This is a genomic window from Levilinea saccharolytica, assembly GCF_001306035.1.
Taxonomy (GTDB): Bacteria; Chloroflexota; Anaerolineae; order Anaerolineales; family Anaerolineaceae; genus Levilinea; species Levilinea saccharolytica.
Genome location: NZ_LGCM01000055.1, coordinates 1 through 57671, shown reverse-complemented (window position 1 = coordinate 57671; position 57671 = coordinate 1). Strand labels below are relative to the sequence as shown.

The window sequence follows — 57671 nt, the reverse complement described above, 5'->3', positions numbered from 1 at the left end:
TTTTTACTATCCTATGTGATGATCTGAGTAGAAGCTTGCTCGCGGGTGAAATCCCCTTAGGTATCCTCACCTCGCTGCTGGGGTCAACCATTTTTATCGTTTTAATGATCTCCCGCGGTACGAAGGTGCACCGATGACCCCTTCCCTGCTGACCTTTCAAGAAGTCCGTTTTGGATATAACCGTACGGAGGCTCCTGTTTTCGATGGGTTGGATCTTTCCCTCAAAGAAGGCCGGATTACTGCCATCCTGGGCCCAAATGGTGCAGGAAAAACTACCTTGCTTTATCTGGTGCTAGGCTGGCTGAAACCCTGGGCAGGAAAGATTTGTCTGTTGGATATCCCCATTGAAAATTACAGCCGACGCGCCTTGGGACAACACATCTCCCTGATTCCCCAAAGCGAACATACCCCCTTTGAATACACTGTCCTTGAATATGTCCTGTTGGGACGCGCCCCTTATTTACCCCCACTGGGGGCGCCGTCTCAAGACGACGAAAAAATCGCTTATGAGGCATTGGTGAAAATGGGGATTGGCGATCTATATGACCATTCCATCCTGACGCTGAGCGGCGGCGAACGGCAAATGGTGTTGGCTGCCCGCGCCCTGGCTCAAGAGCCAAAACTACTGCTCTTGGATGAGCCCACTTCACATCTCGATCTGAGCAACAAAGTACGTCTCGTCCATATCTTAAGGAAATTAAAGAATTCAGGAACAACGATTCTCATGTCCACCCACGAGCCTGAACTTGCTCTGGCCCTGAGTGATGACACCATCTTAATGGAAAAGGGCCGTGTCCTGACCTCAGGACGGACAGCTGAAATGGTCACCGAAGAAAACCTTTCCAAGATTTATCACATTCCAGTAAAAACGGTTTTTGCGGATGGGAAAAAGTTCATAGCATGGATGTAATTGTTGCGCTGTCTTCTTTAGGCTCCTCAGCAGAAATACGGCGTCAGATCATTTCATCCAGGCTGCCCTTCGCCGCTATCGAAACCACAACCCCTCAACGGGTGACCCTTCATGCACTCACGGCTGTCCCATCTCCAGCCTCTCCGCACCCTCCCCACCTTGCTGCAAGAATCGGCAGCCAGGTCGAGACTATGATCGACTTTTCCAAAATGACGATAACGGAATGATGCTACAATTAAATCCATAATCCATTCACGCGAAAGACCATGCGGTTCTATAGTAGTTCCTAAATCGTCGAATGCGCCCGGTGGGGGCGGAAGCCGTTCATCACTCAGTTTTGAGGGGAGAGGCGATGGTTGGCAATCTGATCCTATTTGCTTTTTGCATTTTTATGGCCTGGCTGCTGTACCGCTTTCCGCTCAGGAAAGCCAAGACGCCGGAAGCCTACCGCCTGCTGTTCTTGTTCTTTTGTGTCCTCACCGCCATGCTCCTGTTCAATGCTTTTCTAGCCTACCTGGGGCTCAGCGGTTTGAACCGCGCCAGTATTAACGCGCCAACTGCCCGGTTATCCGACATGAAAAATATGAAAAGCGGTGACGCGATCCTGATCGCGGCCACAGTGAGTGAACGCAACACCCCCCTGCTGGGCGACTATTTGGCATACACCGACGAAAACCATCTGTGGTCGCCGATGGAACTTTGGCTGGACCTTAAAGACGAGAGTGTTGCCGTTACGAACGACACGTACCAGGCCAGCGTCTGGCCAATCGACGCCGGTGGGATGGCTTATCTGAAAGCCAAACAACCTGTGATTGTGGTGGGATTTGTAGAAAACACTCTAAACCTCGTCAATGGGGAGTGGTCGCAATCGGTGCGAGCAGACCTGATCTATGCGGGGACTTTTGAAGCCTTTGCCAAACGAGCCCAGGAGAAGCAAACCCTCGCCATGGTGATGATGGCCGCCAATCTCGTCGCCGCTGTCCTGTTAATCATTCTGCCTGTTCAGGAATGTTGGAAAGGGATGAACAGCGCCAAAGCTTCCCTCCCGCCGCGTTAAGGGTGGTCCTTCGCGCCCCCGCCAAGTGTCAGCCTTCTGGCTCCCCCCCGCCACCGCTCACCCCCATCCCTGGCCTTCATCGCCAGCCTCCCCGCCCCGCGCCGCATATATACCCGTCATTTTTCCTTACATCTGTGGCTGTCTACACGTTGCAAACATTTAACCTTAAGATTTTCCCCCCTCTATTGCATCCATAGAGCGTTTGTGCTAAAATACCTCTATCCCTAAATATACGGGGACAAACACCGCACACCCCCACCTGTGGGGGGTTATTTTTCACTAACCCAAATTTACGCAGTCCCCTTGCCGAACTCCAAATGCGGCCGCTTTGCGAGGTGTGTATGATTTGTCCCTATTGCCAGCACGATCAATCCCGCGTCCTCGACACCACCCACGACACCCGCGGCGGGGTGCGCCGCCGCCGCGAATGCGAGTCCTGCCACCAGCGCTTCAGCACCTACGAGCGTCCCATCCTGGCCACGCCCCTGCTGATCAAAAAAGACGGTACCCGCGAAGAGTTCGACCGCGAAAAATTGGCCCGCGGCATCCGCATCGCCTGCGCCAAGCGTCCCGTCTCTGCCGCCGATATCGAACGCCTCGTCGGTGAAATCGAAGTTGCCCTGCAGCGCATGGGCCGCGCCGAGGTCTCCGTGCGCGTGGTCGGGGATATGGTAGTCGCCGGTCTCAAAGAACTAGATCTGATCGCCTACGTCCGCTACGCCATCGTGTACCTGCACCTCGACGATTTGCAGTCCATCCGCAAAGAAATTGATCGTTTATTGGAAAACTAATTATCCCCTCCCAGGAGCGTGCCCTCATGTCCACCGATTCTAAAAACCGGCGTGCCGCCGTCCTCCCCACTCCCCCCATCCCCGCCGATCTTCCTTCGATTCAATTGACCGATAACGCCCGCCAGGTGCTCATCCGCCGCTACGTGCGCCGCGCAGATGACGGCTCTCCGGCCGAAACTGTGGACGAGATGTTCTGGCGCGTGGCCTACCACGTGGCCAAAGTGGAAGAATCCTGGAACGTGGACATCAACGCCCGCGCCCGCGAATTTTACACCCTGCTCACTGCCCGGCGCTTCTTCCCCAATTCGCCCACCTTCACCGGCGCGGGCACTCCCCTGGGTCAATTGGCGGCCTGTTTCGTGCTGCCCATCACGGATGATATGGGCCGCGAATCCACCGGCATTTTCCAAACCCTGCGCGACGCCGCCCTCATCCAGCAGACCGGCGGCGGCAACGGCTTCTCCTTCTCCCGCCTGCGCCCCCAGGGCTCCCTGGTCAAATCCTCCGCCGGTCAGGCCACCGGCCCGGTGGGCTTTTTGCGTGTCTATGATCACGCCTTCGGCGAGGTGGCTCAGGGCGGCTCGCGCCGCGGCGCCAACATGGCCGTGCTGCGTGTGGATCACCCCGATATCGAAGAGTTCATCTCCTGCAAGACCAACGAAAACCAGATCACCAATTTCAACATCTCCGTGGGCATCACCGACGCCTTCATGCGCGCCGTGGAAGCCGACGCCGATTGGGATCTGCGCTTCCCCGATGTTCACCACCCCGCCTACCGCGGCTTCTCCGGCACCCTGGAAGAGGCCGAGGCCGCCGGCATCCCCATCAAGACCTACCGCACCGTGCGCGCCCGCGAGCTGTTTGATCTGATTGTGCGCCAGTCGCACCACAACGGTGAGCCGGGCATGCTCTTCCTGGACGCCGCCAACCGTTACAACCCCGTCCCGCACCTTTACCCTCTGGAAGCCACCAATCCCTGCGGCGAGCAGTGGCTTGGCCCCTATGAAAACTGCTGCCTGGGTTCCGTCAATCTCGCTGAGCTTTTCGGCCCCGATCACAGCGTGGATTGGGAAGCCGTGCGCCATTCGGTGGAGATCGCCACCCGCTTCCTCGACGATGTGATTGACGCCAACCAGTACGTCCCCGCCGTGCCCCAGCTTTCCGAGGCCGCCCACCGCGCCCGCCGCATCGGCCTGGGCATCATGGGCCTTGCCGACCTGATGTACCACGTCGGCATCCGCTACGGCTCCCCCCAGGGTCAGGAATTCGCCGCCCAGGTGATGGAATTTGTCCGCTATCAGGCCATGCGCACCTCGGTGGATCTGGCCCGTGAACGCGGCCCCTTCCCCGCCATCCGCGGCTCGCTGTACGACCCCGCCAATCTGCGCTGGTCGCCGCCCGCCCCGCTGGAAGCCTATACCAGCGATTGGGGCCGCCCGGCGGTGGATTGGGAGGGCCTGGAGGCCGATCTGCGCCAGTACGGCATCCGCAACGCCGCCCAAACCACCATCGCCCCCACGGGAACCATCGCCACCGTGGCCGGCTGTGAGGGCTACGGCTGCGAGCCGGTTTTCGCCCTGGCCTATATCCGCCACGTCAACGACAACGGCCGCGATCTGCAGCTCACCTACACCTCGCCCCATTTCCAGCGCGCACTGGAAGAAGCCGGCCTGGACCCCGAAACCCAACAGGCCGTCTATGAACAGACCATGCGCGACGGTTCCTGCCAGGCGGTGGAAGCCCTGCCCGAATCCATCCGTCAGGTCTTCGTCGTCTCCGCCGATATTTCCGCCGAAGAGCACGTGCGCATGCAGGCCGCCATGCAGGCCTTTGTGGATAACTCCCTCTCCAAGACCATCAACTTCCCCGCTGAGGCCGGCCCCGAAGATGTGGCCACCGCCTACCTGCTGGCCTGGAAGCTGGGCTGCAAGGGCCTCACCGTGTACGTCACCGGCTCACGTGAAAAAGTGGTGCTGGAAACCCACGCCACCCTGCAGGCCAAGCAAAAGACCCCCGCTGCCGACGCCGCGGATCAGCTCCATATCTGGCACGACGCCAAAAAGCCCCGCCCGCGTTCCCTGCCCGGCTACACCTACACGGTGGAAACCCCCCTGGGCAAAGCCTTTGTCACCATCAACGAAAACGGCGGCTCGCAGCCCTTTGAAGTCTTCATCAACACCGCCAAGGCCGGCTCCGACACCGCCGCCGTCTCGGAAGCCATCGGGCGGCTGGTGTCGTACGTGCTGCGCATCGCCTCTCCCATCGAACCCTCGCGCCGCCTGAGCGAAATCACCCGCCAGCTGGGCGGCATCGGCGGCGGGCGATCCCTGGGCTTTGGCCCCAACCGCGTGCGCTCTCTGCCCGACGGCGTGGCCCAGGTGCTGGAAGAATATTTACAGGAACGCCAGGAGCGCCTGGCCCAATCCGATGCCGATGCCCCCATCCAGGCCCCCCTGCCCCTCATCCAGGCCGCCGCGGCAACACCGCCTTTGGCAGCTGTCAGCCTGCCCCGCATTGGCGATCTGTGCCCCGAATGCGGCCAGGCCGCCGTGGTGAACGAGGAGGGCTGCCGCAAATGTTACGCCTGCGGCTACTCAGAGTGCTGAGGGGTGGGGTGATCTTCAAATATCAATAGGGGATTCCCGCACCTGGCAGCAGCATCCCCCAGGCACGGGGGCATTGGAGGCATCCGCATGCAGCACCGCCGCCGTTCCATCCGCCTGCCCGGTTACGATTACACCCGGGCCGGCGCCTATTTCGTCACCATCAAGGCACACGGGCACGAAACCTCCCTGGGGGAAATCCATGACGGCGGCATGCATTTGAATGAATATGGCAAAATCGTTGAACACGCCTGGCAAGATTTGCCCGTCCATTATGCCCAGGTTGAATTGGGCACCTTTTGCATCATGCCGGATCATGTGCATGGAATCATCCTCCTGCATAATGTGGATGATGTGGTTGTAGGGGCGGGGGCCGTTGTAGTAGGGGCGGGTCTGAGACCCGCCCCTACGCCCACTACGCACACCACCCCTACGCCCACCGACCCTATACCCACCAACCCGCGCATATATCCGCTGTCCGAAATCGTGCGTGCCTTCAAATCCTTCTCCGCCCGGCGCATCAACGCCGTCCGCCAAGCCCCCGGCACGCCCGTATGGCAACGCAACTATTACGAACACATCATCCGCAGTGAGCAGGAATATCAGCAAATCCATCAATACATCCAGGCCAACCCGGCCAATTGGGCCGAAAATCCCCGCCGCCGTTAAGCCCTTGTGGACATCCTGTCAAAACAGCCAGTGGGTATTTGACTCTTCAAAACAGGGGGATATAATCAAACGAAAAAGGGTATCCTCATGACTCATCCGGTTCAACAGCAAGTTCTACAGATCCTCCGCCAGGATTGGGCGGAATACATCCCCCAATTTCGCCGCATGTCCCCCGAGGCGCAGACCGCCTTCCTGGCCGCGCAGGGGTACGCCCGTTTTGGCGACCTGCTGGCCCACATCGTGGCCTGGTGGCAGGTCGGCCATCAATCCATCCAGCGCTATCTCAGCGACCCCACCTTCCAACCGCTCCGATATGATGTGGACGCCTTCAACGCTGAAGCCGTTGCCCAGGCGGCTGCCAAAAGCGAGGATGAGATCGCCGCGTCCTTTGAGACCATGCGCACCGCCTTGATTGACTTCGTGGAACGCTTACCGGAAGCCGCTTTCGAGAATGAGAACGTGCTGCGCCAGCTTAACATGGAATTCACCGGCCACCTGGGCGAGCATCAGATCCCAGAACCGGAATAAGATGGTCATCCACCACCGATATTCAACCCCACCTGGACGCAGTGCGGCGCACTTGTTGCCTTCAAAGGAAAGGTTTTAACCCCGAAATCGGGTTCTTCGCTTAGGTATTTACCTGCCAAATCCCACCTGCCATGAATGCACACCATTGGGCAGAATACGATAGGAGAGATTGTAATGACAGGCAAAATGAATGACAACAAATCATTGTGGTGGTACTTTGGGGTTACTTTCGCTTTTTCTTGGATCTTCTGGATCCCTAATGCTTTGGCAGCACAGGGCATCTCCTTGCCCTCAGGGCTGTCGGATTTCCTCGCTGGGCCGTTCAACCCTGCCGCATTTGGTCCATTATTTGCCGCATTACTGCTAACTTATTTACAGCAAGGAGGTAAAGGCATTCTCCAACTCTTACAGCGAGGAATTGACTTTCGTTTCAAGAAGGTCTGGTTGGCAGCGATCTTGTTTCTTCCGCTCATCATCTTCAGCGGATCCATTTTTGCCGCGATATTGGTGGGCAAAAGGCCATTGGACCTATCGGTAATTTCTAATCCGCCCTACGCTTTGGTTGCCTTTTTTGTCATCTTGTTCACTGCCGGCCCTCTTCAGGAGGAGTTTGGTTGGCGAGGGTACGCGTTACCGCGCTTACAATCTCGCTTTAGTGCGCTAACATCCAGTATCATCCTGGGCTTTTTCTGGTGGCTGTGGCATCTGCCAGCCGTATTTATTCCCGGAAGGTTCATGGCGGACAATCTCGTTACCTTTTTTGCGCTGCTGGTAGTGATTACCCTTACATCAATCCTCTTCACCTGGTTATTCAATCATACCAACGGCAGCATTTTGGCTACCCTCCTGATGCACACTTCAATGAATTGGTCGATCTGGTTGGCAATGCCCAGTATGAAAATGGACCTGCTCACCATCGGGTTCATGAGTCTTTTTCTAGCAATTGCGGTTTTCCTAATCGTAAAGCGGTGGGGAGCCGCCAACTTGCGCCGTGAAAAAGCGTAGGGTGTTCGACAACCCCTTATACCTATAGACTCGACAGACGGGGACTTACCCGCCTATCGGGATTCTGCGCTGAAATTCCAGAAGGGGTTCCTGTTAAATCCCATACGCTGCGAAACCTTGCCGTTTGTCAGCCATCCCCCCAGATCTGAAAAAAGGTCCCCCATGCCCATCCTGCATGTTGAAATTGTCACCCGCCCCGACGAAACCCTCCCCCCAAACCTCGCCGCGGCCTTGGCCGACCGCGCTGGTCAAATTTTCAATTCAGAACCCGGCGGCACCTGGGTCAAAGTGTCCCTCATCGCCAGCCAAAACTACGCCGAGAATCTCACTCCATCGAACGAACTCTTTCCGGTGTTTGTCTCGGTGCTGAAAGCAGCCCTGCCCGCTCTGCCGGCTTTGCAGGCAGAGGCCGCCCAATTGGCCGCCGCCGTCGCCCAGGTCTGTAATCGTCCCCAGGAGAACGTCCATATCCTCTACCAGCCGGAAGGCACCGGCCGGGTCGCCTTTGGCGGAAAACTGCTGTCTTAATGCCTCTCTGCTGTGCCAATTACTCCCAAGCGCGCCCAAAAGTGCTACAATCGGTTCATCTGATCCGAAAGGTATGAGCGCCCATGTTCCGAGACATGCGCCGAAAAAAACAGCTGCTCTCTGAAGCAGAAACCATTGAGATCTTGCAAAGCTGCACCTCCGGCGTCCTGGCCGTCCTGGGGGATGAGGATTATCCCTATGCCGTCCCCTTGAGCTACGCCTACAAAGACGGCAAGCTGTATTTCCACTTTGCCACCGAAGGCCACAAGCTGGACGGCATCCGTAAAAACAGCAAGGTCTCGTTTTGCGTCATTCAAGCCGATACCGTCGTCCCCCACGCCTTCACCACCCATTACCGCAGCGCTGTCGTCTTTGGCAAGGCCCGCCTGCTCACCGATGACAGCGAGAAAAAATACGCCCTGCAGTGCCTGGTCGAAAAGTACTCCCCCGGCTTCGCCGCCGAAGGGGATGCAGAGATCGAGCGCGATTGGAAACGGGTGTGCGCGGCCGAACTTCAAATCGAACACATGACCGGAAAAGCGGCCATCGAAATCATTAATCAGCAGCGGCCGTCCGACGGCCCCCATGAATGAGGAACACGTGTCAAATTCCAATGTAGATTCCCAAGAATCCCTTCCCGACCTGCCCGAAGCCACTCTGGACGATCTGCCCGAACGCCTGCGCCCGGGCATCGCCCGCGCCGGCTGGAATGAGCTTATGCCTGTGCAGGCCCGCGCCATCCCCTACCTCTTTGCCCAGCGCGATATGATGATCCAATCGCGCACCGGTTCCGGCAAAACGGGCGCCTACCTGCTGCCCATTCTGGAGATGGTCAACCCCCTCCAGCCCACCACGCAGGCTCTCATCCTCGTCCCCACCCGTGAGCTGGCTGTGCAGGTTGCCTCCGAGGCCGAAATCCTCGCCACAGGCACCGGCGTGCGCACGGTGGCCGTGTACGGCGGCGTGGGCTACCGCGAGCAGTTGGCCGCATTCCAGGCTGGCGCTCATATCGTCGTCGGCACCCCTGGGCGCGTTCTGGACCACCTCCTGCGCCGCTCCCTCACCTTGCAGCACTTGCAGTTCCTCATCTTTGATGAAGCCGACCGCATGCTCTCGATGGGCTTTTACCCCGACATGCGCCGCGTGCAGCATTATCTTCCCGAACATGCCATCAGCACCTACATGTTCTCCGCCACCTTCCCCGCCCCCGTGCTGCGCCTGACCCACCAGTTCATGCGCAGCCCCGGCTTCCTCAACCTCTCCTCCGATCAAATCCACGTCTCCGAGATCGAGCACGTCTATTATTCCGTCCCCGGCATGGATAAAGACCGCTCCCTGATCCGCATCATCGAGGTGGAAAATCCCCTGTCGGCCCTCATCTTCTGCAATACCAAGGTGCGCGTCAACTACGTCACCACCGTCCTGCAGCGCTTTGGCTATGACGCCGACGACCTGACCTCCGATCTGGCCCAGTCCTCGCGTGAAAAAGTGCTCGACCGCGTGCGCCGCGGCACGCTGCGCTTCCTGGTAGCCACGGATGTGGCTGCCCGCGGCATTGACCTGCCGGAGCTTTCCCACGTCATCCAATACGAGCCGCCCGAAGACCCCGAAGCCTATATCCACCGCTCCGGCCGCACCGGGCGCGCCGGCGCCTCTGGCACGGCTATCACTTTGGTGACAGCGGTGGAACGCGCCGCTCTGCTGCGCATCGCCAAGCAGTTCAACTTCCCCCTGAACGAACGCCCCCTGCCCTCCGATGAGGATGTTCAGCACGTGGTCTCCGAGCGCATCATTGCCCTGCTGGAAGCCCGCCTGCGCACCCGCGACCGGCTGCAAACCGAGCGTATGGCCCGCTTCGTGCCCCTGGTGCCCACCCTGGCTCAATCCGGCGAGGATAATCACCTGCTGGCCATGCTCCTGGATGATTTTTACCAGCAGACCTTCCACGAGCCGCTCATCGCCCCTGATGAAGCCCCCAGCCGCCCGCCGCAGTCGCCTTCCTCTGCCGTGGGTTCAGGCCGCCGCTCCCGCAAGCGCCGCCCCCGCTAGCCGCGCCAGCCCAAAGGCAAACCCTCACGCCCTTCCGCACCCCGGAGGGCGTGTTTTTTTACCCCGATTCCGCCCATCCGGGGGGCTGAAATCCTGCCCAGATGGCCAGTGGCAAATTTTCACCCTGCGGATACAATCACAGCGTTGTAGAAAACTATTCAAAATTTGAAGCAAATATTCTTGTAGAAAGGTCGGGTTTTTTGGCGAAAGTTGCTCGGGTGGTTCACAATCTCACACGTTGATTGCGCCTGAAACGGAAAGGGCTGTCATTTCCTTTGCGTTGCCTGCCTGGCCTCGGGAGCGATCAATGCCCGTGGCCTTTTGATTGAAGCGGAGGCACTCTGCCTCCCTGAACCCCATCAATAAGAACCCTCTGCCAGTCACGGGAAAGCTCTCGCGGCTGGCAGTTTTGTTTAACCTGAGCATACACCATGAAACCTCAACCTACTACCATCGTTGATTCCGCCCTCTTTACCGGGCTCGTCATCCAAAAATTCATCCATCAAATCCAGGTTCTGGCCGGTGACCACACCCTGATGTGCGCCCTGCCTCCCCACCTGGCCGCGCACGTCGCCGCGGGTGACGTGGTACGCTGTGAAACCGCCCCCACCCCCGACCTGCCGCGCCTGGTGACAGTCCTGCCCCGCCGCTCCGAATATTCGCGCCCGGCGGCCGCCTCGCGCCCCGGTGCCCACGCCCCCCAGCAGGTCATCGCCGCCAACGTGGATTGGGTCATGCCCGTCTTTGCCGCTGCCAGCCCCACCCCCAAGTGGAATCTGCTGGACCGCTTTTTGGCGGCCGCCGAAGCCCAGGGCCTGCCTGCCCGCATCTGCATCACCAAATGCGACCTGACCTCCAGCGGCTCCCCCGCCGAGCTGGAACTGCACGAAATCCTGGATCTGTACCGCAGCCTGGGCTACCCGGTCTCCCTGGTCTCTGCCCAAACCGGCAGTGGGCTGGGTGAGCTATGCGGGCATCTGTCTCAAGGGACCACCCTGCTGGTGGGCAAATCTGGCGTGGGCAAAACCACCCTGCTGAACGCCCTCCTCCCCGGCGCGGATCAGTCCACCCGCGCGGTCAACGCCGTCACCGGCAAAGGCCGCCACACCACCACCGCGGCCCACCTTTACCCCCTCCCCGGCGGCGGCGCGGTCATGGATACCCCCGGCATGCGCGAATTTGGCCTGTGGGACATCACGCCCGAAGATATGGCTGCCTGCTTCCCCGAAATGCGCCCCCACTTGGGCCGCTGCCGCTTTGGCCTCAGCTGCCAGCACGACGAAGAACCCGGCTGCGCTGTGCGACAGGCCGTCATGCAAGGGGCCGTTCACCCCCGCCGCTACCAAAGCTACCTGCGCTTGAAAGCCGAGGCCGCATGAAACACTACACCCACCCCACCTTTGGCGATTTCACCTGCTGCCACTGCCGCCAGTTTGTCACCGCTCAGGCCGCCTTCTCCGGCGTGCAGAACCGCAACCACTGCCCGGTGTGCCTCTATTCACGCCACCTGGATCTGTACCGCGCCGGAGACCGCCTGGCCGCCTGCAAAGCGCCCATGCGCCCCGTCGCCCTCACCCTCAAGCGCTCGCCCAAAAAATACGGGCCCGACCACCACGGGGAGCTGATGATTGTCCACCGCTGCCAGGACTGCGGCACCTTCTCCATCAACCGCGTGGCCGCCGACGACTGCGCGGACAGCCTGTTTGCGGTTTTCCGCGCTTCGTTGAGCCTCAGCGCCGAGGTCCTGGCTGCCCTCGCTCAGCAGAGCATCCAAATCCTCACCACCGCCGATGAAGACGCCCTGCACGCCCGCTTGTTTGGCTGTCAGAGCCTGCGCATCCCCGATTGGGCGGTGAGTTAACCCTATAAAACCCAGCCCTGATGGGGTCTCCTCCATCAGGGCTGGCCGACTTTTCATGCCGCTCAGGCGACGGCCCGTTCAGGCAGGTGTTCCACCGCCAGCAGGATCAAATCCGCCGCTTCTTCCACGTCTAGTTTGCCGGTGTTCAGCACCATATGGTAATGCTGCGGATCGTCCCAGCGGATATTATAAAACCGGCTAAGATACTCCGCCGAGGCTGCATCCCGCATGGCAATGCGGTCCTGCGCATCGCGCCGTACCTCAATATCCGCCTTATACGCCTGCCGCGCCTGGCGCAGTTCCTCTTTTACCCGCTGAATGCGCTCTTCCTCCGGTGCGACGACACGCACATGCAGCACATCGGGTTGATCCGCCAACAGCGCCTGGCCGCCCCGCCCTACAATGACCACGTTGCCCACCTGATAGGCGTCGCGGATAGCGAATTGCACCAACTGCAGCGCAGCCGATTCGCTCAGCGCCAGCTCCTGCACGCTGCGCGTTCCAGAGGCGTCTTCCTTCCACAGCCGCACCTGGGCCACATCCTGCGACCCGCCAAACACCCGTTCCAAAAAGCTCTTAGCCTTGTAGCTGGTCTCGGCAAAGTCAAAGATCTCCTGCTCCGAAAGGCCCAACACCGCTGCCGCCCGCACCATTAAGCGCTTGTCAAATATGCGGTAGCCCAACCGCTCACACACGCGCAGGGCAATTTCATTCCCCCCGCTGGCATACTGCCGGGAAATAGTAATCACGGCCATCTTGCACCTCCTCTGCAAACAAAAACCTCCCGCCGAACCGGTGGGAGGGAAATGGAGCCAAATCAGGCGGAGAAATGCACACCCGCAGCGCCGCAGCCTGTTTTATTTAGATGTCCACTATCATCATAACACATCCCCCTCTTGGTTTCAACCGCCTGCCAGCCCCCTTGACATTTCGCCCAGAACAGGTAGACTGGATGCACCCATTCCACCCGCCCAAGGAGCACCCTGCCGTATGCCCATCCAAACCTATGCCCTGGAACCCAACGGGCCCCTGCGCCTGGAAATTTCCTGGGCCCCCAACTGGACCCAGTTCACCGTCAAACTGGACGGCGTGGAAGTGGGCCGCGTGGAAAATAAAAAAGCCCTGACCGCCGGGCAAGATTTTCCTCTGCCCGACGGCTCCACCCTGCACGTGCAGCTCTTTACCGGCCTGGCCGCCGAGCTGGCCGTGCTGCGCAACGGGCAGCACCTGCCCGGCACCGCCGCCCACCCCGAAACCCGCCTCAAAAACGCCTTCAGCCTCATCCTCCTGGTAGGCGGGTTTAATTTCCTCACCGGCCTGCTAGCCCTGCTCTTCCGCTGGCAAGTGCTCGTCAGCATGGGCATCGGCATGTACCAGCTCGGCTACGGCGCCCTGCTGCTGGCCCTGGCCTACCTCACCCGCCGCCTGTCGTGGTGGGCACTCCTGGCCGCCGTGGTTCTGCTGGGGCTGGATGCCGTGCTGGGCCTCTTCATCGGCCCAGGGCAAGGCTCCATGATGAATTTCTACAGCAGCATCGTGCGCCTGATGATCACCTTCTTCGTCGCCCAGGCTCTGCCCGCCGTCAAGCAGCTGCAAAGCCGTCCATCTGCGTAGGGTGCCCCGCTCATCCTGATGTCATTGCTTGCCCCCGCCTTTTGGGGGCGTGCCCTCGTACTTCGAGGGCTGTGGGGATCTCCCCCCCGAAAGGTGCAGATCACTTCCCTGCGTTCACGTTCCCGTACGGGCACGGGCGCTTTTGGCCCGTGCCCCCGTTCTTCGGGCGCGTGCCCCGTTCTTTGGGCGCGTGCCCCCGTTCTTCTGGCGCGTGCCCCCGTTTTTCGGGCGCGTCTGAGACGCGCCCCTACACGCGCCCCTACCGACGTGCCCCTTCACGCGCCCATGCACACAAAAAAACCGCCCGTTCGCACGGGCGGCCCTGATTCACGGCGTGTACACCCACCAGCCGGGCTGCTCCGGCTGCTCGCAGCACTGCATCACCTCCACCCGGCCCTCCTCCAACCACACCACCGCCGGCCGCGCCGCAAAATTGTAATTGGACGACATGCTCAGCTGATACGCCCCCGCCGCGGGCGTGGCCAAAAGCTCCCCGCGCTGCACCGGCGGCAGCAAAATGTGCGGGATGAGCACATCCCCCGATTCACAGAATTTGCCCACCACGCGCATGGCCTCCGTCGGCGGATCGCTGGGGCGCTCCACCACCCGCGCCGTATACTGCGCCCCATACAGCGCCACCCGCGGGTTATCCGCCAAGCCGCCGTCAATGGCCACAATGTGCGTGCCGTTGGGGGTCATCTTCTGCGATCCCACCCGGTACAGCGCCACCCCCGCCCGCGCCACCATCCACCGCCCCGGCTCCAAAATCACCTTGGGCAGCTTCCAGCCGCGCTGGTGATTGGCCGCCGCCACCGCCTCGCTCACCGTGCGCACCCAGGCTTCGGCGTCATCCGGCCCGTCCGCCTCGGTGTAGCGCACCCCCCAACCCCCGCCGGGGCTGATCTCCTCCGGCACAAAGCCTTCTGCATCGGCCACCTCATACAGCATCTCAATCGCCTTGCGGTACGGCTCGGCCTGAAAGATCTGCGACCCCAAATGCGTATGCAGCCCCACCAGGTGAAAATGGGGGCTGTTCTTGCAGAAACGGATGGCCTCGGCGGCCTCCCCGTTTTGGATATGCAGGCCAAATTTGCTGTCGGCGTGCGACGTTTCAATGTGCGGGTGCGTGTTCACGCGCAAATCCGGCGTAATCCGCAGCCAAATGCGCGCCCGGCGTTGATTTTTGCGCGCCAGATCTTCCAGATAGCGCATCTCATCCAGGCTGTCCACCACAATGGCCTGCACCCCCCAGGCCAGGGCCGCCTCCAGCTCCGGCTGCGACTTGTTGTTGCCGTGCAGGTGAATGCCCTCCGCCGGGAAGCCCGCCTGCTGAGCAATGCGGATTTCGCCGTAGCTGACCACATCCGCCCCCAGCCCCATCTCGGCCATCTTCACCGCCAGCGCGTGTGAAAAATAGGCCTTCACCGCGTAGGCCACGGCCGCCTCGCCGGGGTAATACTGCCGGAACAAGCTCTGCAAGCGCTCGGCCTGATGCCGGATGGTGGCCCCGTCGTACACATACAGCGGCGTGCCGTAGGTCTCCGCCAGGCTCTTCAGGTCGTGCCCGGCGATGGACAGCCGCCCCGCCGCGTTCACGCGTGTGGTGATGGGAAAAATGGAAAAATCATCTGTGGGCTGCATCATTTCACCTCTTAATCTAACCAAACCGATCCATAATCGCCCATGATACCACCTTCTCCCCCGCACCGCAAAAAATTCCCCCGCAAATGCGCCTATCCCATCCCCCCGCCTATGATATACTCGCACCTAGCCCCTAATTGGAGAACCGTATGCCCAAACGTCTCATCCTGCTGGCTGGCAATATCGGATCCGGCAAAACCTCCCTCACCGAACGCATCGGTCAACGCCTGGGATGGCGCACCGCCTTTGAATCCGTGGCCGATAACCCCTACCTGCCCAACTTTTACGGCGACATGCGCGCCTGGTCCTTTCATTTGCAGGTCTATTTCCTCGGCCACCGCGCCCGCCAGCACCTGGAACTGTGGCAGGACCCGCGTTCGGCCATCATTGACCGCAGCATCTACGAAGACGCCTTCATCTTCTCGCGCGCCCTCAACCACCTGGGCAACCTCTCCGAATTGGATTATCAAACTTACCGGCGCGTGTTTGACCTCATCACCGAACAGCTCCCCCCGCCCTCCCTGCTCATCTACCTCAAAGCCCCCGTGCCCGTGCTCATGGATCGCATCCGCCAGCGCGCCCGCGATATCGAAACCGGCATCAGCGCCGATTACCTCGCCCTGCTGGATTCCTTCTACGAAGACTGGATCAACACCTTCGAACTGTGCCCCGTGCTCACCCTGCACACCGGCGACCTGGATTTCGTCCACAAGCCCCAGCATCTGGATATCGTCGTCCAGCGCATCGAAGAAACCCTGCAAGGCAAAAGCACCATCACCTTCAACGGCAAGGGCTGAGGCCTACACCAGACCCCAATACTTCTCAAAGTAGCGCAGCAGCTTTTCGATAATCCCCTGCTTTTTCTCCGCCCGTCCGCCCCCAAAACGCGAGATGGGCGGCAGGATTTGATCCAGGGCCGTGCCGGTGGTCTTGAGCACCCCGTCGCGGAAGGCGTTTTCCATGAAACGCCGCGTCTCTTCCGGCTTTAACTTTTCATCCTGAATGAGGGCCTCCAGATCCGCTGCGCGGCGCTCCTGCAAAAACTGGCGCCAATCCTCATCCACCTGCGTGGCCGCGTTCATCTGGTCAATAAAGCGCTGAATCAGTTCCTTCTTGCTGCGCAGTTCCAGGCTGCTCTGCACCGCCTTGTCAATGGTGGTCAAAATGCTGGCATCCTGGCAGTTGGATTGGCCGTATTGGGCCACCAGCATGAGGATGTAATCAATATTCACCTCAACCTGCCGGATCAATTCCAGTTCAAACACCAGATCGTCGTTGATGCTTTCCTTATCCGCCTCGCTCCCCCGGCGCAGCTCCTGATACAGGTCAATATAGCGGCTGTGGTAATCCTGAAAATCCCGTTCCGAAAGAATTTCCTGACCGGTGAAGTCGTCAAACGCGCTCAAAATGTTGCGCAGCCGCAAAATGGCCCCATACAGGCGGATGAAGTCCTTTTGGGCCTCCTCGCCCGTGATGGGCTGCCCCAGCGGATAGGCGGCGGTCAGCTCGGCGATGCGTTCCACATAGCCGGGCTGATGCTGCCCCTCCTCCTCGTAGCCGTGATAATACTCCTCGTAGGTGCGCAGCAGCACCACACCCCCGGCGTCCTTGTTGCCAAACAGGGCAATGGCCTCATCCGTTTCTTCTTTTAAGTCGCGGAAGCACACGATATTGCCAAAGGTCTTAACGCTGTTCAAAATGCGGTTGGTGCGTGAAAAGGCCTGCAGCAGCCCGTGCTGGCGCAGATTCTTATCCACCCACAGCGTGTTCAGCGTGGTGGCGTCGAAACCCGTCAGGAACATGTTGACCACAATCAGCAAATCCACCTCGCGGTTCTTCATGCGCAGCGACAGGTCTTTGTAATAATTCTGGAACTTGTCCGCCGAGGTGTCGTAATTGGTGCTGAAGGCCGCGTTGTAATCCCGCAGGGCCGCCTCCAAAAAATCGCGCGCGGGGGCGTCCAGGCGCTCCATCTCAAAATCCTCATCCGGCAGCAGCCCGCCCGCCTCTTCTTCATTGGGGCTGAAACTGAAAATGGTGGCGATCTTCAACCCGCGCTGCTGCTCGGCGTTCTGCCTTCGAAATTCGGCGTAGTAGCGCATGGCCAGGGGGATGGAGGCCGCGGCGAAGATGGAATTGAACCCGACCACGCGCCGCTCTTCGCCCTGCCGTGTGCGCGACGGCAGGGTGTAGGCCGTGTTGCGCTGGGTCTTCTGGTCAAAATGCTCCAGCACATAGCGCACCACCTCGCTCACCCGCCGCGGGTCGGCCAGGGCCTTTTCACGGTCAATGCCGTACACCTTTTTATCGGCCACCCCCTCCGGCATGTGCAGGGTGTTAACATAGTCAATCCGAAACGGCAGCACGTTCTGATCGCTGATCGCGTCCACAATGGTGTAGGTGTGCAGCTTTTCGCCGAAGGCCTGTTCCGTGGTGCGCAGCAGCGGGCTGCCCCCCGAACCCGCGTTGGCCGCAAAAATGGGCGTGCCGGTGAAGCCGAAGATGTGATACTGCTTAAAATGCCGCGTGACCGCCTGGTGCATATCGCCAAACTGCGAGCGGTGGCATTCGTCAAAAATCAGCACCACCCGTTTTTTGTAAATGGGGTGCTGGCGGTTGCTGCGGATGAAACGCTCCAGCTTTTGCAGAGTGGTGACCAGGATGCGGTATTCGTGCGGGTTGCCCTTCTCGTCGCGGTCTTCCAACTGGCGCTGCAGCACGCGCGTCGAGGTGTTGCCGTCCGCCGCCCCTTTTTCAAAGCGGTCGTACTCCTTCATCGTCTGGTAATCCAGGTCTTTGCGGTCCACCACAAACAGCACCTTATCCACCGTCGGCAGGGCCGCCGCCAACTGGGCGGTCTTAAAGCTCGTCAGCGTTTTGCCCGAACCGGTGGTATGCCAGATGTAGCCGCCCGCCTCGATGCTGCCCGTGCGTTTGTACTGCGCCGACACGGCGATGCGCGATAAAATCCGCTCGGTGGCCGCGATTTGATAGGGCCGCATCACCAACAGGTCATTTTCCGAAGTCCACACGCAGTAGCGGGTGAGGATGTTCAGCAGGGTGTGGCGCGCAAAAAAGGTCTTGCTGAAATCCACCAGATCGGGGATGATGCGGTTGTGGGCGTCGGCCCAAAAGCTGGTGAATTCAAAGCTGTGGCTGCTGTGCTTGCCCCGCCCCCCCGCGGCCCCCTGACCCTGGCGGCGCAAATGCGCTTCGCGCGTGGTATTGCTGTAATATTTGGTGTGCGTGCCGTTGGAGATCACGAAGATCTGCACGTATTCAAACAGGCCGCTGGCCGCCCAAAAGCTGTCGCGCTGGTAACGCTGAATCTGGTTAAAGGCCTCGCGCACGGCCACCCCGCGCCGCTTCAGCTCCACATGCACCAGCGGCAGCCCGTTCACCAGCACGGTCACATCGTAGCGGTTTTCGTAGGCGCCTTCCCGCTGGGTGATCTGGTGGGCCACCTGCAGGCGGTTGTTATGGATGTTCTTCTTATCCAGCAAATAGATGTTCTTGGTGCTGCCGTCGTCGCGCCGCAGCAATTGCACATGGTCTACCTGAATCTTGCGCGTCTTTTCCACAATGCCCTCGCCCGGATTGGCCACGCATTCGCGGAAAAAGCGCCCCCATTCGTCTTCGCTGAAGGTCATCTCGTTCAGGGCTTCCAACTGGCGGCGCAGATTGGCGCGCAAAGCCGCCTCGTCCCGCCCGGTGAACAGCTCGTAACCCTGGGCGCTGAGCTGGCGTACGAACTCGGCTTCCAGCTCGGCCTCGCTTTGGTAACTCTCCGGGCGGGTGCTGTAATCGGCGGCGTATTCGGCCACCACGGTGGCATCGGTGGTGCTGGCCACAATCTGATAGGTGCTCATGCCCGCGCCTCCAACAGGGAAAACAGGTGATCGCGGTAATAGGCGTACTGCTGGCGGCGCCCGGCGATCTCGGCCGGCAGCCCGCTGCTCAGCCCCGCGGTCAGCTCGTCAAAATGGTCTAAGATCGTGGTGATACGGATTTGCTCTTCCAAAGGAGGAACGGGTAGATCTAAGTTTTTTACGATATCCGCATTGAGGTTCTGTACCGTACCGGTTGATGCCCGCTGCGCCATCATCATTTGAATTGTGTTGGAACTTAGCAAATGGTAAAGGAAGTCTGGAGTGAAGTACACATCAAATCCACTGATCGACAGCCAACCATCATGAATACAGCCTTCTGTTTTCATGATGTAGGGACGGCCAAAGCTCATAGAATTCGACAAAACAAAATCACCTGGGCGCACCAATCGGGACATTTCCGCGCCCATTGGGGTAATCTTTTCAGAAGTGGAAGTAATATATTTACTCCCAGGCTGAACATCACCGATTTTTATCCAATTTATTCCGTCTTCGGCATCCGTTATGAAAGCCCGGATAGGACGTGGAGACGCGCCTCGAACGATGGAGGCGATTTCTCCAAAGGGTTTGGTTTTATACTTGTTAAAGCTGATAAGCTTATTCCGGTAATACTCATACTGTATCTTTCTTGCGGTAAGCTCCGCGGTAAGCTCCGCGGTAAGCTCCGCGGTAAGCTCCGTGAACTGGTCCAATATGCGTACAATTTCCCGCTGCACCTCCAGCGGCGGCAGGGGGATGATTATGCTTCTCAAATTTTGCTGATTAAGTTTAGGCGGTACACCTCTGACTAGTGAATCAATATTCACGGTTTGCATGTAATGATAAATAAATCGCAAAAGGGTTCCTGGTTTCTCACTTAAAACGTGAGCATGATTATTAACCCATATTTTTCCAGTTGCCCAGGTTAAAACTGGACTGTAATCCGTATTAATAACACTTCCATCTTCGCCTACGAGAAGAAAAACACCATCAAAAATATAATCACCAACATAATCTTGTATACCATTTGCGCCGTAGTAAGGATAGATACCTTTTGTTCGGTCTTTTTTTGTTACAGGTTTTCTCTGACTATCCAGAATATTACAAACCTCCCCCAACGTCTTATACTCCACCCCCTCCGGGCAGAGCTGCGCCAGCAGCGCGCGCAGGCGGCTCACGCCTCTCCCTCCAGCTCGGCGATGATTCTGTCGATCTCCTCCCGCAGTTCCTGGGCGCGGGCCGCCATGCGCCGCAAATCGGCGTTCAGCGCGGCGATGTCCACCGCCTGGCGCGTGTCCTCCGCCTCCACATAAGTCGAAACGCTCAGGTTGTAATTCTGCGCGGCCACCTCGCGGTTGGGCACCAGCCGGCAGAAGTGCGCCCGATCCTGGCGCTGCACGTAGGCGTCTACGATCTGGGCGATGTGATCGGCCGTCAGCTTGTTGTTGTTGGTCACCTTCACGCATTCTTTCGAAGCGTCTATGAACAAGGTGCTGTTTTCGGGTTTGGATTTCTTCAGCACCAGAATGCAGGTGGCGATGCTGGTTCCAAAAAACAGGTTGTCCGGCAGTTGAATCACGCCGTCCACATAGTTATTGTCAATCAGGTACTGACGGATCTTCTGTTCCGCCCCCCCGCGGTACATGACCCCCGGAAAGCACACAATCGCCGCCGTGCCGTTCACCGCCAGCCAGGCCAGGCTGTGCAGAATGAAAGCCAGATCCGCCTTGCTTTTGGGCGCCAGCACCCCCGCCGGGGCAAAGCGCGGGTCGTTGATCAAAATCGGGTCGCTGTCGCCCTTCCACTTGATCGAATAGGGCGGGTTCGAGACGATGGCCTCAAACGGCTCTTCGTCCCAATGCTGCGGGTCGGTCAGCGTGTCGCCCAGGGCGATATCAAATTTATCGTAATCAATATCGTGCAGGAACATGTTGATGCGGCACAGGTTGTAAGTGGTGATGTTGATCTCCTGCCCAAAGAAGCCGCGGCGCACGTTCTCTTTGCCCAAAATGCGTGCAAATTTCAGCAGCAGCGAACCCGAACCGCAGGCCGGGTCGTAGACCTTGTTCACCTGGGTTTTGCCCACCAGGGTCAGGCGCGTCAGCAGCTCCGAAACCTCCTGCGGGGTGTAATATTCGCCGCCGCTCTTGCCCGCGTTGGAAGCGTACATGGCCATCAGGTATTCGTAGGCGTCGCCAAACGCGTCAATGGTGTGGTCTTTGTAGTCGCCCAGCTTTAAATCGGCCACGGCGTTGAGCAGCTTCACCAGTTTTTCGTTGCGCTGCGCCACCGTGCCGCCCAGCTTGTTGCTGTTCACGTCAATATCGTCAAACAGCCCGCGGATATTCTCTTCGCTTTCGGTGCCCTGGGCCGAAGCCTCAATGTGGGTAAAGATGGCTTCCAGGGTTTCGTTCAGGTTGGGGTCTTCTTTGGCGCGGGCGCGCACGTTTTCAAACAGCTCGCTGGGCAGGATGAAGAAACCCTTGGTGCGCACCAGGTCGCCGCGCGCCGGCTCGGCCTTGTCATCTGCCAGGCGGGCGTAATCAAAGCCGGTGTTGCCCGTCTCCCACTCCCCGGCGTTGATATAGCCGCGGATGTTCTCGGAGATGTAGCGGTAAAACAACATGCCCAACACGTACTGCTTAAAGTCCCAACCGTCCACGCTGCCGCGCAGATCGTTGGCAATGTTCCAAATCGTGCGGTGAAGTTCCGCGCGTTCCTGTTCTTTTTTGTGGTCTGCCATCCGCGTGCTTCCTTTCTTCCGCCGGGGTTTTTGCCGCCTTGCCCCCTGCCGCATCCCTTAGATTAACGCTGCTTGTAATGCACCCCGCTCACCTCACGCAGGCGCTGGGCGGCCGTTTCGGCCGTCAGGTCGCGCTGGGGCATGCCCAGCATCTCAAAGCCCACCATAAATTTGCGCACGGTGGCCGAGCGCAGCAGCGGCGGGTAAAAATGGGCGTGGAAGTGCCAGCCCGGATAGGCCTGCCCGTCAAACGGCTCCTGGTGGAAGCCCATCGAATAGGGGAAGGAGACTTCAAACAAATTGTCGTAACGGATGGTCACCTGCCGGAAGACGTCCGCCAGCCCGCGCACCTGTTCCGCGCTGAGCTGCGGCAGGCTGGTCACATGCGCGTTGGATGTTACCAGCACTTCAAAGGGCCACACCGCCCAGAAAGGCACAAAAGCGGTGAAATGCTCGTTCTGCGCCACCACACGCTCACCCCGCGCGCGCTCTTCGGCGGTCACATCGCACAGCAGGCAGCCCCCCGTGCGCTGGTGATAGGCCGCCTGCTGCACCGCCTCGACGGCGGGCTCGTTGGGAACCTGTCCCGTGGCCCAAATCTGGCTGTGGGGGTGCGGGTTCGAGCAGCCCATCACCGCCCCCTTGTTTTCAAACACCTGCACATAGCCGATCTCCGGCCGCGCGCCCAGCTCCGCCGTCTGCGCGCTCCAGGTGCGGATGACCGCCTCCACATCTTCCAAAGCCATCTCCGGCAGGGTCAAATCGTGGCGCGGCGAAAAGCACACCACCCGGCACACCCCCGTCTCCGGCTCGGCGCGAAAGAGAGCGTGATCGGTGGGTTCTTCCCCCGGCTCCGGCGGCAGCAGCGCGGGAAAATCGTTGTCAAACACGTACGGGCCGGTATACTTGGGGTTATCGGCCCCCTGGTTGCGCCGGTTGCCCGGGCACAGGTAACAAGTGGGGTCGTAGGCCGGCAAATTGGCTGCGGCGGTCTTTTCCACCTGCCCCTGCCAGGGGCGCTGGGCGCGGTGGGGCGAAACCAATACCCATTGTCCATTTAACGGGTTGAATCGGCGGTGCGGTCGGTTAAAATTCATCTGGATTCCCTCGAAAATTGGGTGCAACGTTTTTGCATTTCCTGCGTATATTGTAATAGAAAAGCAAAAAATCAGGAGCAAATGGTGACCGACACAGAAGCCGCATGGCTGGAGCAAGCGCTCAAAGGAGATGACGAGGCCTACTCAAGGCTGGTAGAAACCTACCAGAACCCCGTCTTCAACCTTTGCTACCGCATGCTGGGCGATGAGGCCGAGGCCGAAGACGCCGCCCAGGAAGCCTTCTGGCGCGCCTATCAGGCCCTCAAGCGTTACGACCCCAACCGCTCCTTCATCACCTGGCTGCTCTCCATCGCCGCGCATTACTGCATTGACCAGCAGCGCAAACGCCGATTTACCAGCTTTTCGATTGACAGCCTGGAAGAAGATTTTCTTCCCGACGGCGGCGTCGGCCCCGAAAAGGCCGCCGCGCAGTCGGAGCAGAGCCAGATTTTGCATCAGATGTTAACGCAAATGCCCGCTCCCGACCGCGCCGCCATCGTCTTACGCTATTGGTATGACTTTACCGATCAGGAGATTGCAGATGCGCTTTCGCTGACTGTCCCTGCTGTCAAAAGTCGTCTCCACCGGGCGCGCCGCGCTCTGGCGGAACAGATGCAGCAGCACATCAAGGAACCGGCGTATGCGGAAAGGAACCCTTATGAATCATCAGCCTTATGAATCCTGGATCCTGGATGAGGCCGCGCTGTCTTTGGCTGAACAGCGCCAAATGAAAGAACACCTCGATTCGTGTGCCGCCTGCCGCAAGCTGGCCACCGGCTGGATCGCTGCCCGCCGCTCGATGCGTGCGGCCCCTCCCGCTCGCCCCGCCCCGGGTTTCACCGGGCGGTTCCAGGCCAGGTTGGCCGAACGCCGCGCCCTCCAACACCAATTGCAAGCCCGCCGGTTTGTGTTGATCACCACCACCGCCTCCATGCTGGCTTTGTTCGCACTGATGGCCTATCTGGCCTTCACCACCAGTTTTGCCACCCTGCTCGTCAACGCTTTGGGGTTGGCCACGCGCCTGGTGATCCAGTGGAACAATGCGCAGCAGGTGATTATGTCTTTATGGCATGCCCTGCCCCTCTACATCCCGGTTGCCATTTGGGTGATCCTCTCCACCGGTCTCAGCCTGCTTGGGCTGATCTGGGCAGTCTCCCTCTGGCGCATTTCTGCTAAAGGAGTTACAAACCAATGAAATCTCTCTATAAGCTCACTCTTGTATCTTTGCTGCTGGCGGCGCTCTTCCTGGCCTTCCCGGCCCCCGTGTACGCCCAGGGTCCTGACGACGACGGTCAGGTCATCTTCGGCGGCAGCTACACCCTCAACGACGGTCAGTCGCTGAACGGCGATCTGGCCATCATCGGCGGCACCGCCGTCATCCGCGAAGGCGCAACCGTCAACGGCTCCGTGGTCGTCACCGGCGGCTCCATTGAGGTCGCGGGTGAGGTCAACGGCGACGTGGTCGGCGTGGGCGGCACCATCAACCTCAGCGATACCGCCGTGGTGAACGGCAACCTCATCTCGGTGGGGGCCAATATCGCCCGCGCCGAAGGCGCGGTCGTCAACGGCGACGTGGTCAACGGCGCCCCCGGCAGCTATTCGTTTGACCTGCCGCGCAATACCCTGCAAAACCCGGTGCTCTCGGCCTGGAAGAGCGGCATGCGCTCCATCGGTGATTTCCTGTGGAGTTCCTTCCAGGTGCTGGCTCTGGCTGCCCTGGCGGCCCTGGTCGTCCTCTTCATGCCCAACGTCACCGCCCGCGTGACCCACGCCATCTCGGCTCAAACCCTGGTGAGCGGCGCGATGGGCCTGCTGACCCTCATCGTGGCCCCCGCCCTGGTGCTGCTCTTGGCCATCACCCTGGTGCTCTCGCCGCTGGCCATTCTGGGCATTCTGGCCCTCATCACCGCCCTGGTCTTCGGTTGGGTGGCCCTGGGCTACGAGGTCGGCAACCGCCTGGCCGCCGCCCTCAAGGTGCAGTGGGCCCCCGCGGTCAACGCCGGCCTGGGCACTTTGCTCACCTCGCTGGTGGCGGGCCTCTTCGGCCTGATCCCCTGCGTGGGCTGGATCGTGGGCTTCCTGGGCGCTGTCGTCGGCCTGGGCGCGGTCATCACCACCCGCTTCGGCACGCAGGCTGTGTCTGTCCCCACCCCGCCTACGGCGGTAGTCGCACCCGCGCCGATCCCGGCCCCGGAACCCCCGGCGGGTTCGGGCGAGGATGCGCAAATCTAACCCCATAATCAATCATGTCATTGCACCTGAACCATGTCGTTGCGACCGAAACCATGTCATTGAGACCTAAACCATGTCATTGCGAGCCCCCCGCTTTTTGGGGGGCGAAGCAATCTCTACCCCGGCATACAATCACCCACCATGTCATTGCGAGCCCCGGTTTTTTGGGGCGAAGCAATCTCTACCCCAGCATACAATCACCCGCCATGTCATTGCGAGCCCCGGTTTTTTGGGGCGAAGCAATCTCTACCTCAGCGAGCAGATTGCTTGGCCCTCGAAGTGCGAGGGTACACCGCTGCGCGGCTCGCAATGACATACGAGGAGACAGCAGATTGCTTCGCGCCCTTCGCGCCTTCGCGGTTCATCCCCCACAGCTCTGCTTTCACGGCGTGTAGATTGCTTCGCTACGCTCATCACCCGCCATGTCATTGCGAGCCCCGGTTTTTTGGGGCGAAGCAATCTCTACCTCAGCGAGCAGATTGCTTCGCCGCTGCGCGGCTCGCAATGACATACGAGGAGGCAGCAGATTGCTTCACTTCACCCGTAATGACACCGCACTCTTAACCCAGCTCATGTCTGATCCATCTCAGACCGGAGGTACCCTATGCTCAAAAAAATCACCGCCATGCTGCTCCTACTGATCCTGCCCAGCCTGGCCTGCACCATCACCGTCCCCACCGTGCGCACGGTCAACACCGGCGCCACCCAAACCCTCACCCTGGCCGAGCCGCTGCCCGAAGGCGCAGCCCCCGCCCGCCTGCTCATCGAAATGGGCGCCGGCCGGCTGACTCTGGCCCCAGGGGCCAAAACCTTCGTGGACGGCGAAATCCGCTGCAACGTCGACTCCTGGCAGCCCAAAGTCACCCGCCAGGACGGCCGCCTGAGCCTCTTGCAGCCCACCAGCCTGACCGCCCAATTCCCCAACAACGACATCGTCAACGAATGGGATCTGCGCCTCGGCGGCGCCGCCCCCTTTGAGCTGGAGGTCAATGCCGGGGCCTACGACGGCTCCCTGGATCTGTCCGGCCTGCCCATCACCCGCCTGGAAATGTCCAGCGGGGCCAGCAGCCTGAACGTGTCCTTCACCCAGCCCAACCCGCAGGTCATGCGCCTGCTGTCCTTCAAAACCGGCGCCTCCAGCATCAGCCTCAGCGGCCTGGCCAACGCCAATTTTCAAGAAATGACCTTTGAAGGCGGCGCGGGCTCCTATCAGCTCGATTTCGGCGGCACTCTGCTCCAGCCCGCTAACGTGCGCATCACCGGCGGGGTCAGCAGCACCACCCTGCGCATTCCCGCGGAAACCAACGCCGAGGTCATCGTCAGCGGCGGGCTGAACAACGTCTCGCCCAGCGGCACCTGGAACATCTCCGGCAGCACCTACCGCGCCGAAGGCCCCGGCCCCCTGCTCACCATCCGCGTGGAATTGGGCGTCGGCAGCCTGGAGCTGATCCGCGCAGACGCGCCCTGATCCCTCTCCAACCACAAAAAGACGACCGCCCGCGGGTTTACCGTGGGCGGTCGTCTCTATATCCGTTAAGTTCAGCGCTCAGGTGCTTTCCTCGCGATACCAGCCGTTTTCTTCAATCAGCGCGCGCACGCCCGCGGGCAGGTAATAGCGGTAGGGCTTGCCCGCCGCGATGCGGCTGCGGATCTGCGAAGAGGCGATCTCCAGCAGCGGCGCTTCCACAAAATGCACCTTGGCGCTCAGGCCGGGGAAAAGGCTTTCCAAATGGGCCAAATCCACCCCATCCCCCGGGCGGCGCATGACACCCAGCCCGGCGCAGGCGCGGATCAATTCCGCGGGTTGGTGCCAGGTGGGCAGATCGTGCAGCGAATCCCCGCCGATGAGGTAAAACAAATCCGCATCCGGGAACTGGTCTTGCAGCAGCCGCACCGTATCCAGGGCGTAATGCGGCCCAGGGCGGTCCAGCTCCACCCGCGACAGCTCAAAGGCGGGGTTATCCGCCAGCGCCGCCTGCACCATTTGCAGCCGCACCTCCGCGGGGCGGATCACCTGCCCCTGCTTATGCGGCGGGTCGGGCGTCAGCACCCACAGCAGGCGCTCCAGCCCCAACTGGTCTTGGGCTTCTGCCGCCAGGATCAAATGGCCCAAATGCGGCGGGTCAAACGTGCCGCCAAAAATGCCAATGCGCGGCGCGCCCAAATTAATCCTGCCAATCCAATTCGAAACCGGCGATGGTGACGGTGTCGCCTTCCTCCACGCCCGCCTTGCGCAGGGCCTCTTCCACGCCCAGGGTTTCCATCAGGCGTTGGAAGCGCCGCACCGAACCGTCATGTTCCCAATAGGTCATGGCCGCCGCCCGCTCAATGGCCCGCCCCCGCACCACATAACCGCTGTCTGTCTTTTCCACGGTGAAGGTGCGCGGATCTTCCTCCGGCCGGTACACGGGCAGCTCACCCACCACGGTCGGCTCTGGGGCGGTTTGCAGCAGCTCCACCGCCTTCCACAGCACCGGGTTCACATCCGTGCGCGCCAGGGCCGAGATGGCAAACGGCTCGTAGCCGTGCTTCTTCAATTCTTTCTGAATCTTGGGCCAGCGCTCCTGCACCTCTGGCTGATCCATCTTATTCAGCACCACAATCTGCGGTTTCTTCGCCAATCCAGCGTCAAACAAGGCCAGTTCGCTGTTGATCTGGCTGAAATCCGCCAGCGGGTCTTCGCTCATCCCGTCCAGCAGGTGAATCAGCACCCGCGTGCGCTGAATGTGGCGCAGGAAGGCATCCCCCAGACCCACGCCCATGTGCGCGCCTTCCACCAGGCCGGGGATATCCGCCAGCACCAGGCTGTTCAGGTGGTCCAGCAGGGCCACGCCCAAATTTGGCTCCAGGGTGGTGAAGGGGTAGTTGGCGATCTTGGGTTTGGCGTTGGTCACCGCCGCCAGCAAACTGGATTTGCCCGCGTTGGGAACCCCCACAATGCCCACATCCGCGATCAGCTTTAGCTCCATCCGCAGACTGCGTTCCTGGCCCGGCTCGCCGCGTTCAGCCGTGCGCGGGGCCTGGTTGCGCGAGCTGGCAAAATGCTGATTGCCGCGCCCGCCGCGCCCGCCCTTGCAGATGGTCAGCTGCTGGCCTGGCTCCACCAAATCGCCCAGCAGTTCATCCGTGGCCGCGTCATACACCATCGTCCCCGGCGGAACCGGAATGATCAGGTGCTCCGCTGAGCGGCCGGTCATGTTGGTGGGCCCGCCGTTGCGGCCGTCCTTGGCGATGAAGCGCGCGTTCTGCTGGAAATGCGCCAGCGTGTTCAGTTTGGGGTTCACCTGCAGAATCACATCCCCGCCCCGGCCGCCGTCGCCCCCGTCCGGCCCGCCGCGCGCGATGAACTTCTGCCGCAGGAAATGCACCATGCCGTCCCCGCCCTTGCCCGATTGTACGTAAATAGAGATCTCGTCAATAAACATGCGTCAATTGTACCGTATTTCCAACGTTTCTCAGAACCTGCTGCGCTTTAAACACACAGCAGGGCGGGGGCTGGCCCCGCCCTGCTGGCCAAATTCAAAGACTACTTGCGGAACTTCGCCTTGAGGATGGTTTCCAGGGTAGGAACGCCGATCTCCTGCAGTTCGTAGCGCACGCGCTGCATGGGCTTGTTGACCTTGATGATGCGGGTCAGGTCAATCGGGGTGGCCGAGATGACCATATCCACTTCGGCGCGGTTGATGGTGGCTTCCAAATCGCGCACCTGCGCTTCGCCGTAGCCCATTGCGGGCAGGATCTGACCGGTCTTGGGGTACTTCTGGTAGGTGCTGATGATCGAGCCGACCGCGTAGGGGCGCGGATCCACGATTTCGGCGGCGCCAAAGCGGCGAGCCGCCACCCAGCCAGCCCCGTAGGCCATTTCGCCGTGGGTCAGGGTCGGGCCGTCTTCAATCACCAACACGCGCTTGCCGCGGATGGCTTCGGGGTCGTCCACGAACAGCGGGGAAGCGCCTTCGATCACCACCGCATCGGGGTTCAGGCGCGCGGCGTTGTTGCGCACGGCGATGACGGAATCGGGGTTGGCGGTGTCCACTTTGTTGATCACGAACACGTCCGCCAGGTACATGTTGGTTTCGCCGGGGTGATAGGCCACTTCATGCCCGGGGCGGTGCGGGTCGAGCACCACAATGCTCAGGTCAGGCTTGTAGAACGAGAAGTCGTTGTTGCCGCCGTCCCACAAAACGATGTCCACTTCCTGCTCGGCCTGGCGCAAAATGGCTTCGTAATCCACACCGGCGTACACGATCACGCCGTTATCCAGATGAGGTTCGTATTCCTCGCGCTCTTCGATGGTGCATTCGTGCTTGTCCAAATCGGCATAGGTGGCGTAACGCTGCACCTTCTGCTTCACCAGGTCGCCGTAGGGCATGGGGTGGCGGATGGCGGCCACTTTGTAGCCCATTTCGCGCAGGATCAAGGACACGCGGCGGGTGGTCTGGCTCTTGCCCGAGCCCGTGCGGATGGCGCACACCGAAACCACCGGCTTGGTGGATTTCACCTGGGTGGTGGTGGTGCCCATCAGGCGGAAATCAACGCCCGCGGCCGTCACCAGGGAGGCCTTGTGCATCACGTATTCGTGCGGCACATCGCTGTAAGCGAAGACCACCTGATCCACCTTCAGGTCTTTGATCAGCTTGAGCAGATCGCTTTCGGGGAAAATCGGGATGCCTTCGGGGTACAGCGAACCGGCCAGGGCCGCGGGGTATTTGCGGCCGTCAATGTTGGGGATCTGGGTGGCTGTGAAGGCGACCACGGTGTAATCGGGGTTATCCCGGAAGAACACGTTGAAGTTGTGGAAGTCGCGCCCTGCAGCGCCCATGATAAGAGTACGGATGGGGGTCATGCTTGCATTTCTCCTTTTGGTGTCTGATGGTTTGATACGATTCACTCCAGCCCAAAAAGGCACATGAGGATCCTGCCACTGCTATTCCGAAACAAGGCTTCCCAATATGGGAAGCCCTGGAACGAACTACATCACTTCGGGTGCGCGAATGCCCAGAATGTTCAGGCAGTTGGCCATAGCCTGCTTGGCCGCCGCCACCAGATGCACGCGGAAGGCGCGCACCGCCGGTTCCGCCGAAATCACCGGGCACTGGTTGTAAAAATCGCTGAAGGAACGCGCCAGATCGTAGCCCAGCGAGGCCAGGCACAAAGGCCGCAGCTCCGCCGCCGCCCGCTGCACCTCTTTGGGGAAGCGCGAAATCAGCTCAATCAGCTCCACCTCGGCCGGGGCCAGCTCATGCTGCGGTTCGGTCAATTCGGGCAGATCCCCGCCTAGCTTACGCAGAATGCTGTTGGCGCGCACATGCGCGTATTGAATGTACGGCGAGGCCTGGCCGTTGAAATCCAAAGCCGCCTGCCAATCAAAGGTGACCGTCTTGGCGTTCTCACGCGCCAGCATGGGATACTTAATCGCCCCAATGCCCACCGCTTTGGCCACTTCCAGCTTTTGCTCCGCGCTCAAATCGGGGTTCTTATCTGAAACCACCTGCAGCGCGCGCTCCGTCGCCTCGCGGATCAGATCTTCCAGCAGCACCACCGTGCCCTCGCGCGAGGCCATCACCACATTCCCCGGCAGGCTCACCAGCTCATAGGGGATATGCTGGCAGCGCTCTGCCCAATCATACCCGGCCAGTTCCAGCGTCTTAAACACCTGCTGAAAATGCAGCGACTGGCGCACATCCACCACATACAGCGAGCGCGCCAGCTGGGGGTATTCTTCAAATTTGATCTTGGCCAGGGCCAGGTCTTCCGTGGCGTACAGGGCCGTGCCGTCAGAGCGCAGCACCACCATCACGCGGTACTTTTCGTTCTTCAGGCCCAGCAGCTCATCCAGTTTCACAATCACCGCGCCGTCGGGGCGTTCATCCTGCGCGATGCCGCGTTCAATCAAATCCTGCACCATCACCTTGCCGGGCTGCTCCGCCTGACTGTTAAAGTAGTAACGGTCAAAGCGGATGTCCAGCAGATCGTACATCTGGTGAAAGCCTTCCAGCGACCATTGGCGGGTTTCTTCCCACAGGGCAACGATCTCCGGCTCGCGTCGGTCCCAGGCCTGATACAGCGCCCGCACCTCGGCTTCCAGATCGGGGTTTTCTTCCAGGCGGCGGCTGGCCTCGGCGTACAGTTGGCCCATCCACTGGGTGATGTCCTTTTGCGGCTTCTCGCCCTTATGGAATTTTTGGTAATTCCACAGCCATTTGATCACATGCAGGCCCATATCGCCGGGGTAATTGGCGCGGATGACCGCGTAGCCCGCGAATTCCAGGATGCGTGCCAGGGTGTCGCCCAGGATGGCCGAGCGCAGATGGCCCACATGGAAAGCCTTGTGGGTGTTGGGCTGCGAAAATTCCACCATCACCTGCTCGCCGCGCGCCGCGCCGCTGCCAAAGCGCTCTTGCTCCTGGCGCACATGCTCCAGCACGCGCCGCGCGTAGGCCCCGCTGTCAAAATACAGGTTCAAATAGCCGCGCACCGCTTCCACCCGCTCAAAGCCCGCCGGCAGCCCCAAATGGGCCGCGGCCCCTTCGGCCAGCTCCTGCGCCCGCGCCCCCACGTTAATCTTCTGCCCCTGGCGCGATTCCTGGGCGGCGATGGGGAAAAACGGCAGCGAAATCCCCCAATGCCCGCTGAAGGGAATCCAGTTCCATTGAACCGCTTCCAGAGTCAGCCCCTGGGTCTGGCAGTAAGTGCGGATCTGTTCGCCAATTCGTTCTTGTTCTGCTTCAAACATGCGCGTCTCGTTCGATCAACTGGGTGGAAATGCAAAAGCGGGAGTAGGTAAACTCCCGCTGCCGGTATGCTTGATGGATCCCGAATCGTCCGGGAGAAACTTTCAGGCTTAGCTTTGCAGCTCAGCCAAACGCTTCATTAACCGGCTTTTCCGGCGTGCGGCGTTATTCTTGTGGATAATGCCCTTTTCCGCGGCCTTATCCAGCGCGCTCACGGCCACACGGACAGCCTCAGCGGCGTTGTCCTGATCACCAGTGTTGATCGCCAGGCGAGCCTTACCGACAAAGGTACGAGCCTTACCCCGGAAAACACGATTGCGCACGCGTCGTTTTTCGTTCTGCTTGTTGCGCTTAATTTGCGACTTGATGTTAGCCAAAGCTTCCTCCGATTGAATCTTCTTAACGATTGCAACACTGGATTTTACCCGACAGATGCGTTTTTGTCCAGTATTCGCCCCGCCCCCAGCAAAAATTGCCCCCGCCGCGATTCAACAAATATTGCTTCCGATCCAGCAGCACGCATCCTGCCGATTGCATGTACAATACAGGTATCATCTCGCCCCAGGGGGACCCGCATGCCCAGCTACCAACCCAATGACATCCTCCTCGATAAGTACCGCATCGAACGCCTGCTCGGTCAGGGCGCCTTCGGTGAGGTCTACCTGGCCGTGCACAACCACCTGAATGTCCGCCGCGCGCTCAAAGTCCTGCGCCGGGACGCCGAGGGGATCGGCTCCAGCCTGTACGCCGAGGGCCGTGCTCGCTTCCAACTGGAATCTCAGCTCGGGGCGCAAGTCAATCACCCCCACCTCATCCAGGTGTTTGACTTTGACGACGCCGAGGGGGAGATGCTTCTCGCCATGGAATTTGCTCCCGGCGGCAGCCTGCAAAAGCGCATTAACTCGGCCCGCGAATGCGGTCAGCCAATTCCCCTGGCTGAAATCACGCGCACAGCGCGGGAGGTGGCCGCGGGCCTGGCGGTCCTTCATCAGCGCGAGGTGGTGCACCGCGATCTCAAACCCAGCAATATCCTCTTCGGCGCCGACGGCTCCGCCAAAATCGCTGACCTGGGCCTGGCCCAAATCCCCAGCGGCGCCTCCATGCGCTCCCGTCTGAGCGTGGTCGAGCACCATCCCGGCACCCCCGCCTACATGAGCCCCGAGCAGGAAACCTCCTTCGCCTACTTGCCCCCCGCCTCCGACGTCTACACCCTGGGGTTGATCCTGTTTGAGCTGCTCTGCGGACGCAGCTACCGCGGCCTGCGCCCCGGCACGCCTGCCCGCAGTCTGCGCCCCGATACCCCCGCCTGGCTGGATGAGCTCCTGGCGGTCATGCTGGCCAAGGACCCCGAGCAGCGCCCCTGGGACGGGCAGGAGCTGGCCGAGAGGCTGCGGGCCGGGGACAGCCAACCCGCAAAGACCCCGCCCTCCCAGGAAACACCCGCTGAATTGCCAGCGCCTGTTGCCGCTTCGCCCCCGCAGCCTCCCAAACCCGCAGCGCCGAAAGTGGAAGAAAACCGCCTCGTGGTGCCGCTGGCCGATGGCGTGGTGATGGAATTCTGCCGCGTCCCCGCCGGGGCGTTCCAGATGGGTTCAGCAGATTCAGACAAAGCCGCATATTCTAAAGAAAAGCCGCAACATCGTGTAATTCTGGATGAATACTGGATCGGCAAGTACCCGGTGACCAACCGCCAATATCAGGTCTTTGTTCAGCAGACTGGCCAAAAGCCGCCTGAGCATTGGTCAAAAGGGGTGATCCCTCAGGGCAAAGAGAACCACCCGGTGGTAAAAGTCAGCTGGGAGGAGGCCCGCGCCTTTTGCGCCTGGGCTTCCAAGGTTTCCGGCCAATCCATCCGTCTGCCCAGCGAAGCCGAATGGGAGAAAGCCACCCGCGGCACGGACGGGCACATTTACCCCTGGGGGGATCAAGCCCCCAATGGGCAATTAGCGAACTTTAATAATCATGAAAAGGGTACCACCGCGGTGGGGCAGTACCCCGCCGGGGCCAGCCCCTACGGCGCGCTGGATATGGCCGGCAACGTGTGGGAATGGGTGGCGGATTGGTATGGACCGTACCCTTCTGAAGCTGTTTCCAACCCCACTGGGCCGGGTTCGGGCGAAACCCGAGTGCTTCGCGGGGGCTCTTGGAACTGTGGTTCGAACGGCATCCGCACGGCGAATCGCGTCAGGGGCAATCCCGACAACCGCAGCGGCGATTTCGGCTTCCGTTGTGCCCGCTGAGAAACGGTTTGAACGGGTTTCTGATTCTCTGGTTTCTGCCGCCCGCAGGGCGTTCTGGTTGTCTGATGGGGGGCCAACCCCCTGACGTGGATGCTTCGCGAGGGGGCTTTGCCCCCCAGGGGTAAAAATCATCTACAAACTCTGGATAGACAGCGTATAGACCGCAACACCGCTGATAAGACAGATGAACAGATTGGAAAACGCCATGATCTTGTTTTGCCCGGAATGTTCCGAATACCTCGACCCGCGCCAGGCCGAATGTACCTGCGGCTGGCGGCGCGCGCAAAACGCCCTGATGCAGCCCGGCCAACCCCAGTGGCTGAGCCACCTCAACGGGGCGGCACAGGGCTGCGCCCTGCGCCGCGGCGGAAACATCTACGTCTCCTGGGCCGCGCGCATTTCCGGCGGGGTCAGCGCACTGCACGCCGAAACCGGGCAGCCCGTTTGGGAAAAACCGCTGCCCTTCACCGCTGGCGTGCGCAGCAGCCCGGTGAGCGACGGTGCCTCCCTGTACGCGGCCAGCAGCGGCCTGGCGCATCTGGGCGCGGAACTAAAAGCCGCAGATCTGCGCAGTGGGTCCCTGCGCTGGCAGATTGGCCTGCCAGACAGCGTCCTGGGTACGCCGCTGCTGGCCGGAGAAAATCGTCTGTTTACCGCCTGCGAAAACGGTCAGGTGCTGGGCGTAGATACCCTCCGCGGGCAGATCATCCCGGCCTGGTGCGTGTCAGCCCCGCGCGGCGCGCGCTGGCTGGCCAGGGCAGATTCCACCCTGGCGGTGCTCAACCGGGAGGGCGAATGCACCTTATTCGCCTTCAATCACGGCAGCATCCTGCCCCAAAGCAGCCTGTCGTTGGACGCTGCTCTCAACGCGCCCCCCATCTTAAGAAAGGGGCATTGGCTCTGTCCGCTGGCAGACGGCCGTTTGGTGACGGTCAGTCTTCACCACGCGCGTCTGGAAAAAACCTACAGCCTGGGTGCTTCCATCACCGCCGCCCCGCTGCCTCTGACGGATGGAAGCTGCCTGCTGGCTCTGGCAGACCACACCCTGCGGCGCGTTGACCTGTCCAGCGGGCATGAAATTTGGCGATCCCCGCAAATGCCCCGCCGGGTGACCGGCGGCATCGCAGTTGGAATGGGTCTGGCCGTCTGCGCCGGGCATGACGGCGGCCTGCATGCCCTGGATCTGAGCAACGGTGATGAAGTGTGGTCCAGCGTGCTCCCATCAGGCAGCCCCCTGATCAGCGATGTGCTGTTCGCCGAGGGCGTTTTTTACGCCGGGTCGAAGGAGGGCGAATTCTTCGCCGTCCCCTGGCACGGCGGGCGCTATGATTGGGCAGCACGGTTTCTCGCCGCGGATCGTCAACAGGAGAAGGCGGGTGAATATTCCATTTTGGCTGCGGTCACCGCAGCCTCGCCCCGAGAGCGCCGCGAATATTTCCATTCCGCCCTGTCCTACTGGCAGGCAGGCGAGCGCTATGAATGGAGCGCCCGCTTGCGTGAACGGCTGCCCAATCAAAATGCCTGCGACCTGGCCCAAGAATTTCAGCGCGCCGGAGAAAACTACGCCCTCGCGGGCCATCCATCTCAGGAACTGATGGTGCGCATGTATCTGCGCGCTTCCGATTGGTATGAAGAATCCTGTGATCAGGCGCAAGCCGACCGCTGCCGCGCCGAGGCCCAGCGGTTGGGCCGTGCTCCCTACCTGACCTTCAGCAAAGTCAATCTGCCCGAAAATTGTGACTCCGACCGCAGCTACACCGCCGTGTTTGAAGTCGTCAACCGCGGAAATTCGGCCGCCCACAACGTCCTCTTTCGCATCGCGGGCAATCTGCAGGTGCGCATCCATTTACAGGCAGAACGTTTACCCGTTGGCGTGCCGGTGGAAATTGAAGCCCCGCTCTACCCCCTCACCAGCGGCGACCTGGTCGTGCACGCCTCGTATGTAGATTCAGAAGGCCGGCGCTGGCATAACCAGAAAGTCTTCCCCTGGAACGTCAAACCCTACGACGGTGTGGAAATCTTTGGCCACGTAGGTTTGCTGAAAGATATTATCGGCCGGGTGCGCGTGCACGGGGATGTGGGCGCGGTCTCGCATGTGAAGGCGCTGCCGGCGGACAGGGACGAAGTCCCCGATGCCCATCCTTAAAGAGCTAAACCTGGCAACGGCTTTGCTCGTCAATACATCCATACATGGGTGAGGTGTCACCAGGTGTCCAGGGACACGGTTCCCTCCCGAATCCCTGCTATAATAGGTCAATCTTCATCTGCAGAGGGGAAGCATCATGCCGGACAATACCATTGGCAAATACGAACTTCTGGAAGAAATCGGATCGGGCGGGTTTGCAACGGTCTACCATGCCCGCCACCTGACCCTGCACACCGATGCAGCCGTTAAAGTGCTCCTGCCCATCTTCGCCTCCGATCCGGTCACGCGTGAACGTTTCCGCCTGGACGGCATGGCCGCTTCCAACTTGGATCATCCCCATATCGTCAAAGTCCACCGCCTGATGGAAGAGGGTGACCGGGTAGCTCTGGTGATGGATTATTTCCCACTGCGTGATCTGCGCACGCAGCTCAAAATCAACGGCCCTCTGGAGACAGAAGAAGCGCTGCGTGCTGTCCAACAGATCGCCAGCGCTCTGGATTACGCCCACGAACAGAAAATCATCCATCGTGATGTCAAAACCTCGAACATCTTGATTAACCAGGAGGGGGGATACTGCCTCAGCGACTTTGGTCTGGTGCGCATGCCCGGTGAGCCGCATCTCACCCAAATTGGCGGAATGGTGGGTACCGCGGCGTATGTTTCACCTGAGCAGGCCCAAGCCATGCCCAACCTGGACGGGCGCGCCGATCAATACTCACTGGCTGTGGTGGCTTTTGAACTGCTTTCGGGGCAGCTCCCTTTCGCGGCGGATAACTCCACCGCTCTGGCCCTGCTGCATGTCACCCAGGCGCCGCCTTCCGCCTCCACGCTCAATCCACATCTGCCCGCCGAAGTGGACGAGGTGCTGGCCAGGGCGCTCTCCAAATCACCGGCGGCGCGCTTCCCCTCCTGCGGTGAATTTGCCCGCGCTCTGGCTGCCGCCTGGGATACCGGAAAGGTCCGCCAGGCCCGCGCCCTGTTGAGCCAGGCCGAAACGCTTTTGGGTGAGAACAAGTTCAGCCAGGCCCTGGAACAGCTCTCCGCGGCGCGCACCCTGGTGCAGGGCCGCCCCGATATGCAGACCCTGCTGGCCCGGCTGGAAGAGGCTCGCCAAAATGCCGAGGTCTACGAGACCTGCCTGCGCGCCTGGGAGGCGGCCTGTCAAAAAGGGCAGGTCACCCTGGAAAAAATCCCAAACTATCCCGATCCCCTGGGTCTTTTTCCGACCCTGGGGCTGCGTCCTGCCCCTCGCCGGCAGCTCCCTCCCCGTGAGGTCCTTCGCCAGGGTCTGGTGGGGCTGGTGTTGGGCTTTGGGGCGGGTGGGCTGCTGTTGTACTTCACCTTTCTGCTGCTGACGGCCAGGGGGTAAACCATGAGCTTAGAGAAACCTGACATTCAATTCAGCGGTTACCGCATCTTAGGGGAAATTGGCCGCGGCGCCGCTGCTGTGGTCTATAAGGCAGAGGAAATTTCACTCAAGAAAACTGTCGCCATCAAGCTCCTCAACCCGGCCTTGTTTGGCGATCCTGCATCGGTGGAGCGCTTCATCCAGGAGGCCCGTACCGTCGCCCGCCTGCGCCACCCCGGCATTGTGCCAGTCAACGACCTGGATGAATTTGAAAGTCGTCTGTTCATGGTGATGGAATTCATGCCCGGCGGCGACCTGGCTTCGTGGGTGCGCGATCACGGTCTCTTAAACCTGCGCCTCATCGGCTCCTTGATCGGTGAGGTAGCCGAAGCGCTGGATTACGCCCACAGCCAGGGTATCGTCCATGGGGATGTCAAACCCGCCAATGTGCTCCTTTCGGCTCCTTTAGACCAGCCAGGTGCCCGGGCGCGCCTGGCGGATTTCGGGGTGCTGCGTGCGGTGGAGAAATCCACCGACACCCAATCCGCCGAGCTGACAGGTACCCCCCTCTATATCTCCCCCGAGCAGGCCGAAGGCAAGGGCGCCCGCTCCACCTCTGACCAGTATTCGCTGGCGGTGATGACCTACGAGCTGCTCACCGGCACGCCCCCCTTTCAGGGCAGCAACGCCCTGGAAATTTATCTCAAGCACGTACGTGAAGCCCCGCCCCGCCCAGGCAGCCTGCATCCGCGGGTCACCCATGAGATTGAACAGGTTGTGCTGCGCGGTTTAGAGAAAGACCCCGCTGCGCGCTATGCCTCCTGTCTGGAGTTTGCGCGCGCCCTACGCGCTGCCCTGGCTTCCACGGAACAGCGCTCGTTTGATGAGGCTCTCAACCGCGCGCGCCAGGCATTGGCCGGGCATGATCCCATCGCCGCCCGACCTTATCTGGAAGAAGCCGCTGACATCCAGCCCGAAAATGAGGCTGTGCGCCAGCTGCTGGAACAGGTGCAGCTGCAGGAACGCGCCGGGGCGGCGTATGCCGAAGCCGGGCAAAAGCTGGAAGAGGCGCGCGAGAAAGCGCGCTGGCTGCGGCAAAGCCCCAATCCCCCGCCCGACCCCCACGGGCTGCTGGCCCGCCTGGACCCACCCGCGCCCACCCCCTGGCAGCGTCTTCAACAGCGCTGGGGGGCGGCCATGCTGGTGGCGGGCGGGCTGACCGCTTTGGCCTTGCTCTTGGCCGTCGGCTGGAGCGCCTTCACCCTGGCCCAGGCCGGGCGCCCGCACCAGGCCGCCCTGGCCGCGCTGCGCTACGGAACCCCCACCCCAACGCCCACGAATACTGCTACGCCAACGCCCACACCAACACATACACACACAGCTACACCTACGGCCACAGCGACAATTACGTCAACCCTTACCCCAACCATCACGAATACACCCACGATGACCCATACAATCCAGGTTTGGCCAACCCTAAGCCACACCCCAGAGAAGGAGAAAGTAAAGACAAAAAAGCCTGTGGCCCCCCCGATAGGGTAATAACCTAATCCACGTGGGCTCGTCTATGAGGAGCCCATGACCGCGATTTGCCTGTACAATATCGATATCCACTTCACCCCCAGGGGGACCCGCATGCCCGTTTACCAACCCAATGACATTCTCCTCGACAAGTACCGCATCGAACGCCTGCTCGGCCAGGGCGCCTTCGGTGAGGTCTACCTGGCCACCCACATCAAGCTCAACGGTCAACGGGCCGTCAAGGTGCTGCGCGCCGATGCCCCCGGATTCTCGGCCCCCCAGCGCCTGCAGGATGCCCGCGAACGCTTCGAGCTGGAGGCCCGCCTGTACGAGCTCTTCCACGGCTCAGACCTCGTCCAGGTGTTTGACTTCGAAGAGGATCACGGCATTCTGCTGCTTTCCATGGAGTACATGCCGGGCGGCAGCCTGGCTGCCCGCATCGAAGCCGCCGACCGCGAAGGCACCCCCATCCCGGTGGTTGAGGTCGTGCGCATCGGCGGCCAGATCGCCGATGCCCTGGCAGTCCTGCATCAAAGAGATGTCATCCACCGCGACCTGCACCCCGGCAACATCCTCTTTGATCGTGACGGCCGGGCCCGGCTCGCCGATCTGGGGCTGGCTCAGGTCCCCGGCGTGTTCAGCGAACGCTACGGCGTGTCCAGCGCCCTGCTCAGTGTGCATCCCGGCCACCCCAATTTCCGCAGCCCGGAGCACAACTTCGGCAGTCAGGCGCTCAAGCCGCCCAGCGACATCTACATGCTCGGCGCCTGCCTGTTTCTGGCCCTGACCGGGCGAGATTACCACAACCAGCGCCCCGGCACGCGTGCCCGCAGCCTGCGCGCCGACACCCCCGCCTGGCTGGATGAGCTGCTGGCGGCCATGCTGGCGGAGGACCCCAGGCAGCGCCCCTGGGACGGGCGCGCCGCCGCCGAACGGCTGCACGCGGGCCGCCGGCACGTTGCCCGCGAACAGTTGCAGCGCGAACGCCAGCAGGCCGAGGCCCGCCAGCGCCGACAGGCCGGGTGGCAGCAGAACGCCAAGTGGCTGGCGCTGGGGGCGGCCGCGGTGCTGGTGCTGTTTGGGTTGAGCCAATGGATCCAATGGTGGATCAGCGGCGCGCAGACCCGCAGCCTGCACAGCACCCAGACCGCTCTGGCCGCCTCCACTGGCCCAACTCCCGAAACAGGTCTCAGCCCCACTCCAGACATCGGTTCCACCCAGGTCTCCCCCAAAGATGAAATGGTAATGGTCTACATTCCCGCCGGTGAATTCTGGATGGGCTCGGACAAGAGCACAGACCCGCAGGCGCGGGACGATGAACTGCCTCAGCACCGCGTCTTCTTGGACGCCTACTGGATTGACCAGACCGAAGTCACCAACGCCATGTACGCGCGCTGTGTGGCCGACGGAAAATGCACCCCGCGCGCGGAAATATCATCTTACACACGGTATTCCTACTACGGCAGCAGCCAGTTTGACAACTATCCGGTCCTCTATGTGGATTGGCACCAGGCCAGCGCCTACTGCGCCTGGGCCGGGCGGCGACTGCCCACCGAAGCCGAATGGGAAAAAGCCGCCCGCGGCACCGACAAACGCATCTACCCCTGGGGGGATGAATTCTCCTGTTCAAGAGGCAATTTTGATGATGAAACCCTATTTGATTCTTACACCGTTCCCGGCGGGCCCAACTGTGACGGCTACCCAGATACCGCGCCCGTTGGAAGTTACCCCGCCGGGGCCAGCCCCTACGGCGCGCTGGATATGGCCGGTAACGTGTGGGAGTGGGTGGCGGATTGGTATGGGGATAGTTACTACCAGAACTCTCCTGCCGCTAACCCGGTCGGCCCAGAGGCGGGGGACTACCGTGTGCTGCGCGGCGGCACGTGGAGCGGCAGTGCTAACTTCCTCCGCGCTGCCTCCCGCTACAGGTACCTCCCGTTCAATGCGAACGCCCTCAACGGCTTCCGTTGTGCCCGCTGAAAAATGAACGGGTGTCTCCACCGATTGGTATTTGCAACCGCCAGGTCAGCGTCAGCGAATTTCCAGCAAAGCTACAAACCAATGTGAATCGCAGTACGCACCTGAATCAGGAGCAGTACGAATGGGTGTCCTTCCAATGAATGTAAATAGACTGTAATGTTCCTCCGGTGATGATTTCCGTTCTAAGGGGGTAAAATATGGTTAAGGTCAAAACAATGTAAGAATTGTACATAAAAGTGCATATACCCTCTTGACTTTTTTGGGATACGATGTACAATAATGTACAAATAGTCAATCAGGTGGGCGCAATGACAGACCGGAACGATCCTCGTGAATATCTGAAAATAAATGAAGCGGCTCAATTCTTGGGCGTCAATCCGCGCACGGTGTACCGCCACATCAAAACCGGCAAAATCCCTGCTTCCATGGTAGGGGGGTTATATCTCATTCGGCGCAGCGACCTGGAAGCTGTACTTTCTGAGAGCCGTTTGGATCAGAGGGCTGAAGTCACTCCGTTGCACCCGGTGCTGCGCTGCGGATCGTGCTACAGCATCCTTATATCCGAAAGCCAGATTGCGGCAACCTGCGCTGCTGAAAGCTGTGAGGAGATTCTATGTGCATCCTGCAAAATCGAAGGCAAGCGGTTCTGTGCCCGTCATCAACCCTCTGCTCAAGACCGCCTTCAAACCGCACTTCAGGCATTGGCCCGCGGCGAGATTCCGTTGGTAGTGCGCTCAGGTGAAGCTCGCCTGCGCGAGATCAACTTCACCGAACGCATCCTTACCCGGTTAACCGGCATTACCACCTTAATCCACCCTTTGGACGGTTCAGTTATAACCATTCAAAACTGGCAAACCTGCCTGGAACAAGGCGATCACCGTGCCGACGTGATGCGCCTTTTGAACAAAGTGTTCTTGGATTCGCAAACCATCGCACAGATGCCGTTAAACGCCTGGTTTACTGCCCGGCCGCCCCAGCCCAAAGGCACCGATGGCCCGCCTGTAGAAATTCAAGTGAACACAATCAGTCGCTTACAAGCCCACGCAAACAATGGCTTTGACTCGTATCCGCTCGACAGTCAGGACCTTCAAGCATGGCTGTCACGCCAAATCGAAGAGGCGAACACCGAGCAGTGCTTTCGATTGATTTTATTAGCCTCGACCACCGGCTGGGATCCATCGGCTCGGCGGATGATTGCCGCTTCAGAACAGCCCGGCCAGGCTTTTGTCGCACGTCGTTTGTTGGTCTATTTGTTCGATCTGGAAAATGGAGACTTGATCTATAATGAGAAAGATGATCGAGCCCGCATCTATGCGGAGCTTTTCGTACCATTGCTAGAATCAGAACAAATTGCTGAGGCTGTCCGTGCGATTAACAACGAATTGCTGGTCTATGACAGCCTGACCCTGGAGCAGGCAGGTCGCACGCTGCCTTTTTCAAAAAGCGTTCTAAAATTGGCTTTTCAGCGCATGGCTCAGGGGGATACATACTCCATCATGGAAATACCCCGTCTGGGTATGGCGCTAATCCGCAACTAACCCATCATGTTCTAGAGGAGAAACTCATGGCTGGCGTAAAAAATCCTATCTTCGAATTTGGTAAGAATATGCTGCGTGATTGGCTGAACAGCACCGCGAAATCTCAACCCCCTCCCGCTGAAACTGCCCAGCTCAAATTGGAAGATATCCCCCTGGATACGCTTAAGATGGAAAAAATCCAGCTTGAGCAGCAAGAAAAGAAAACCCTGGCTCGCCTGCGTGAAATTGAATTGCGAAAACGCCAACTGTTTGGTGAGGGCGTACAGGGCCAAACCAGTGATCGCGAACAGATGGTTTTGGCACGAAAAATTCGCGACCTGGATGGTGAGGCTGCTGGTCTGGATCAGGTGCTTCAAGCGCTGTCTAAACAGATGCGCGTCCTCAACGGTCTGATTCAAATCAAAGAACGGTCGCTGATTCTGTCAACCTCCAGTCAAACGATATTGTCCAGACTTAACATGGATGATGTCCTGCGGTATGTGGATCTTTCCAGCGCGGATGGCGAATTCCAGATGACCAAGTTCGATGACTTGCTGCGAGCCATGACCATGAACGCTTCGATTGCCCCGGAATATCGCGAAGATAAGGACGTTCTTGACATTATGCAAGCAATGCAGCGCGCCCGTGAAGCTGGAGAAGTCACCGAGGAACAAATTGACGTTGAATTACGCGCTTTAAATGAGAAAAAGAAAAAAGAAGAGTCTGAGAATAGTGAAGAATTCTAATCAAGGGGGCTTTCATGCCGATCAATATCGGTGAGATGGCTTATGCTGAGTTTAAAAAAGCATTAAAGCGAGCCGAGGATGCGCTGCGCAAGGGACAAACTGGGGACGCCGCAGCAGCGTACCGCCAGTGTGCCGAACTTTACCGCCAATACGCATCCTCGGCTAATGATCCTGCTGTGCGCCGTCAGCGCATGGAGCGTGTCCAGTTTTATCAGGAAAAAGCCCATGCGTTAGACAATAACATTCCCTACGAGCCTGCTCCATCAGAAAGGCGCGGCCCGAAGGCGAGCCGGTCATCCGAAGAATCCACCACGGATGACTATGAAAGTGAAGTGCTCAATTTGCTCCAACAAACCAGTGTGCGCTGGGCAGATATTGGTGGTTTAGAGGATACTAAAGCAGCCATCAAATCAGCGTATGGATTGGCTTTAGCTCGTAAACCCGATGGCATAGAAATTAGCTCGTGGCATAACGTGCTCCTTTACGGCCCACCTGGCACCGGCAAAACGCTGCTGGCAGCCGCCACAGCCGGCAGTCTGGATGCGAACTTCTTCAATGTGAAAGTGAGCAACCTTCTCTCGAAGTATTTCGGAGAAAGCAGCAAACTCATAACCGCCTTATATGCTGCTGCGCGGAAGATGAGCCCGTCGGTAATTTTCTTAGATGAATTTGAATCCCTCACCCCACCCCGTGGGTCAGGCGAAAGCGGCGCCGAGAGGCGCATCGTCAGCACAATACTTGCCGAGTTGGATGGATTAGCCACCAAAGAGGATGAAAACTTTGTTTTAACCATGGGGGCAACCAACGTACCCTGGCTTCTCGATACGGCAATTTTGAGCCGTTTTCAGCGCCGCATTTATGTTCCCCTGCCCGACCCTGCTGCTCGAAAAGCCATCTTGAAAATCCATTTAACCAAACGAGGTCATAAATCCGCGCTGGGCATGGACGAGCTGGTACGGCGCACCGATGGTTATGCCGGCCGGGAAATCGAACAGCTTTGCCAGACTGCGGTTGCTAGCATGACGCAACGTGCCAATCCTGATTTGCTGACGGTCGTAGATCAAGGGCAAGAGGCGGTACGCAATTACCATATCCGCATTGAGCCGTTGAGTGAGGAAGATTTCCGCACGGCGTTTGATCAGGTTCAGCCCATCGCAGATGCAGTCATGCTGCGAAAATACAGCGATTGGGCCCAAAAAGCCGAAGGATAAACCTTGTTTCATCCTTGATTTTATTGGGTGTAAAAGGGGATCATATGAGTACAATCGATGAACTTGGGGAGATCCATGTATTCACTCGATTGAGATTGTTTAAACCCGCCTCACCCCACCCCACCTTATGGATGGGTGGGCTCGGATGTTGTGTTGGCTCCCTCTTTCAAACAGGTGGGATGCAGCCAGGCCTACCAAACCATGTAAGGCACCCTGGCTTTATTGATTGTCAGCCTCGTTCTAACCCCTGATTAGCCAGTGAGTGAGAAACCCGCCATGCTTTGTCCTCAATGCAGCGCAGTAATTGATGAGAACGCCCGTTTTTGTTCACAGTGCGGAAATCCGGTTCCTCAATCGAGCCGGATCGATCAACCCGCAGTCCGAATCAGCGGATTTGCCATTCAAAATGCCGAGGGCGCCCACAGTACCATTCAAGTGGGCATGCCTGCCCAAGCGGGTTCAAATGCTGTGGAGTGTCCAGAGTGCGGAAAATTAAACCGCCCGGAAGACACTTTTCGCTGTAAAGGCTGCGGTAGGGCACATTTGTGCCTTGAACACCGTGTGCCGGGTGCAGTGCTTTGTAGAACATGCACCCAAAAAGAGAACCCAGAGTTTGACGGCAAACTCAGCGAAATTGAATTAGATGCGCTGATGAAAGATTGGCAGGCTGTGGCACAAAAAGGGCAGTCGCTGCTCCTGACCCCCAACCTTTCAAAAGCAATTAGAGAAAAAGTATGCAATTATTTGGAGGATGCATACGAAAATGCCGATAAAGACAATTTCTTCACCCAGGTTCAACTGCGGCCGCTGCTAACTGAACTATTCCAGGCGCTTGCGCAAAACCCGCAAAACAGCAGTCTATTTTGGCTGCGGGGTATGATGCGAGGGTATCTGTGCGTTGAACTGGATGTCAAAGATTGGCCGGGCTATTTTGGAGATTTAAGTCGAGCCCAACAAATAGATCCCAACAATGCGGCCTATTTCCACGCATTGGGTATAGCCCACATGAACGCTGTGGATAAGAACCACCCCCTGGGCAGTTTGGTAACATCCTATTCGCTGCTCACTCAGGCCATAGAGCGTGCCCCTCAGAAGCCACTTTATTATAATTCCCGAGGAAGATGCAGCCGCAGAGCTGAAAAATATCCTGAGGCAATTAGTGATTATACGCGTGCGATCGAACTGGACCCTGCCAATGGAATGTACTTCAATAATCGAGGGTATGCCTATTGGGAGGCCGGCCAGTACACGCAGGCCATCGCGGAGTATTCCCGCGCCATCCAATTGGATCCGGAAAAGGCCGTCTTCCATTCCAACCGCGGAGATTCATACTACCTATCCAAGGATTACGATGCCGCCATACGCGATTACACTCGCGCCATCGAGCTGAATCCAAAAGACCCAAACTATTTCAACCGCCGCGGAAATTGTTTCCATGCAACCGGCCAGTACACGCAGGCCATCGCGGAGTATTCCCGCGCCATCCAATTGGCTCCGGAAAGGGCCGTCTTCTATTCCAACCGCGGAAATTCATACTACCAATCCAAGGATTACGATGCCGCCATACGCGATTACACTCGCGCCATCGAGCTGAATCCAAAAGACCCGAACTATTTCAACAGCCGTGGGCTTTGTTACAAAGCCACCGGCCAGTACGCACAGGCCATCGCGGAGTATTCCCGCGCCATCCAACTGGCTCCGGAGGATGCCGTCTTCTATGGGAACCGCGGAAATTCATACTACCTATCCAAGGATTACGTCGCCGCCATACGCGATCTCACTCGCGCCATCGAGCTGAATCCAAAAGACCCAGACTATTTCAACCGTCGCGGACATTGCTACTTTGATACCGGCCAGTACGCGCAGGCCATCGTGGAGTATTCCCGCGCCATCCAACTGGCTCCTGAGGATGCCGTCATCTATTTCAGTCGCGGAAATTCATACTACCAATCCAAGGATTACGATGCCGCCATACGCGATCTCACTCGCGCCATCGAGTTGAATCCAAAAGACCCGAACTATTTCAACCGCCGTGGGCTTTGTTACAAAGCCACCGGCCAGTACACGCAGGCCATCGCGGAGTATTCCCGCGCCATCCAATTGGATCCAGAGGATGCCGTCTTCTATTTCAACCGCGGAATTTCATACCGGCTATCCAAAGATTACGATGCCGCCATATGCGATTACACTCGCGCCATCGAGCTGAATCCAAAAGACCCGGACTTTTTCAACCTTCGCGGACATTGCTACTTTGACACCAGCCAGTACGCACAGGCCATCGCGGAGTATTCCCGCGCCATCCAACTGGCTCCAGAGGATGCCGTCTTCTATTCCAACCGCGGAAATTCATTCTACTTATCCAAAGATTACGATGCCGCCATACGCGATTACACTCGCGCCATCGAGCTGAATCCAAAAGACCCGAACTATTTCAACAACCGCGGACATTGCTACTATGACACCGGCCAGTACGCGCAGGCCATCGCGGAGTATTCTCGCGCCATCCAACTGGCTCCGGAAAGGGCTGTCTTCTATTCCAACCGCGGAAATTCTTACCGGCTATCCAAAGATTACGATGCCGCCATACGCGATCTCACTCGCGCCATCGAGCTGAATCCAAAACACCCGGACTTTTTCAACCGCCGCGGGCTTTGCTACTATGACAAGAATCAATACTCACTAGCGGCGGCTGATTTTTCTAGCGCCATCCAACTGGATCCAAAAAATACCAACTACTATTCAAATCGAGCCAGTGTGTGGGATGCGTTAGGGCGCTCCGATCAAGCAAAAACAGACCGCGAAAAAGCCAGGGAGCATTAGCATCATGTACCAGACCATCTTCTGCCCCAACAATCACTTGATCCTCAATGCATCCAGTTGCGCCCAGTGTGGATGGATCCGCCCTCCTGCAGCGCAGGCTGGCCAGATAGCATGGGGACCGGTAAATTTGGGAGGCGGTCTGGGTGGGCCAGGACACGGAATGTCAGCCAAACCTGCCGTTCTGAAAGATATTTTGCTCCTGCCGTTCTCTGAAGGTCAGGAAATCGGTGGCATCCACCTGCGCAATGGCAAATTGCTCTGGCGCATTAATTTACAAGTTGGATATAGGGTGCGTAGCGTAATCAGCATAGACCGCCATTTTTTGGTCTCAATTTGCGATGAACGCCCGCTCGAAATTGCTCAAAGTGGATTTTTGGCTGTTGTTGACCCAGCGACGGGCCAAATGTCCACCCTTTGGGAAGGGGGTAGTTCGATTATCGGCCAAGCCGTCCCATTAGATGACCGCCTCCTGTTGCGCACGGGGGCCAATGAATTGATTCTTTTCGAATTCAATGAGAGTCTGCATCCCATCTGGAAACAGGCTCTCATGACCTGGTGGTCTGCGGCCGAACCAGTCTTGGCAGGTGAAAATATCTTGATCAGTGACGGAAAAGCCATGTTGGGCGAAGGACTGCTCTCTGCTTACCGCCTCAGTGATGGTGAGCAACAATGGCAGCTGCCAACACTTGGCCTCCTCCCCTACGCACCTCGAGTGATCGGAAAAACCTTCTTATATCAGGAAGGCCGCACAACCTGGATCGCGCGCGATGTAAACGACGGGAAAGAGCAATGGCGCCGGAATATTAGCCATGCCTATACTCCATTAGAGTTATCCGTCAACGGCAGCGAAACCATCGCCTACAGCGTTGTGCGCGGGAGCAAAAATGTGACAGAAGCTGGCCGTTATCAACTTCTGGCCATTGACACGCGCAACGGAGAGACTTGTTGGGCAGCCGACCTACCCGCACGACCTCGGCATCTCTGTGTAGTGGATCCTGAAACCCTTCTGCTGTTTAATGACGACGGCAGCTTGCTAACTGCCAAGACAAAAAACGGTCAAATGATCTGGCATTACCGTCTGGGCAGTGATGAAGATCCTCTTCGTACGGAACCGTTCGCTGCTGAAGGGATCACGGTTGCAGGGACACGAAGTGGGAAAATTGCCGCTGTGTGGTTAAAACCCAATGTTGGCAATGATACCGACCCTAGAGTACTCCTACAAAACGGGGACCATCGCGAAGCCGCCCATGCTTATGCACTTCATGGCGATTTTCTACGTGCTGCGGAAATTTTTGAAACCAACCTGGGAGAGCCTCAAAAAGCGATTCTGTTGTATCAACATGCGGGGGATTATAAACGGGCCGGTGAATTGGCTTTACGCCAGGAATTGTACGAAGATGCACTGCGGTGTTTCAAGCATGATGGCGATTTAGAAGCTCAGGCGCGCGTATTTCTTGCCAAGGGGGATGAATTAACTGCCGCAGAGTATTATGAAAAATCCAATGACATTCGCCGCGCGGCGGAATTATTTGAACATTCAGGAGATCCTGCCCGCGCTCGTGATTTATATGCCCAATTAGGTGATGAGGTTAATGCCCGGCGAGTCGCTCAAAAAATGCCCCCTGATTTGGATAATATTAACTGGTTCGTAAAAGCGAATCTCCTGTCAGAAGCCGCGAATTTAGCTGAACAAGCCGGTTACCTCGATCGAGCGGTGCAACTATATTGCAAGGCAAATTTACCTGAGCAAGAAATGGCCGTTTTGCGACGGTTGGTCAACCAGCAAAAACCAGATCGCTGGAGTATGGAGCGTTTGGCTGATCTTTTGAGAACGCAGGGATCGTTTGAGGAGGAGGCAAGAATACGGTCCCGCCTTTGCGTTCTGATCGGGCAGGGGGAAACGACGGCTTTCCAACAGCTTACGCTTGCTGCTGCTGACGCCTGGTATCGGGCAGCTTGTCAATGCGAGGATGCCGAGGCAGATCATTTGCTCATTGCAGAATTGTACGAGACAGCAATGCATTCTTACCAGCAAGCCTATGAAGATGAACGTCAAGAAATATGTTGGCAAAAGGTGATCTTCCATCGTCGTCTCCCGCGAATCATGGTGGAAGGACAGGCCAGACAAGTATTTGAGGAAGGCGCCTTTAATCATATTACATTGACAGTGATTAACGATGGTTATGGCATAGCCACTGATATTGATTTTAAGGTAAATCCTGAACGATTTGATTTAGATATTGAAGCCACGACCACGCGTTTCAGTCATTTAGCTCCCGATAAGCCGCTACTACTCGACCTTGTTTTGCGGCCCAAAATTGGCCTTTATGGTAACGTTCCACTCATTTTGTACTGGACGTGGAAAGATCTGGCGCAGCGCGTATACAATGCGCGGCAAACCACTTATGTGCGTGTCAAAAGCAAAGATGAATCGACGGGGGTAGACCACCCAGCCCAGATTTTTGTCAACGGCACCTATATACAAACCCAAAATGGACATGTAGAGATGGTTGGCGGTGACAAAGTGGAGTCTGGCGGCCAAAAAGGTGATAAAGTGGTCGTTTCGCGCGGATCCTCTCCTCAAATTGAGGTTGATCAAAAAAGAAGCCAAAACCATCATGGAGATCCTTTACAGCAAAATCAAGATTTGTCTCCAAAATTGAGCTGCCCCCAATGCAAGTTATCGATCGACCCAGGCGCAAAACATTGCTGGGGCTGCGGAATGGACCTGACGGGTTTGGTCAGAGAAGAATAGAATAATTTAGGAGGGCTATCGATGCAGAAAACTACTAAAAAAGGCTCATCGGGAAGATTTTTCCATGTCAGCCAACTTTCTGGAAAGCTCAATCGTTATTTAGAAATCCCGCCAGGGCACATCGGTGTGATCTTGGAGACCGACCAACACTCCCGTATTCTACCGCCCGGGAAACATCGTGTTATAAACTGGCTTGAACGCCTGGCTGGTAAAGGCGCCGGGATGATGGCTGGCTATGTTTCAGATGATCATTGTGTACTACAACTCCAGGCAAGCTATTTTATGAGCGGGGATGGCGTGCTGCTAGATGCCTGGATTTCAGCTTTGGTAACGATATCGGATCCAGTCTGTTTTTTCAAAGAATTGGTTCTCCCAAAAAACGGGATGGATACCAACGTGCTCGATTTAAGCAGCGCTGACACGCAAGCCATCATCAGCACAATCGCCCGTCGGTATCTTGCGGTAGATTTAATTGCCGGCCTGCCCGCTCGCCAGATCAGCGAGGAGCTCACCAGGCTGTTGACTGGGATTCTTCAAACCAGCGGTATGGAGCTTATCTCCATCCAGGCTTTATCATTCTGGCGTTCAGATGAGCGTGCAGAATTGGCTGAAAAGGTCCAGGCACTTGAAGAACGTCTTCAAGATGTTGAACTACAAAAGCGAATGGCGGCAGTTGAAACCCAGGCGCAATACGAAGAGTTCGTCCATCAATTGGCACCGGACGTAATGGACAAAAGCCGCCTACAAGTCGTCATGGAAGATTCACCGACGCAAACGGAAAAGAAATCACAGCCCCTGACTGACAAGATTTCCAATTGGGTTCGGGCCGTAAAAAACCAATCCAGCGCTCCTTCACGCTGGAGAATGGACGGCCTTCTTAAAAAGAAAGAAATGACCCCACCGCCACAACCCGACCGCCCCATGCGTTCGTGGTGGTTCTGGTATGTTTTTTGGATTTTCCTCCTGCTAGCCATTGGTCTATTTGTGACAGGGCTCTCGATCTACTTCGGAAAAGGCATTTCTGGTGATTTTCAATTCGCATGGCTCACTGGCTTGTGGCTGGTGATCCTGCCGCTGATCTTTGAGGCGCTCAAACGATTGGTACAAAAACGGGAGGAGATTGCCGAACAGAATTGGCGTTGTGGGAATCTCCAACACATTGATCAGTTAACGGGTAACAATCGCACCCAGGCTGACCGTCTCGTGCGAGGGCAGGTAGCAAATGATATGAAAACGGCTGCTGCAATGTTGGATGATTTAGTATCACGCAGCTACCATAACGGCGAACAGGAAAAAGCATTACGAATTCGCGACCTGCGCAGAAAATTTGAGGATGTCAGTGACAAAGTGGCTCAGACCCATTTTGGTGCGCCGCCTTATCTGAGCGATTTGAACATTCCACAACGCAGTTGGGAAATCTTATTGGATTATGATGAGCAACTTCTGGCAGAATCATCGGCTCTGGCCGATCTTGCCAGACAATTTCAGGAAATTTTTTCGACACGAGATGATCTGACCACTGACCTTGTGAATCTCGAGGGTCATCTTGATGCATTTTTGTATCATTTCAGCGGGCGTCAACGCGCCATTAAATTGAATTGAACGATTCGGGAGGATATGATGGTCATGGGATTATTTTCAATTGACTGCCCGCACTGCGGGAAACCGGTGAACCGCAATGCCGCCTATTGCTCCCATTGTGGGGAACCTCTTGCCTCTGGGAAAAAAATCTGCGGCGCGTGTGGAACACAAAATCGCGGCGAAGCCAGTTTTTGCGCCGAATGCGGGCGCCCGCTTTCAGAAAGCGCTGCCCCAGAAATGTCCCACCAACGGTGGGCTCGTCGAGAAGAGGATTTTGCTGTTCGCGTAGAAGCGAACGATCTACCTGGCTTGCTCAATAAGGGACTGATGGTGGACCCCGGCACGAATGCGCTGCTTGTTTCACGCGGTGAAAACCTTGGATTAGTTCCGCCGGGCAGTTACAAGATTGAGAATGTTCTCCAAAAAGGTTGGGATATTCTAAAGGGCGATATTCCGCATTCAGTGACTGCCTTATTGGTAGATATCACCCCTACTGACTTACTCATTAACTTAGGTGGGCGTTATACCCGCGATCCTCTGCCGGTGGGTATGAGCCTGCGTCTCGTTGTGGAAGTCAATGAGCCGGCCAAGTTCCTCATCAATATTCTCAAGGGTAGAGAACGGTACGGAAAAGAAGACTTGCGTGCTTATCTTTACCCCGAAGTTGCACAAGTGGCTGATCGGTGGCTGCGCGAGCACAGCTTGAGTGAATTAGCAGAAGATGCCTCATTGTGTACCCAGTTGGATCTGGCGTTAGAGCAAAGCCTGAAGCGCACTTTTGCACAAAGCGGTTTACGTTTCCTGCAAACCCGCACGGTCGAACTCAACCTGGAACCCTACGATGAGGTGAAAGGTATCCGCGGGAAATATGCCCTCCTTAATATGCGAACCAGCGCCGAGTTGGAAGGCATGCGCTTGGCTGCGGGATCCGAAGAGGAGAAAAGACGCTTTGAAGAAGAGGCGCGAATCAGAAAGGCTGAGGAGGAAACCGCTTTTCGAGAACGTTGGCAGGCCTTGCAGCATCGCGAAGATCTCAACGCTTTAGCAGCCGAAACCGAAAAAGTCCAAATTCACGAACAGCGGATTGCTTTATTCCAACGAATGCGTGAAGCCAGCTTATCGGACAAGATCAACGAAGTCCGCAGCGAGCATGATTTTGAACTCTTCCTGGATAGCATTGATCTGGATAAACTGCTTAAGGCACGCGAACGCGAAGAGCTAAAACAAGGCTGGTTGGAGCAAGATCAGGATCATATTCGTGAACGGGCATATCTGATCACGAAAGCAGAGATTGAGCATAATTTCTCGCTGCGCGCCATGCAGTTAAATTTCCAGCACGCTGAAGATGTGCAAAAACTGAATAACGAGCTCGAAATTGCCCGCAAACGCAGTGACTATGAGTTTGAGCTTCGTCTGCGTGTGGTTGAAGAAGAAATTAAGCTCGAATTGAAGCGGATAGAAATTGAGAAAGCCAAACAACAGATCGAAGAAGATCGCCGTAAACGGGCAATTGAGCTGGCTCAATTCCAGCGACGCGCGGAGCGTGAAGAAGACGAAGCCGATGCCATGATGGGGATGCGCTTACTCGGGCAGATGAAGGAAATGCGCCGCAAGGACGAAGAAGACACCAACCGCATTCGCCGCCTGGATGAGGAAGAGAGACTCCGTATTCACCGCGTGGATGAGTTGGAACGGAAACGAGCAGAGTTACAAATGCTTCTTGAACGCATGGAAGTGGAAGAACGTCTGCGTCAGAACGAACGCATACACATGCTCAAAACGCAGGAAAGTGAGCAGGAGTACCAGCTGCGCCGCTTAGCTGAAATTGGCAAACTGGGGCCCGAAGCGCTCATCGCCATCTCAGGCACAGAGCAGGGACGCATTTTGGCTGACCTTAAGAAAACTGAGGCTCTCAAGGGCATGAGTGAGGAACAAATTCTGGCCATGGCCGCAGAGAATTCTCCTGAGGTGGCCAAAGCCTTCCAGGAAAAATTCCGCGCCATCGCCGAAGGACGCACCAGCGCTGAGGTGAAAGAAATGTACGAACGCCTGGTGCACGAAAAGGATGAAGCTGCGCGCCGTGCACAAGAAGAGGCCGATAAACGGGCCGAGGACATCAAGGAAGCCTGGGAAAAATCCTCAGACCAATCTCGCCAAACCACTGAGCGCGCCATGGATAATATCACCCGCGTGGCTGAATCTTTTGCACGCAGTCAGGGACAGCAGACGCCCACACAGCCTATCATCATCACCCCTGGGCAGGCTCCGCAGGTGATCCACAGCGTTGGGGGTGGGGTTACGGCTCAAAATGGCACTGACGGCCGCAAGGTGTGCGTGAACTGCGGACAGTCCGCACCAGTGGACGCCAAATTCTGTGAAAAATGTGGGAATGAGTTTAAGGGGATGTAATCATGCCGCCAATGAAGTTGCTGACTGCCTGGATCCTTGCGTTCACGCTGCTTATTGCCCCAACTCAACCTTCTGTCGTGGCACAGACACCTGGCATTGATTTGTTCCTGGACCGCATTGAATCCGATGAGTTCCCCGTGATTCAAATTCAGCTGAGCGCCTGGGATGCCAGCGGCCTGCCCCTCACTGGGCTGACCGCCCAGGATTTCACCCTTCAAGAAGGAAATGGAATCAAATTCCACCCCACCGCGGTGGAGGTGGACACCAAAACGGACCTGCGCGTGATTCTGGCAATGGATGTTTCTGCCAGTATGCAAGGCAAACCTATTAATGACGCCAAAGTTGCCGCGGCTCGCTTTTTGGAAAATCTGGAAAAAGGGGATCAGGCCGGCCTGGTAGCCTTCTCTACCGATGTCAACCCCGATCCTGCCGCGCTTTCCAGTCAGCGGGAACATGCCTTAAGCACAAATTTGCTTCCGCTATACGACACCATCGAAGCGCTGCAGGCCAGCGGCGGTACCGAGCTCTATAATGCCGCCGCCAAAGCGGTGAAACTGCTCGAAGGTACGCCTTCTGGTCACCGCGCAGTGCTTCTGTTGAGTGATGGAAAGAACGATCCAGCCAATATTGGCGACCCCGAAGAAGCGATCCAACTGGCCAAAGAAGCGCGAGTGCCTTTCTTTATCATCGGCCTGGGCAGTACCATTGACGAGCCGTACTTACAGCGGCTGGCAGCCGAAACGGGCGGCCTGTACCGCCCCGCCCCGTCATCTTCTGACCTGGCGGCTCTATTCAGCGACATGGGAGAATTGCTGAAGACTCGTTACGTAGTTCGTTATACGACCACCCTGCCAGCCGACGGCCGCAGCGCTGCTTTGAGTGTGGAATTGAATATGCGTGGTGAAACTGCAAATACCGAAGCTCTGATCGAAACCCCGCTCATCCCTCCCACGGCCACCGCAGCTCCACAGGCCACCCCCGTCCCCACCTCCACCGCCGTACCCGTCTCGGCTCCGGCGGTTGCTCCGCCCGCAGAAGAGCCGCAAGAACCGGAGCCTGTATTTAACTGGGGGTGGGCAGCGATTGCGGGAGCAGCGGCGATCGCAACCATCGCCTATCTACTCATCCGTAAGCCTAAACCTAAACCAGAGGCCTGTGCCAAATGTGGTTATGAGCTAACCGGGAGCAACGGCCCCTGTCCGCAGTGTGGAGAATCCCGACGGCTGCCGCGATCCGCAAAATAAACCCGGTCCTGGTAGGGTGAATGACCCTACCAGGACTTCTGAGGACTCAATGACCATCCTTGACATTTACGAACTTCACGAGCAAATTGGCAAAGGCGGCTTTGGCACAGTGTACCGCGCCACAGACACTTCTCTCGGTCGCACGGTCGCGCTCAAAGTCCTTCATCCGCAAATGGCTTGGGATGCGGATTTCATCCAGCGCTTTCAAAGAGAAGCCCGTTTGGCCGCTCAATTGGAAAATCCCTACGTGGTCACCATCTATGGTGTGGGCGAGGATCAGGGGCGCTACTTCATCGCGATGCGTTATTACCCGGGCGGAAGTCTGGCTGACCTTCAAAAAAAAGGCCCTTTGCCCTGGGATAAATGTGTCAGTATTCTGGGGCAGGTCTGTGAGGGGCTGCAGCAGCTCCACCAGCAGGGCTGGGTGCACCGCGATATGAAACCCTCCAACATCCTCTTTGACCCCCAGGGTCGGGCGGTGGTAGCCGATTTTGGCCTGGCGCGCGTCTTAACCTCTTCCACCTCCTCCAGCGGGGGTGTTGCGGGCACCCCTCACTATAAAGCCCCTGAGCTGTGGCGGGGAAAGCCCCCCGCCTCTCCCGCCACGGATGTGTACGCGTTAGGCTGCATTTTGGGCGAGATCCTTTCTGGACAGATACTCTTTTCGGGTGAAACGCCCGATGAAGTCATGACCAAACACGTCCTGGAAGGCCCAGAATTCGGAACCCTATGGCCGCCGCCGGACCTGCCCGACGGGGTGTCAGCCTTCATCCAGCGCTGCCTGAGTAAAAACCCGGCCGACCGCCCGGCGGATGCAGCCGCTTTTGAGCGCGAGTTGAGGGAATTTACCACGAACATCGCGCTGCCAACCAAAGAAGCCCCGGCTGCTTTCCACTCGGCGGTCACAGCATCTATGCCCGCCGCAGATCTTTCTCCCGCGAAGGCAGCTAACCAAAGACAGTCGGCCCCCCCGTCCGATCCGCCAATCCATGCACCCGCGCCGACAGTACAGTATCAACCTTCTGCGGCCACCCTCCATCCCCCATTGAAAAAAGAACAGCCAGGGCCAAAGAAATCTCGCCTGCCGGGGCGCATCTGGCCAATGTTGGCCATGCTCGGCATCGGCCTGGTCGTTGGTATATTAATGCTGATCAGGGCATTATCGAACAATCCGCCGGAACCAGACCCCGTTGGAGCGGTAAGCGATGCCCCAACGTCAGCAGCAGTCCTTCAACCCGGCCAGGCCCCTTCGGCCGCCAGTCCCGCGGAAACCGCAGCTGCTTTGGTCAATTGCACACAAGCCGGCCAAACCCGCACCTCTACCCAGGACGGTATGACCCAGGTTTGCGTCCCCGCTGGCGAATTTGAGATGGGCTCCGACCCACGCATAGACCCCTACGCACAAATGGATGAACGGCCTCAGCACCAAGTGTACCTGGATTCCTACTGGATTGATCAGACCGAGGTCAGCAACGCCGCTTACGCCCGCTGTGTGGCTGATGGTGAATGCACTGCCCCCTACAAAAACTCATTTATCCTGCAAAGCTCCTATTTTGAAGACAGCCAATTTGCCAATTATCCGGTTATCTTTGTCAATTGGAACCAGGCAAAGGAGTTTTGCCAATGGGCCGGGCGGCGCCTGCCCACAGAGGCGGAATGGGAAAAAGCCGCCCGCGAATATTCGCCTCGGATCTATCCCTGGGGAAATTTTCCACCCAACATAAACCTGTCAAATTACAACGGGGTCGTTGGCGATACCCTTCCGGTGGACAGCTTCCCGCAAGGGGCCAGTCCTTACGGCGTACTGAACATGGCGGGGAATGTGTGGGAATGGGTATCGGATTGGTATGCAGAAGGTTATTACCAAAATTCCCCCACCCGTAATCCCACAGGGCCGCAGATTGGCGAAAATCGAGTGCTGCGCGGAGGGGCATGGAATGATGAATCAACCAGCATCCGTGCAGCAAACCGCAATCAATACAGTCCCGATGGACGCAATAAGAGCATCGGCTTCCGCTGCGCTCAAAGCGCAAATACGCCCTAGCGCATCGCTTTCTCGCAGAAACGCTTTGCCTGTCCAACCTATCCATCGAAAAAACAGCTTTACAGGAAACAGAGGATGACCCAACTCGGCAAGTACAAAATTCTCACCCTGCTCGGCTCCGGCACGTTTGCCGAAGTCTACAAAGCCCAGGACCTGGAGCTGCAGCGCATCGTTGCCCTGA

General features: G+C 58.3%; 44 protein-coding genes (1 of these 44 running past the window's edge). 33 read left to right on the top strand and 11 right to left on the bottom strand.

Annotated features, from left to right (window positions below):
* From ADN01_RS15040 to ADN01_RS14975, 13 genes are all read left to right on the top strand, one after another.
* Positions 1-137, top strand: partial view of a FecCD family ABC transporter permease gene (locus tag ADN01_RS15040; protein WP_201778692.1) — the 3' end only. It extends 901 nt beyond the left edge of the window; only the last 137 of its 1038 coding nucleotides appear in the window; its start codon lies off the left edge, out of view; its stop codon occupies positions 135-137.
* Positions 134-910 carry an ABC transporter ATP-binding protein gene (locus ADN01_RS15035; protein WP_062418845.1) on the top strand — a complete coding sequence of 259 codons (777 nt, stop codon included), beginning with the start codon at positions 134-136 and terminating at the stop codon, positions 908-910. The genes ADN01_RS15040 and ADN01_RS15035 overlap by 4 nt, the downstream gene beginning before the upstream one ends.
* Before the next feature lie 352 nt (positions 911-1262).
* Complete coding sequence (locus tag ADN01_RS15030; protein ID WP_062418846.1) at positions 1263-1967, top strand: hypothetical protein; 705 nt, start codon at positions 1263-1265, stop codon at positions 1965-1967.
* A 341-nt stretch (positions 1968-2308) separates the two neighbouring features.
* Positions 2309-2758 (top strand): transcriptional regulator NrdR, encoded by a 450-nt coding sequence (gene nrdR, locus ADN01_RS15025; RefSeq protein ID WP_062418850.1) that lies wholly within the window; start codon positions 2309-2311, stop codon positions 2756-2758.
* 26 nt (positions 2759-2784) lie between these two features.
* Positions 2785-5364 (top strand): adenosylcobalamin-dependent ribonucleoside-diphosphate reductase, encoded by a 2580-nt coding sequence (locus tag ADN01_RS15020; RefSeq protein ID WP_062418851.1) that lies wholly within the window; start codon positions 2785-2787, stop codon positions 5362-5364.
* A gap of 87 nt (positions 5365-5451) precedes the next feature.
* Positions 5452-6030 carry a transposase gene (locus tag ADN01_RS15015; RefSeq protein WP_062418852.1) on the top strand — a complete coding sequence of 193 codons (579 nt, stop codon included), beginning with the start codon at positions 5452-5454 and terminating at the stop codon, positions 6028-6030.
* An 87-nt stretch (positions 6031-6117) separates the two neighbouring features.
* Positions 6118-6558, top strand: coding sequence for a hypothetical protein (locus ADN01_RS15010; RefSeq protein ID WP_062418853.1), 441 nt, complete (start codon positions 6118-6120; stop codon positions 6556-6558).
* A gap of 174 nt (positions 6559-6732) precedes the next feature.
* Complete coding sequence (locus ADN01_RS15005; RefSeq protein WP_062418854.1) at positions 6733-7563, top strand: type II CAAX endopeptidase family protein; 831 nt, start codon at positions 6733-6735, stop codon at positions 7561-7563.
* Between the two features lie 162 nt (positions 7564-7725).
* Positions 7726-8091 carry a hypothetical protein gene (locus ADN01_RS15000; protein WP_062418855.1) on the top strand — a complete coding sequence of 122 codons (366 nt, stop codon included), beginning with the start codon at positions 7726-7728 and terminating at the stop codon, positions 8089-8091.
* Positions 8092-8174: 83 nt separating this feature from the next.
* Positions 8175-8684, top strand: coding sequence for a pyridoxamine 5'-phosphate oxidase family protein (locus tag ADN01_RS14995; protein WP_062418856.1), 510 nt, complete (start codon positions 8175-8177; stop codon positions 8682-8684).
* Between the two features lie 7 nt (positions 8685-8691).
* On the top strand, positions 8692-10140 hold the full coding sequence (locus ADN01_RS14990; RefSeq protein ID WP_201778690.1) for a DEAD/DEAH box helicase: 1449 nt from the start codon (positions 8692-8694) through the stop codon (positions 10138-10140).
* Between the two features lie 431 nt (positions 10141-10571).
* The gene (rsgA, locus tag ADN01_RS14980) at positions 10572-11519 is read left to right on the top strand and encodes a ribosome small subunit-dependent GTPase A (RefSeq protein ID WP_075071245.1); all 948 of its coding nucleotides are present in this window, start codon (positions 10572-10574) and stop codon (positions 11517-11519) included.
* Entirely contained in the window at positions 11516-12001 is a 486-nt protein-coding gene (locus tag ADN01_RS14975) for an RNHCP domain-containing protein (protein WP_062418860.1), read from the top strand. The genes rsgA and ADN01_RS14975 overlap by 4 nt, the downstream gene beginning before the upstream one ends.
* A 62-nt stretch (positions 12002-12063) precedes the next feature.
* Here ADN01_RS14975 and ADN01_RS14970 read toward each other — a convergent pair whose 3' ends face one another.
* A complete protein-coding gene (locus tag ADN01_RS14970; protein WP_062418861.1) occupies positions 12064-12756 on the bottom strand; it encodes a cytidylate kinase-like family protein in 693 nt (230 codons plus the stop codon).
* A gap of 235 nt (positions 12757-12991) precedes the next feature.
* Between ADN01_RS14970 and ADN01_RS14965 the strand changes: the two genes are divergently transcribed.
* Positions 12992-13615 (top strand): hypothetical protein, encoded by a 624-nt coding sequence (locus tag ADN01_RS14965; protein WP_062418862.1) that lies wholly within the window; start codon positions 12992-12994, stop codon positions 13613-13615.
* A gap of 327 nt (positions 13616-13942) precedes the next feature.
* Here ADN01_RS14965 and lysA read toward each other — a convergent pair whose 3' ends face one another.
* Positions 13943-15259, bottom strand: a complete 1317-nt coding sequence (gene lysA, locus ADN01_RS14960) for a diaminopimelate decarboxylase (protein WP_062418863.1) — start codon at positions 15257-15259, stop codon at positions 13943-13945.
* Positions 15260-15405: 146 nt separating this feature from the next.
* Here lysA and ADN01_RS14955 point away from each other — a divergent pair, with 146 nt between their 5' ends.
* On the top strand, positions 15406-16053 hold the full coding sequence (locus tag ADN01_RS14955) for a deoxynucleoside kinase (RefSeq protein WP_062418864.1): 648 nt from the start codon (positions 15406-15408) through the stop codon (positions 16051-16053).
* A 3-nt stretch (positions 16054-16056) separates the two neighbouring features.
* Here the strand turns inward: ADN01_RS14955 and ADN01_RS14950 are convergent, their stop codons facing one another.
* The 4 genes from ADN01_RS14950 to ADN01_RS14935 all read right to left on the bottom strand — a co-directional run bounded on the left by ADN01_RS14950 (position 16057) and on the right by ADN01_RS14935 (position 22962).
* Complete coding sequence (locus tag ADN01_RS14950; RefSeq protein ID WP_062418865.1) at positions 16057-19125, bottom strand: type I restriction endonuclease subunit R; 3069 nt, start codon at positions 19123-19125, stop codon at positions 16057-16059.
* The gene (locus ADN01_RS14945) at positions 19122-20300 is read right to left on the bottom strand and encodes a restriction endonuclease subunit S (RefSeq protein ID WP_062418866.1); all 1179 of its coding nucleotides are present in this window, start codon (positions 20298-20300) and stop codon (positions 19122-19124) included. The genes ADN01_RS14950 and ADN01_RS14945 overlap by 4 nt, the downstream gene beginning before the upstream one ends.
* Positions 20297-21865, bottom strand: coding sequence for a type I restriction-modification system subunit M (locus ADN01_RS14940; RefSeq protein WP_062418867.1), 1569 nt, complete (start codon positions 21863-21865; stop codon positions 20297-20299). The genes ADN01_RS14945 and ADN01_RS14940 overlap by 4 nt, the downstream gene beginning before the upstream one ends.
* Positions 21866-21927: 62 nt before the next feature.
* Positions 21928-22962, bottom strand: a complete 1035-nt coding sequence (locus ADN01_RS14935; protein WP_113918875.1) for a UDP-glucose--hexose-1-phosphate uridylyltransferase — start codon at positions 22960-22962, stop codon at positions 21928-21930.
* An 81-nt stretch (positions 22963-23043) separates the two neighbouring features.
* Between ADN01_RS14935 and ADN01_RS14930 the strand changes: the two genes are divergently transcribed.
* The 4 genes from ADN01_RS14930 to ADN01_RS14915 all read left to right on the top strand — a co-directional run bounded on the left by ADN01_RS14930 (position 23044) and on the right by ADN01_RS14915 (position 26662).
* Positions 23044-23640 carry an RNA polymerase sigma factor gene (locus ADN01_RS14930; RefSeq protein WP_062418868.1) on the top strand — a complete coding sequence of 199 codons (597 nt, stop codon included), beginning with the start codon at positions 23044-23046 and terminating at the stop codon, positions 23638-23640.
* Complete coding sequence (locus ADN01_RS14925) at positions 23621-24157, top strand: zf-HC2 domain-containing protein (RefSeq protein WP_062418869.1); 537 nt, start codon at positions 23621-23623, stop codon at positions 24155-24157. Before ADN01_RS14930 ends, ADN01_RS14925 begins: the two co-directional genes overlap by 20 nt.
* Positions 24154-25194, top strand: coding sequence for a hypothetical protein (locus ADN01_RS14920; protein ID WP_062418870.1), 1041 nt, complete (start codon positions 24154-24156; stop codon positions 25192-25194). The genes ADN01_RS14925 and ADN01_RS14920 overlap by 4 nt, the downstream gene beginning before the upstream one ends.
* Positions 25195-25798: 604 nt before the next feature.
* Positions 25799-26662: a toast rack family protein gene (locus ADN01_RS14915; RefSeq protein ID WP_062418871.1), complete on the top strand. Its 864-nt coding sequence runs from the start codon at positions 25799-25801 to the stop codon at positions 26660-26662.
* A gap of 78 nt (positions 26663-26740) precedes the next feature.
* On the opposite strand, the gene nadD is transcribed toward ADN01_RS14915, so the two are convergent.
* From nadD to rpsT, 5 genes are all read right to left on the bottom strand, one after another.
* Positions 26741-27358 carry a nicotinate-nucleotide adenylyltransferase gene (gene nadD, locus ADN01_RS14910; protein ID WP_062418872.1) on the bottom strand — a complete coding sequence of 206 codons (618 nt, stop codon included), beginning with the start codon at positions 27356-27358 and terminating at the stop codon, positions 26741-26743.
* A gap of 1 nt (position 27359) precedes the next feature.
* A complete protein-coding gene (obgE, locus tag ADN01_RS14905; protein WP_062418873.1) occupies positions 27360-28619 on the bottom strand; it encodes a GTPase ObgE in 1260 nt (419 codons plus the stop codon).
* A gap of 101 nt (positions 28620-28720) precedes the next feature.
* Positions 28721-30040: a cyclic 2,3-diphosphoglycerate synthase gene (locus ADN01_RS14900; RefSeq protein WP_062418874.1), complete on the bottom strand. Its 1320-nt coding sequence runs from the start codon at positions 30038-30040 to the stop codon at positions 28721-28723.
* Positions 30041-30166: 126 nt separating this feature from the next.
* Positions 30167-31930 carry an arginine--tRNA ligase gene (gene argS / locus ADN01_RS14895; RefSeq protein ID WP_062418875.1) on the bottom strand — a complete coding sequence of 588 codons (1764 nt, stop codon included), beginning with the start codon at positions 31928-31930 and terminating at the stop codon, positions 30167-30169.
* 108 nt (positions 31931-32038) lie between these two features.
* Positions 32039-32305 carry a 30S ribosomal protein S20 gene (gene rpsT / locus ADN01_RS14890; protein ID WP_062418876.1) on the bottom strand — a complete coding sequence of 89 codons (267 nt, stop codon included), beginning with the start codon at positions 32303-32305 and terminating at the stop codon, positions 32039-32041.
* A gap of 198 nt (positions 32306-32503) precedes the next feature.
* Here rpsT and ADN01_RS14885 point away from each other — a divergent pair, with 198 nt between their 5' ends.
* The 14 genes from ADN01_RS14885 (at position 32504) to ADN01_RS14810 (ending at position 57490) form a co-directional block, all read left to right on the top strand.
* On the top strand, positions 32504-34168 hold the full coding sequence (locus ADN01_RS14885; RefSeq protein ID WP_062418877.1) for a bifunctional serine/threonine-protein kinase/formylglycine-generating enzyme family protein: 1665 nt from the start codon (positions 32504-32506) through the stop codon (positions 34166-34168).
* A 184-nt stretch (positions 34169-34352) separates the two neighbouring features.
* Complete coding sequence (locus tag ADN01_RS14880; RefSeq protein ID WP_082142849.1) at positions 34353-36314, top strand: outer membrane protein assembly factor BamB family protein; 1962 nt, start codon at positions 34353-34355, stop codon at positions 36312-36314.
* A 136-nt stretch (positions 36315-36450) separates the two neighbouring features.
* Positions 36451-37683: a serine/threonine-protein kinase gene (locus ADN01_RS14875; protein WP_062418879.1), complete on the top strand. Its 1233-nt coding sequence runs from the start codon at positions 36451-36453 to the stop codon at positions 37681-37683.
* 3 nt (positions 37684-37686) lie between these two features.
* The gene (locus ADN01_RS18870) at positions 37687-39204 is read left to right on the top strand and encodes a serine/threonine-protein kinase (RefSeq protein WP_082389741.1); all 1518 of its coding nucleotides are present in this window, start codon (positions 37687-37689) and stop codon (positions 39202-39204) included.
* Between the two features lie 36 nt (positions 39205-39240).
* Entirely contained in the window at positions 39241-41163 is a 1923-nt protein-coding gene (locus ADN01_RS18865; protein WP_062418881.1) for a bifunctional serine/threonine-protein kinase/formylglycine-generating enzyme family protein, read from the top strand.
* 308 nt (positions 41164-41471) lie between these two features.
* On the top strand, positions 41472-42701 hold the full coding sequence (locus tag ADN01_RS14850) for a helix-turn-helix domain-containing protein (protein ID WP_062418882.1): 1230 nt from the start codon (positions 41472-41474) through the stop codon (positions 42699-42701).
* 26 nt (positions 42702-42727) lie between these two features.
* A complete protein-coding gene (locus ADN01_RS14845; protein WP_062418883.1) occupies positions 42728-43426 on the top strand; it encodes a hypothetical protein in 699 nt (232 codons plus the stop codon).
* Positions 43427-43440: 14 nt separating this feature from the next.
* Entirely contained in the window at positions 43441-44637 is a 1197-nt protein-coding gene (locus tag ADN01_RS14840; protein ID WP_062418884.1) for an ATP-binding protein, read from the top strand.
* A gap of 258 nt (positions 44638-44895) precedes the next feature.
* Complete coding sequence (locus tag ADN01_RS14835) at positions 44896-47457, top strand: tetratricopeptide repeat protein (RefSeq protein ID WP_147239079.1); 2562 nt, start codon at positions 44896-44898, stop codon at positions 47455-47457.
* A 4-nt stretch (positions 47458-47461) separates the two neighbouring features.
* Positions 47462-50212 carry an outer membrane protein assembly factor BamB family protein gene (locus ADN01_RS14830; RefSeq protein ID WP_082142851.1) on the top strand — a complete coding sequence of 917 codons (2751 nt, stop codon included), beginning with the start codon at positions 47462-47464 and terminating at the stop codon, positions 50210-50212.
* Positions 50213-50233: 21 nt separating this feature from the next.
* On the top strand, positions 50234-51814 hold the full coding sequence (locus ADN01_RS14825) for an SPFH domain-containing protein (RefSeq protein ID WP_062418887.1): 1581 nt from the start codon (positions 50234-50236) through the stop codon (positions 51812-51814).
* 15 nt (positions 51815-51829) lie between these two features.
* On the top strand, positions 51830-54202 hold the full coding sequence (locus ADN01_RS14820; RefSeq protein ID WP_075071243.1) for a zinc-ribbon domain-containing protein: 2373 nt from the start codon (positions 51830-51832) through the stop codon (positions 54200-54202).
* Between the two features lie 77 nt (positions 54203-54279).
* Positions 54280-55446 (top strand): vWA domain-containing protein, encoded by a 1167-nt coding sequence (locus tag ADN01_RS14815; RefSeq protein ID WP_160318442.1) that lies wholly within the window; start codon positions 54280-54282, stop codon positions 55444-55446.
* A 49-nt stretch (positions 55447-55495) separates the two neighbouring features.
* Positions 55496-57490: a bifunctional serine/threonine-protein kinase/formylglycine-generating enzyme family protein gene (locus ADN01_RS14810; protein WP_075071242.1), complete on the top strand. Its 1995-nt coding sequence runs from the start codon at positions 55496-55498 to the stop codon at positions 57488-57490.
* Positions 57491-57671: the final 181 nt, after the last annotated feature.

Coding starts and splice junctions, on each gene's coding strand:
- ADN01_RS15015 (WP_062418852.1), top strand. CDS start 5,452: ATGCAGCACCGCCGCCGTTCCATCCGCCTGCCCGGTTACGATTACACC.
- ADN01_RS14810 (WP_075071242.1), top strand. CDS start 55,496: ATGACCATCCTTGACATTTACGAACTTCACGAGCAAATTGGCAAAGGC.
- ADN01_RS14995 (WP_062418856.1), top strand. CDS start 8,175: ATGTTCCGAGACATGCGCCGAAAAAAACAGCTGCTCTCTGAAGCAGAA.
- obgE (WP_062418873.1), bottom strand. CDS start 28,619: ATGTTTATTGACGAGATCTCTATTTACGTACAATCGGGCAAGGGCGGG.
- ADN01_RS14930 (WP_062418868.1), top strand. CDS start 23,044: ATGGTGACCGACACAGAAGCCGCATGGCTGGAGCAAGCGCTCAAAGGA.
- ADN01_RS14820 (WP_075071243.1), top strand. CDS start 51,830: ATGATGGTCATGGGATTATTTTCAATTGACTGCCCGCACTGCGGGAAA.
- rsgA (WP_075071245.1), top strand. CDS start 10,572: ATGAAACCTCAACCTACTACCATCGTTGATTCCGCCCTCTTTACCGGG.
- ADN01_RS14825 (WP_062418887.1), top strand. CDS start 50,234: ATGCAGAAAACTACTAAAAAAGGCTCATCGGGAAGATTTTTCCATGTC.
- ADN01_RS14955 (WP_062418864.1), top strand. CDS start 15,406: ATGCCCAAACGTCTCATCCTGCTGGCTGGCAATATCGGATCCGGCAAA.
- ADN01_RS14885 (WP_062418877.1), top strand. CDS start 32,504: ATGCCCAGCTACCAACCCAATGACATCCTCCTCGATAAGTACCGCATC.
- ADN01_RS18865 (WP_062418881.1), top strand. CDS start 39,241: ATGACCGCGATTTGCCTGTACAATATCGATATCCACTTCACCCCCAGG.
- ADN01_RS14840 (WP_062418884.1), top strand. CDS start 43,441: ATGCCGATCAATATCGGTGAGATGGCTTATGCTGAGTTTAAAAAAGCA.
- ADN01_RS14830 (WP_082142851.1), top strand. CDS start 47,462: ATGTACCAGACCATCTTCTGCCCCAACAATCACTTGATCCTCAATGCA.
- ADN01_RS15020 (WP_062418851.1), top strand. CDS start 2,785: ATGTCCACCGATTCTAAAAACCGGCGTGCCGCCGTCCTCCCCACTCCC.
- ADN01_RS15010 (WP_062418853.1), top strand. CDS start 6,118: ATGACTCATCCGGTTCAACAGCAAGTTCTACAGATCCTCCGCCAGGAT.
- ADN01_RS15030 (WP_062418846.1), top strand. CDS start 1,263: ATGGTTGGCAATCTGATCCTATTTGCTTTTTGCATTTTTATGGCCTGG.
- ADN01_RS14925 (WP_062418869.1), top strand. CDS start 23,621: ATGAATCATCAGCCTTATGAATCCTGGATCCTGGATGAGGCCGCGCTG.
- ADN01_RS14965 (WP_062418862.1), top strand. CDS start 12,992: ATGCCCATCCAAACCTATGCCCTGGAACCCAACGGGCCCCTGCGCCTG.
- ADN01_RS14850 (WP_062418882.1), top strand. CDS start 41,472: ATGACAGACCGGAACGATCCTCGTGAATATCTGAAAATAAATGAAGCG.
- ADN01_RS14845 (WP_062418883.1), top strand. CDS start 42,728: ATGGCTGGCGTAAAAAATCCTATCTTCGAATTTGGTAAGAATATGCTG.
- ADN01_RS14915 (WP_062418871.1), top strand. CDS start 25,799: ATGCTCAAAAAAATCACCGCCATGCTGCTCCTACTGATCCTGCCCAGC.
- ADN01_RS14970 (WP_062418861.1), bottom strand. CDS start 12,756: ATGGCCGTGATTACTATTTCCCGGCAGTATGCCAGCGGGGGGAATGAA.
- ADN01_RS14950 (WP_062418865.1), bottom strand. CDS start 19,125: ATGAGCACCTATCAGATTGTGGCCAGCACCACCGATGCCACCGTGGTG.
- ADN01_RS14975 (WP_062418860.1), top strand. CDS start 11,516: ATGAAACACTACACCCACCCCACCTTTGGCGATTTCACCTGCTGCCAC.
- ADN01_RS14940 (WP_062418867.1), bottom strand. CDS start 21,865: ATGGCAGACCACAAAAAAGAACAGGAACGCGCGGAACTTCACCGCACG.
- ADN01_RS14900 (WP_062418874.1), bottom strand. CDS start 30,040: ATGACCCCCATCCGTACTCTTATCATGGGCGCTGCAGGGCGCGACTTC.
- ADN01_RS18870 (WP_082389741.1), top strand. CDS start 37,687: ATGAGCTTAGAGAAACCTGACATTCAATTCAGCGGTTACCGCATCTTA.
- lysA (WP_062418863.1), bottom strand. CDS start 15,259: ATGATGCAGCCCACAGATGATTTTTCCATTTTTCCCATCACCACACGC.
- ADN01_RS14875 (WP_062418879.1), top strand. CDS start 36,451: ATGCCGGACAATACCATTGGCAAATACGAACTTCTGGAAGAAATCGGA.
- ADN01_RS15005 (WP_062418854.1), top strand. CDS start 6,733: ATGACAGGCAAAATGAATGACAACAAATCATTGTGGTGGTACTTTGGG.
- argS (WP_062418875.1), bottom strand. CDS start 31,930: ATGTTTGAAGCAGAACAAGAACGAATTGGCGAACAGATCCGCACTTAC.
- ADN01_RS14935 (WP_113918875.1), bottom strand. CDS start 22,962: ATGAATTTTAACCGACCGCACCGCCGATTCAACCCGTTAAATGGACAA.
- ADN01_RS14920 (WP_062418870.1), top strand. CDS start 24,154: ATGAAATCTCTCTATAAGCTCACTCTTGTATCTTTGCTGCTGGCGGCG.
- ADN01_RS14880 (WP_082142849.1), top strand. CDS start 34,353: ATGAACAGATTGGAAAACGCCATGATCTTGTTTTGCCCGGAATGTTCC.
- ADN01_RS15000 (WP_062418855.1), top strand. CDS start 7,726: ATGCCCATCCTGCATGTTGAAATTGTCACCCGCCCCGACGAAACCCTC.
- ADN01_RS15035 (WP_062418845.1), top strand. CDS start 134: ATGACCCCTTCCCTGCTGACCTTTCAAGAAGTCCGTTTTGGATATAAC.
- nrdR (WP_062418850.1), top strand. CDS start 2,309: ATGATTTGTCCCTATTGCCAGCACGATCAATCCCGCGTCCTCGACACC.